Origin of the sequence: Eikenella sp. NML120348 (assembly GCF_001648435.1) — a bacterium.
Classification (GTDB): domain Bacteria; phylum Pseudomonadota; class Gammaproteobacteria; order Burkholderiales; family Neisseriaceae; genus Eikenella; species Eikenella exigua.
Window position 1 is genome coordinate 164067 of the sequence record NZ_LXSP01000003.1, and the last position, 56174, is coordinate 220240.

General features: G+C 56.6%; 57 protein-coding genes and 1 pseudogene (2 of these 58 cut by a window edge). 19 read left to right on the plus strand and 39 right to left on the minus strand.

The window, feature by feature from the left end; all coding sequences use genetic code 11:
* From rarD to A7P99_RS06010, 4 genes are all read left to right on the plus strand, one after another.
* On the plus strand, positions 1–483 hold the 3' portion of the coding sequence (gene rarD / locus A7P99_RS05995; protein WP_067447730.1) for an EamA family transporter RarD. It extends 420 nt beyond the left edge of the window; 483 of the gene's 903 nt are visible here — the last part of the coding sequence; its start codon lies beyond the left edge, outside the window; the stop codon is at positions 481–483.
* A gap of 144 nt (positions 484–627) precedes the next feature.
* Entirely contained in the window at positions 628–1152 is a 525-nt protein-coding gene (locus tag A7P99_RS06000) for a hypothetical protein (RefSeq protein ID WP_067447728.1), read from the plus strand.
* On the plus strand, positions 1149–3548 hold the full coding sequence (gene gyrB / locus A7P99_RS06005) for a DNA topoisomerase (ATP-hydrolyzing) subunit B (RefSeq protein WP_067447726.1): 2400 nt from the start codon (positions 1149–1151) through the stop codon (positions 3546–3548). The genes A7P99_RS06000 and gyrB overlap by 4 nt, the downstream gene beginning before the upstream one ends.
* Positions 3549–3642: 94 nt before the next feature.
* Entirely contained in the window at positions 3643–4158 is a 516-nt protein-coding gene (locus A7P99_RS06010) for a hypothetical protein (protein WP_067447724.1), read from the plus strand.
* 53 nt (positions 4159–4211) lie between these two features.
* On the opposite strand, the gene A7P99_RS06015 is transcribed toward A7P99_RS06010, so the two are convergent.
* The 4 genes from A7P99_RS06015 to eno form a co-directional block, all read right to left on the minus strand.
* A complete protein-coding gene (locus tag A7P99_RS06015; RefSeq protein ID WP_067528399.1) occupies positions 4212–5090 on the minus strand; it encodes a YicC/YloC family endoribonuclease in 879 nt (292 codons plus the stop codon).
* 66 nt (positions 5091–5156) lie between these two features.
* A complete protein-coding gene (locus A7P99_RS06020; protein ID WP_067447720.1) occupies positions 5157–6029 on the minus strand; it encodes a DMT family transporter in 873 nt (290 codons plus the stop codon).
* A gap of 562 nt (positions 6030–6591) precedes the next feature.
* Positions 6592–6900, minus strand: a complete 309-nt coding sequence (gene ftsB, locus A7P99_RS06025; RefSeq protein ID WP_067528397.1) for a cell division protein FtsB — start codon at positions 6898–6900, stop codon at positions 6592–6594.
* A gap of 14 nt (positions 6901–6914) precedes the next feature.
* The gene (gene eno / locus A7P99_RS06030; protein WP_067686932.1) at positions 6915–8201 is read right to left on the minus strand and encodes a phosphopyruvate hydratase; all 1287 of its coding nucleotides are present in this window, start codon (positions 8199–8201) and stop codon (positions 6915–6917) included.
* A gap of 299 nt (positions 8202–8500) precedes the next feature.
* Here eno and A7P99_RS06035 point away from each other — a divergent pair, with 299 nt between their 5' ends.
* The 4 genes from A7P99_RS06035 (at position 8501) to A7P99_RS06050 (ending at position 11659) form a co-directional block, all read left to right on the plus strand.
* Positions 8501–9238 (plus strand): methionine ABC transporter ATP-binding protein, encoded by a 738-nt coding sequence (locus A7P99_RS06035; protein ID WP_067686935.1) that lies wholly within the window; start codon positions 8501–8503, stop codon positions 9236–9238.
* Between the two features lies 1 nt (position 9239).
* Entirely contained in the window at positions 9240–9920 is a 681-nt protein-coding gene (locus A7P99_RS06040; RefSeq protein ID WP_067686938.1) for a methionine ABC transporter permease, read from the plus strand.
* A gap of 46 nt (positions 9921–9966) precedes the next feature.
* Complete coding sequence (locus A7P99_RS06045) at positions 9967–10878, plus strand: MetQ/NlpA family ABC transporter substrate-binding protein (RefSeq protein ID WP_067686941.1); 912 nt, start codon at positions 9967–9969, stop codon at positions 10876–10878.
* A 364-nt stretch (positions 10879–11242) separates the two neighbouring features.
* Positions 11243–11659 carry a YidB family protein gene (locus A7P99_RS06050; RefSeq protein WP_067447709.1) on the plus strand — a complete coding sequence of 139 codons (417 nt, stop codon included), beginning with the start codon at positions 11243–11245 and terminating at the stop codon, positions 11657–11659.
* 252 nt (positions 11660–11911) lie between these two features.
* Here A7P99_RS06050 and folB read toward each other — a convergent pair whose 3' ends face one another.
* Positions 11912–12277, minus strand: coding sequence for a dihydroneopterin aldolase (folB, locus tag A7P99_RS06055; RefSeq protein ID WP_067447707.1), 366 nt, complete (start codon positions 12275–12277; stop codon positions 11912–11914).
* Between the two features lie 57 nt (positions 12278–12334).
* Between folB and plsY the strand changes: the two genes are divergently transcribed.
* On the plus strand, positions 12335–12955 hold the full coding sequence (gene plsY / locus A7P99_RS06060) for a glycerol-3-phosphate 1-O-acyltransferase PlsY (protein WP_369799382.1): 621 nt from the start codon (positions 12335–12337) through the stop codon (positions 12953–12955).
* A 69-nt stretch (positions 12956–13024) separates the two neighbouring features.
* Here plsY and hpnE read toward each other — a convergent pair whose 3' ends face one another.
* The 17 genes and pseudogenes from hpnE to A7P99_RS06140 all read right to left on the minus strand — a co-directional run bounded on the left by hpnE (position 13025) and on the right by A7P99_RS06140 (position 29330).
* Positions 13025–14329, minus strand: a complete 1305-nt coding sequence (gene hpnE / locus A7P99_RS06065) for a hydroxysqualene dehydroxylase HpnE (RefSeq protein WP_067686944.1) — start codon at positions 14327–14329, stop codon at positions 13025–13027.
* Positions 14326–15177, minus strand: a complete 852-nt coding sequence (gene hpnD, locus A7P99_RS06070; RefSeq protein WP_067686947.1) for a presqualene diphosphate synthase HpnD — start codon at positions 15175–15177, stop codon at positions 14326–14328. Before hpnD ends, hpnE begins: the two co-directional genes overlap by 4 nt.
* A 104-nt stretch (positions 15178–15281) precedes the next feature.
* Complete coding sequence (locus A7P99_RS06075) at positions 15282–16130, minus strand: DUF2262 domain-containing protein (RefSeq protein WP_067686950.1); 849 nt, start codon at positions 16128–16130, stop codon at positions 15282–15284.
* Positions 16131–16421: 291 nt separating this feature from the next.
* Positions 16422–17942, minus strand: coding sequence for an amidophosphoribosyltransferase (purF, locus tag A7P99_RS06080; protein WP_067447699.1), 1521 nt, complete (start codon positions 17940–17942; stop codon positions 16422–16424).
* Positions 17943–17946: 4 nt separating this feature from the next.
* Complete coding sequence (locus tag A7P99_RS06085; RefSeq protein ID WP_067447697.1) at positions 17947–18453, minus strand: CvpA family protein; 507 nt, start codon at positions 18451–18453, stop codon at positions 17947–17949.
* Positions 18453–19478: an SPOR domain-containing protein gene (locus tag A7P99_RS06090; RefSeq protein ID WP_067447695.1), complete on the minus strand. Its 1026-nt coding sequence runs from the start codon at positions 19476–19478 to the stop codon at positions 18453–18455. Before A7P99_RS06090 ends, A7P99_RS06085 begins: the two co-directional genes overlap by 1 nt.
* A gap of 6 nt (positions 19479–19484) precedes the next feature.
* On the minus strand, positions 19485–20792 hold the full coding sequence (gene folC / locus A7P99_RS06095) for a bifunctional tetrahydrofolate synthase/dihydrofolate synthase (RefSeq protein ID WP_067686951.1): 1308 nt from the start codon (positions 20790–20792) through the stop codon (positions 19485–19487).
* Positions 20793–21039: 247 nt separating this feature from the next.
* A complete protein-coding gene (locus tag A7P99_RS10240; RefSeq protein WP_067447692.1) occupies positions 21040–21444 on the minus strand; it encodes a DUF302 domain-containing protein in 405 nt (134 codons plus the stop codon).
* A gap of 510 nt (positions 21445–21954) precedes the next feature.
* Positions 21955–22311: a hypothetical protein gene (locus A7P99_RS06105; protein WP_067440574.1), complete on the minus strand. Its 357-nt coding sequence runs from the start codon at positions 22309–22311 to the stop codon at positions 21955–21957.
* A gap of 203 nt (positions 22312–22514) precedes the next feature.
* Positions 22515–23288, minus strand: a complete 774-nt coding sequence (locus A7P99_RS06110) for an exodeoxyribonuclease III (protein ID WP_067447688.1) — start codon at positions 23286–23288, stop codon at positions 22515–22517.
* 60 nt (positions 23289–23348) lie between these two features.
* A pseudogene (locus A7P99_RS09705) lies at positions 23349–23610 on the minus strand (hypothetical protein).
* An 82-nt stretch (positions 23611–23692) separates the two neighbouring features.
* Positions 23693–24163, minus strand: coding sequence for a type IV pilin protein (locus A7P99_RS06115; RefSeq protein WP_067447686.1), 471 nt, complete (start codon positions 24161–24163; stop codon positions 23693–23695).
* 75 nt (positions 24164–24238) lie between these two features.
* Positions 24239–24637, minus strand: coding sequence for a type IV pilin protein (locus A7P99_RS06120; protein WP_067440569.1), 399 nt, complete (start codon positions 24635–24637; stop codon positions 24239–24241).
* A 77-nt stretch (positions 24638–24714) separates the two neighbouring features.
* Positions 24715–25446 (minus strand): pyridoxine 5'-phosphate synthase, encoded by a 732-nt coding sequence (pdxJ, locus tag A7P99_RS06125; protein ID WP_067440566.1) that lies wholly within the window; start codon positions 25444–25446, stop codon positions 24715–24717.
* A gap of 215 nt (positions 25447–25661) precedes the next feature.
* Positions 25662–26402: a DNA repair protein RecO gene (recO, locus tag A7P99_RS06130; RefSeq protein ID WP_067686954.1), complete on the minus strand. Its 741-nt coding sequence runs from the start codon at positions 26400–26402 to the stop codon at positions 25662–25664.
* Positions 26403–26470: 68 nt separating this feature from the next.
* Positions 26471–27448, minus strand: a complete 978-nt coding sequence (locus tag A7P99_RS06135; RefSeq protein ID WP_067686956.1) for a pseudouridine synthase — start codon at positions 27446–27448, stop codon at positions 26471–26473.
* Between the two features lie 589 nt (positions 27449–28037).
* Positions 28038–29330, minus strand: coding sequence for a DEAD/DEAH box helicase (locus tag A7P99_RS06140; protein ID WP_067528393.1), 1293 nt, complete (start codon positions 29328–29330; stop codon positions 28038–28040).
* Positions 29331–29825: 495 nt separating this feature from the next.
* Between A7P99_RS06140 and A7P99_RS06145 the strand changes: the two genes are divergently transcribed.
* On the plus strand, positions 29826–30770 hold the full coding sequence (locus A7P99_RS06145) for a class I SAM-dependent methyltransferase (RefSeq protein ID WP_067447676.1): 945 nt from the start codon (positions 29826–29828) through the stop codon (positions 30768–30770).
* A gap of 246 nt (positions 30771–31016) precedes the next feature.
* Here A7P99_RS06145 and cyaY read toward each other — a convergent pair whose 3' ends face one another.
* Complete coding sequence (gene cyaY / locus A7P99_RS06150; RefSeq protein WP_067447855.1) at positions 31017–31340, minus strand: iron donor protein CyaY; 324 nt, start codon at positions 31338–31340, stop codon at positions 31017–31019.
* A gap of 76 nt (positions 31341–31416) precedes the next feature.
* Between cyaY and A7P99_RS06155 the strand changes: the two genes are divergently transcribed.
* Entirely contained in the window at positions 31417–31608 is a 192-nt protein-coding gene (locus A7P99_RS06155; protein WP_082880678.1) for a lipoprotein, read from the plus strand.
* Between the two features lie 276 nt (positions 31609–31884).
* On the opposite strand, the gene A7P99_RS06160 is transcribed toward A7P99_RS06155, so the two are convergent.
* Positions 31885–33126, minus strand: a complete 1242-nt coding sequence (locus A7P99_RS06160) for a multifunctional CCA addition/repair protein (protein WP_067447674.1) — start codon at positions 33124–33126, stop codon at positions 31885–31887.
* Positions 33127–33164: 38 nt separating this feature from the next.
* On the opposite strand from A7P99_RS06160, the gene A7P99_RS06165 reads away from it, so the two are divergent.
* On the plus strand, positions 33165–33926 hold the full coding sequence (locus A7P99_RS06165; RefSeq protein WP_067447671.1) for a VCBS repeat-containing protein: 762 nt from the start codon (positions 33165–33167) through the stop codon (positions 33924–33926).
* A 302-nt stretch (positions 33927–34228) separates the two neighbouring features.
* Here the strand turns inward: A7P99_RS06165 and A7P99_RS06170 are convergent, their stop codons facing one another.
* Positions 34229–34825, minus strand: coding sequence for a phosphatase PAP2 family protein (locus A7P99_RS06170; RefSeq protein WP_067440539.1), 597 nt, complete (start codon positions 34823–34825; stop codon positions 34229–34231).
* Positions 34826–34904: 79 nt separating this feature from the next.
* Between A7P99_RS06170 and gloB the strand changes: the two genes are divergently transcribed.
* Entirely contained in the window at positions 34905–35657 is a 753-nt protein-coding gene (gene gloB, locus A7P99_RS06175; protein WP_067686959.1) for a hydroxyacylglutathione hydrolase, read from the plus strand.
* 119 nt (positions 35658–35776) lie between these two features.
* On the opposite strand, the gene A7P99_RS06180 is transcribed toward gloB, so the two are convergent.
* The 5 genes from A7P99_RS06180 to rpe all read right to left on the minus strand — a co-directional run bounded on the left by A7P99_RS06180 (position 35777) and on the right by rpe (position 41314).
* Positions 35777–36430: a DUF6796 family protein gene (locus tag A7P99_RS06180; RefSeq protein WP_067686962.1), complete on the minus strand. Its 654-nt coding sequence runs from the start codon at positions 36428–36430 to the stop codon at positions 35777–35779.
* A gap of 211 nt (positions 36431–36641) precedes the next feature.
* The gene (locus A7P99_RS06185) at positions 36642–37577 is read right to left on the minus strand and encodes a dihydroorotate oxidase (RefSeq protein WP_067528387.1); all 936 of its coding nucleotides are present in this window, start codon (positions 37575–37577) and stop codon (positions 36642–36644) included.
* Between the two features lie 353 nt (positions 37578–37930).
* Positions 37931–38479 carry a carboxymuconolactone decarboxylase family protein gene (locus A7P99_RS06190; protein WP_067447664.1) on the minus strand — a complete coding sequence of 183 codons (549 nt, stop codon included), beginning with the start codon at positions 38477–38479 and terminating at the stop codon, positions 37931–37933.
* 177 nt (positions 38480–38656) lie between these two features.
* Positions 38657–40369 carry a proline--tRNA ligase gene (locus A7P99_RS06195; protein WP_067447662.1) on the minus strand — a complete coding sequence of 571 codons (1713 nt, stop codon included), beginning with the start codon at positions 40367–40369 and terminating at the stop codon, positions 38657–38659.
* A gap of 261 nt (positions 40370–40630) precedes the next feature.
* Positions 40631–41314, minus strand: a complete 684-nt coding sequence (gene rpe, locus A7P99_RS06200; protein WP_067686965.1) for a ribulose-phosphate 3-epimerase — start codon at positions 41312–41314, stop codon at positions 40631–40633.
* Between the two features lie 183 nt (positions 41315–41497).
* Here rpe and A7P99_RS06205 point away from each other — a divergent pair, with 183 nt between their 5' ends.
* Both A7P99_RS06205 and A7P99_RS06210 read left to right on the plus strand, forming a co-directional pair.
* Positions 41498–41905, plus strand: a complete 408-nt coding sequence (locus A7P99_RS06205) for a Spy/CpxP family protein refolding chaperone (protein WP_067447659.1) — start codon at positions 41498–41500, stop codon at positions 41903–41905.
* Between the two features lie 256 nt (positions 41906–42161).
* Positions 42162–42518, plus strand: coding sequence for a hypothetical protein (locus A7P99_RS06210; RefSeq protein ID WP_067447657.1), 357 nt, complete (start codon positions 42162–42164; stop codon positions 42516–42518).
* A 147-nt stretch (positions 42519–42665) separates the two neighbouring features.
* Here A7P99_RS06210 and A7P99_RS06215 read toward each other — a convergent pair whose 3' ends face one another.
* Together A7P99_RS06215 and ettA are read right to left on the minus strand one after the other, a co-directional pair.
* Positions 42666–44006 carry a deoxyguanosinetriphosphate triphosphohydrolase gene (locus A7P99_RS06215; protein ID WP_067528383.1) on the minus strand — a complete coding sequence of 447 codons (1341 nt, stop codon included), beginning with the start codon at positions 44004–44006 and terminating at the stop codon, positions 42666–42668.
* A 79-nt stretch (positions 44007–44085) separates the two neighbouring features.
* Positions 44086–45759, minus strand: coding sequence for an energy-dependent translational throttle protein EttA (ettA, locus tag A7P99_RS06220; protein WP_067528381.1), 1674 nt, complete (start codon positions 45757–45759; stop codon positions 44086–44088).
* Positions 45760–46047: 288 nt separating this feature from the next.
* On the opposite strand from ettA, the gene A7P99_RS06225 reads away from it, so the two are divergent.
* The 4 genes from A7P99_RS06225 (at position 46048) to A7P99_RS06240 (ending at position 49042) form a co-directional block, all read left to right on the plus strand.
* A complete protein-coding gene (locus A7P99_RS06225) occupies positions 46048–46686 on the plus strand; it encodes a DedA family protein (RefSeq protein WP_067686968.1) in 639 nt (212 codons plus the stop codon).
* A gap of 140 nt (positions 46687–46826) precedes the next feature.
* On the plus strand, positions 46827–47810 hold the full coding sequence (gene holB / locus A7P99_RS06230) for a DNA polymerase III subunit delta' (RefSeq protein WP_067686971.1): 984 nt from the start codon (positions 46827–46829) through the stop codon (positions 47808–47810).
* 99 nt (positions 47811–47909) lie between these two features.
* Positions 47910–48269: a PilZ domain-containing protein gene (locus A7P99_RS06235; RefSeq protein WP_067447644.1), complete on the plus strand. Its 360-nt coding sequence runs from the start codon at positions 47910–47912 to the stop codon at positions 48267–48269.
* A 2-nt stretch (positions 48270–48271) separates the two neighbouring features.
* Positions 48272–49042, plus strand: a complete 771-nt coding sequence (locus tag A7P99_RS06240; protein WP_067447642.1) for a TatD family hydrolase — start codon at positions 48272–48274, stop codon at positions 49040–49042.
* Between the two features lie 375 nt (positions 49043–49417).
* On the opposite strand, the gene ftsZ is transcribed toward A7P99_RS06240, so the two are convergent.
* The 7 genes from ftsZ to murC form a co-directional block, all read right to left on the minus strand.
* Entirely contained in the window at positions 49418–50590 is a 1173-nt protein-coding gene (gene ftsZ / locus A7P99_RS06245; protein WP_067447640.1) for a cell division protein FtsZ, read from the minus strand.
* Between the two features lie 99 nt (positions 50591–50689).
* Positions 50690–51928: a cell division protein FtsA gene (gene ftsA, locus A7P99_RS06250; RefSeq protein ID WP_067447637.1), complete on the minus strand. Its 1239-nt coding sequence runs from the start codon at positions 51926–51928 to the stop codon at positions 50690–50692.
* A 134-nt stretch (positions 51929–52062) separates the two neighbouring features.
* Positions 52063–52821, minus strand: coding sequence for a cell division protein FtsQ/DivIB (locus tag A7P99_RS06255; protein WP_067447635.1), 759 nt, complete (start codon positions 52819–52821; stop codon positions 52063–52065).
* The gene (locus A7P99_RS06260; protein WP_067447633.1) at positions 52805–53725 is read right to left on the minus strand and encodes a D-alanine--D-alanine ligase; all 921 of its coding nucleotides are present in this window, start codon (positions 53723–53725) and stop codon (positions 52805–52807) included. Before A7P99_RS06260 ends, A7P99_RS06255 begins: the two co-directional genes overlap by 17 nt.
* A 73-nt stretch (positions 53726–53798) precedes the next feature.
* A complete protein-coding gene (locus A7P99_RS06265) occupies positions 53799–54845 on the minus strand; it encodes a hypothetical protein (RefSeq protein WP_067447631.1) in 1047 nt (348 codons plus the stop codon).
* Between the two features lie 3 nt (positions 54846–54848).
* A complete protein-coding gene (locus A7P99_RS06270; RefSeq protein WP_067528379.1) occupies positions 54849–55895 on the minus strand; it encodes a hypothetical protein in 1047 nt (348 codons plus the stop codon).
* Positions 55888–56174 carry the end of a UDP-N-acetylmuramate--L-alanine ligase gene (gene murC, locus A7P99_RS06275; RefSeq protein WP_067686973.1) on the minus strand. Its footprint extends 1111 nt past the window's final position, so the window shows 287 of its 1398 coding nt (coding positions 1112–1398); its start codon lies beyond the right edge, outside the window; the stop codon is at positions 55888–55890. Before murC ends, A7P99_RS06270 begins: the two co-directional genes overlap by 8 nt.

Below are 56174 nucleotides of genomic sequence, written 5' to 3' on the forward strand. Positions count from 1 at the left end.
GCAGTGGCACTGGAAATCTGGAACAGCGGCACGTTTTCTTGGGTAACCATTGCCGTGTTCGCCACCTTCCCGATTTATTACATCATGCGCCGCTGGCAAGGCGTTCCGCCACTACTCGGGCTCTTACTGGATTTGATTTTGGCGCTGCCTTTTGTGATTTGGTATCTGGTGATGTATTCACCCAGTCCGGCCATGATCGAGGCTAAGCCGATTTTGCTTTTATTTGCTGTGCTCTTGGGACTCAACGGCGCAGTATCGATGCAGGTCAACCTCACAGCCAACGAGCTTTTACCGGTGGTGCTGTTCGGTATGCTGAGCTATCTGGAGCCGGCGCTGCTGTTTCTGCTTTCGGTGTTTGTGTTGGGAGAGCACTTGGACTGGGTGGCCATGGTGAGCCACAGCCTGATTTGGGCGAGCATCATCGTGATGCTGTATCACGGCATCCAAACCATGCACCGCGAAAAGGCAGAACAGGCTACCTGAAACTATCTGCTTCAATGAAATGAAAACCAGGCTTCCTAAGCGGAAGCCTGTTCTTTTTCAGGCAAAAACGGTCAGGGCGGATGTGTTATAATTGCACGTTAGGTTTCAGGTAGCCTGAGACCCTTTCTTTTAGCACACTCCCTAATGATTACCATAGAAATCCGTTTCAACCGCATCACCATCCGGCACAACGACATCGTAGCGGAGCATTGCGGCACATTCAGCAACAGCCGAATGATTATTGCCGATAGTTTTCAATGGAGATCCGAGCTGATAGCGGCAATAAACAAAGCCGCAGATGAAGGCATTTTCAAACGCAAAAGCTGGGTGATGCCCAAACTGGCAAGGTTTGCCACCGACAACCGGCAAAATAGCCCCATCTGTGTTTTGACGTGTGCGAAACATTGGAAGACGGCTTATCTCACATTAGAATGGAACATTCTTCTGAACACTTTAGCTTGGATTAACCCCAAAAACATAATGAAGCAACTGGAAACGCTGATTCTTTATCAAGGCAAACAGCCCGCTTGCATGCTAACCTTCAAACAAGCCAAGCAACAATCGAAAACCATCGAACAACTGGAAAAAGCCTGCCTTGGTAGCCAAGCCAGCCTCCGCAATTTTTCAAGTAGCCTCAAACTCATTCTCATCACAGCAAAGCAACCATGACAGAACAAACCCAGCAAGAATACGGCGCAGACAGCATCCAAGTCCTCGAAGGTTTGGAGGCCGTGCGCAAACGCCCCGGCATGTATATCGGCGACACCCAAGACGGCTCCGGCCTGCACCACATGGTGTTTGAAGTGCTCGACAACGCAATCGACGAAGCGCTGGCCGGCCATTGCGACAGCATCACCGTGTCTATCAACGCCGACGAATCCATCACCATCGAAGACAACGGGCGCGGCATTCCCACCGGTATCCACCCCAAAGAAGGCCGCTCCGCCGCCGAAGTGATCATGACCATCCTGCACGCAGGCGGCAAGTTCGACAACAACAGCTACAAAGTCTCCGGCGGTCTGCACGGCGTGGGCGTATCCGTAGTAAACGCCCTGTCCGACTGGCTGAAACTCACCATTTGGCGCGAAGGCAAAGAGCACTTCGTAGAATTTCGCCGCGGCGAAACCGTTGCCCCGCTCAAAGCCGTGGCCGATTGCCCGGCCGACAAACACGGTACGCGCGTGCAATTCATGGCCAGCGAAGAAACCTTCGGCGAGGTGCAATACAAATTTGAAACCCTGGCCAAGCGCATCCGTGAATTGTCCTTTCTGAACAACGGCGTGAAAATCGAACTGTTCGACAAACGCGACGGCAAACACGAAAACTTCGCCGAATCCGGCGGCGTGGCCGGCTTCGTCCGCTACACCACTGGTGGCAAAAAACCCTTGCACGACAAAATCTTCTACACCCTCGGCGAAAGAGACGGCATGACGGTGGAATGCGCCATGCAGTGGAACGACAGCTACCAAGAATCCGTGCAATGCTTCACCAACAACATCCCGCAGCGCGACGGCGGCACCCACCTCACCGCCCTGCGCGCCGCCATGACGCGCACCATCAACCAATATATCGAAGCCAACGAAATCGCTAAGAAAGCCAAGGTGGATACCAGCGGCGACGATATGCGTGAAGGATTGGTGTGCGTGCTTTCCGTGAAACTGCCCGACCCGAAATTCTCCTCCCAAACTAAAGACAAACTGGTTTCCAGCGAAATCGCCCCCGTGGTGAATGAAGTGCTCAGCCAGGCGCTGCACGAATTCTTGGAAGAAAATCCGCAAGATGCCAAAATCATTTGCAGCAAAATCGTGGATGCCGCCCGCGCCCGCGAAGCTGCCCGCAAAGCGCGCGAAATCACCCGCCGCAAAGGCGTGATGGACGGCCTCGGCCTGCCCGGTAAATTGGCCGACTGCCAAGAAAAAGACCCTGCCTTATCCGAGCTTTATCTGGTGGAGGGTGACTCTGCCGGCGGTTCTGCCAAACAAGGCCGCGACCGCAAATTCCAAGCCATCCTGCCGCTGAAGGGCAAAATCCTCAACGTGGAAAAAGCCCGCTTCGAAAAAATGCTCGCCAGCCAAGAAGTGGCCACGCTGATTACCGCGCTGGGCACCTCCATCGGCAAGGAGGAATTCAATTTGGAAAAACTGCGCTACCACCGCATCATCATCATGACCGATGCCGACGTGGACGGCGCACACATCCGCACCCTGCTCCTAACCTTCTTCTACCGTCAAATGCCCGAGCTGGTGGAGCGCGGCTACATCTATATCGCCCAACCCCCGCTTTATAAAGCCAAATACGGCAAGCAGGAACGCTACCTGAAAGACGACACGGAAAAAGACGAATTCCTGCTCGGCCTGGCGGTGGACAAAGCCAAAATCGTTTCCGGCGGCCGCACGCTGGAAGGCGCCGAGCTGGAACGCGCCGCCAAGCAGTTCCTCCGCGCCCGCAGCACCATCGAACAGGAAAGCCGCATCATCGACGGCCTCGTGCTGCGCGCCCTGCTCGACACCGCCCCCATTTCGCTCGAAAGCGCCGAAAGCACCGATGCCGCCATTGCCGCCCTCTCCTCCCTGCTGGCCAAAGAAGAAGTGGCGCTGGAACGCCTCGACGGCCACGAAGGCGGCCATTTCATCAAAATCACCCGCCAGCTGCACGGCAACGTGATGGTTTCCTATCTCGACCAAAAATTCATCGACAGCAAAGCCTACCAAACCATCAGCCGCACCGCCGAACAGCTCCAAGGCCTGGTTGAGCCCGGTGCCCTGCTCCAAAAAGGCGAAGCCGAGCCGCAAACCGTAAACAGCTTCGAACAGGCCATCAACATCCTGCTTGCCGGTGCGCAAAAAGGCATGGCCATCCAGCGCTACAAAGGGCTGGGCGAGATGAACGCCGAACAGCTGTGGGAAACCACCATGGATCCGGAAGTGCGCCGCCTCTTAAAAGTGCGCATCGAAGACGCCATCGCCGCCGACAAAGTATTCGTTACCCTCATGGGCGACGAAGTCGAACCCCGCCGCGAGTTCATCGAAACCAACGCCCTGATTGCGCAAAATATTGATGCGTAAAGCAGCGCAGATTTCTCAGGTAGCCTTTCCTACAAAGGCTACCTGAAAATTTAAAACTCCTTACCCCACCGTTCAACTACCACAAGGACACCCCATGCTCCGCCGCCTCACCGCCATCGCCGCCCTCCTCATCGCCGGCCAAACCTACGCCCAAAGCTTTATCGCCGACACCATCCCCTACTCCCCCGAAGCCAAAGTGGCCGACCGCATCCGCCAAGAATGCACCGATTTAGGCGCAAACTTCAGCCGCAAAATCATCGAGCAAGCCAAAGCCGGCGGCATCGAACTGCAGGCCACCGGTGCCGACAGCCTCGCCGGACAGCCCAACCGTCTCGAAGTGCAGATTACCGACGCCCGCAGCTACGGCAGCGCCTTCACCGGCCACTACAAATCCATGCACATCCGCCTCACCCACTACGAAAACGGCCAACAAACCGCCACCACCGAGCTTTCCCGCCGCTCCCTCGGCGGCATGGGCGGCATGTTTAAAAGCTCCTGCTCCGTGCTCGAACGCGTAACCGACACCCTCGCCAAAGACACCGCCGCCTGGCTGAAAAACCACGCTGCCTCCGCAACCCCCACCGCCAGCGAAGCCTCCGGCGCAGTATAAACCTAAAAGGCTACCTGAAAATTTCAGGTAGCCTTTCTTCGTCTGCACAAACATCACTCAATATTCTGCACCTGCTCACGCATCTGCTCGATGAGCACTTTCAGCTCCACCGAAGCCTGGGTGCATTCGGCGGCAATGGATTTGCTGCCCAGCGTGTTGGCTTCGCGGTTGAGTTCCTGCATCAGGAAATCCAGGCGCTTGCCGATACTGCCTTTGGGCTGGCTGCTCACGATGCGGCGCACTTCGGCAATGTGGGTGCGCAGGCGGCTGAATTCTTCGTCCACGTCTGCCTTCTGCATAAACAAGGCAAACTCTTGCTGCAGGCGGTCGTTTTCCACATCGCCCACGGCTTCGCGCAGCCGTTGGCGCACTTTGTCCATATGCTGTTGCAGCAACTGCGGGAAAGCTGCAGCCAAAGCGTCCAGAATCTGCTCCATCTGTTGCAAACGCTGCAGCAGGTGCTGTTGCAGCTGCTCACCCTCGCGGCTACGCGCTTGGTTGAAGGCAGCCAACACTTCGTTTAAGAGCTGCAGCACGGTTTCGTCTAAATCGTCTGCTTCTTCCGCCGGAGCGGCCAGCACGCCGGGAAAGGCAAGGATGTCGCCTACGCCCAAACAGTGGATGCCAGGATGTTTCTTACAGATTTTATTGTTGATTTTAGCCAGCCAGCCAACCAATTTTTTGTTCAGCCGCAATTCTTGCTCGCCGCCGGCCTGCTCGCCGTGGCGCAGTTGGATGCGGCATTCGATTTTGCCGCGTGCAGCGTGGGCCGACACGGCTTCGCGCAATGCCCCTTCGAGGTGGCGCAGGTCTTCTGGCATTTTGAATTGGATGTCGAGATAGCGATGATTGACCGCGCGCAGTTCGATATACAGGCGTTTGCTGCCATGTTCGGCGCTGCCGTTGGCAAAACCGGTCATGCTATTAATCATAATTTTCTCCTTTAAATACAGTGGATAAATTGTTCGCCTTGCTTTCAGGTAGCCTTTAAGCCCCCTTTATTTGCCCTTGGCAAAACTGCCCAATACGCCGGCGCACACGATAACCAGCATACCAATGATTTCATGCCAGCTGGTGCTGTCACCCAACCAGAAAATGCCCAGCAGAGTGGAAAACACCACCGTAAGGTAGGACAGCGAAGCCACCGTGAGCTTGCGCCCCACTTGATAGGCGCGGGTCATCGCCAGCTGGCCGAGCGTACCGGCGGCGCCTAGGCCGAGCAGATAGGGCAGCGATTGGGCGGTGGGCAGCTGCCAGCCGTTGATGCAGGCCAATATGCCCGACATGGCAGTGGCCACACAACAGAAATAAAACACCACTCGCCAGCTGGGCTCGCCCAGCTGCGAGAGTTCGCGCACCTGCAAATACGCCCAGCCGGAACACACGCCGGAAATCAGGCCGATGAGGCCGGCAATCTGCTGCTCGGCGGCAATAGTGGGCTGGAGTAGGATGATGATGCCGCCGAAGCCCATCAAGAGCGCGGCCAGCATTCGCGGGGCAATTCTTTCCTTAAGGAAGATGAAGGAAAGCAAGGCCAAAAACAGCGAAGAAGTGTAATTGAGCGTGATAGCGGTGGCCAGCGGCAGGCGGGTGAGCGCGAAAAACGAAAGCAGGAGCGCCACTGAACCGGTAATGCTGCGGTTGAGGTGCGATTTCAAATAGGGCGTGCGGAAGGGCTTGTTGCGCCACCATTCAGGCAACCCAATAGCCACGAGGCCAAACAGCATGCGCCAAAACACCAGCTCGTTGAAACTGAAGCCGAAACGGCTGCCGGCGGCTTTAGCAAACGCACCCATCAAGGCAAATAGGGCGGCAGAAACCACCATCCAACCAGAGCCCAGGTGGTCACCGCGCAGAGAGAGATTGCTCATAACATTCCAAAAAACAAAATTAATATGCTCAGAAGTGTGATGATGCCACATCCATTATAATGATGGATTAACAAAAATCAGAACAAGGAGACGAAGCAGCAGACAGTACAGATAGTACGGCGAGGCAACGCAGTACTGGTTTAAAGTGAACCCACTATACTTCATACTGCTGCAGCATGCGGGGCACACTAGACGGATTCTCACACATCATGCTTGCGGCAGCCACGTTGTTGATGCATATCTTGCTGCTGAAAATGCCGTCCCAACTGTTGGGCGAAATCTAACAGTTGAAACACTCCCTCCAGCCAGTTGGGCGTGTTCAGCTTAACCACAAATCTTCCTTCTTCCGCTGCTGCCTCAAAATGATACGGCTGCAAACTTTATTTGATTTTATTGATAGTTTGCCACTTGGCAACGGAGGATTGGGCGTCAAGGGAGAAGTCTAGGTAAACAGTTAGGAGCTCCATGATTGCCAGTGGCTGATATTCTGTTTGCTATGGCAGAAATATTTTCAGGTAGCCTCTTGCAGACAGCAGGCTACCTGAAAAACTATTAAAACATATTATTCGGCAACCGTTTCACTCTCTGCCGCTGCCTCGGAAGCGGGCAAAATGCGGTAATACACTTCGCCCGGCCCCACATAGCCCAAATCGGTGCGTGCAATTTCGGCAATGGCATCTTTCCCGGTGCGCAGGTTGTCCACTTCGGCGGCCAAAGCCTGATTGCGCAACACCAGGCTTTGGTTGGCCTGCCGCTGGTTTTCAGCTTCAGCCTCCAGCCGCCACATATCGCGCCAGCCGCCTTTGGCCAGCCACAGATCATGTTGCAGCCACACCAGCGCCACGGCCAGCACCACGGTTACCCATTTCATGTTTCAGGTAGCCTTTAGCGAGCCAAATGGTAAAACGCAGCTTGGCCGGGATAATAAGCAGCTTCGCCCAGCTCTTCTTCAATACGCAGCAGCTGGTTGTATTTGGCCATGCGGTCGGAGCGGGAAAGCGAACCGGTTTTAATCTGCATGCAGTTGGTGGCCACAGCCAAATCGGCGATGGTGCTGTCTTCGGTTTCGCCGGAGCGGTGACTCATCACGCTGGCGTAGCGATTGCGTTTGGCCAGCTCCACGGCTTTCAGGGTTTCGCTCAGGGTGCCGATTTGGTTCACTTTCACCAGCAGGGCGTTGGCAATGCCTTCTTTGATGCCTTCGGCCAGGATTTTCGGGTTGGTAACAAACAAGTCGTCGCCCACCAGCTGCACTTTACCGCCAAGCTTGTTGGTGAGCAGCTTCCAGCCTTCGCGGTCGTTTTCGTCCATGCCGTCTTCAATCGAAACAATCGGATAGCGGGCGGCCAAGTCGACCAGATAATCGGCAAATTCGGCGCTGGAAAGCGCTTTGCCTTCGGCGGAGAGGTGATATTTGCCTTCTTTATAAAACTCGCTGGAAGCGCAATCGAGCGCGAGCAGCACGTCTTTGCCCGCTTCGTAGCCGGCAGATTTCACGGCTTCCAAAATCAAATCCAAAGCTTCGGCGTGGCTGCCCAAATTGGGGGCAAAACCGCCTTCATCGCCCACAGTGGTAGGGAAGCCTTTATCGTGGCAGATTTTTTTCAGGTGATGGAACACTTCTGCACCGCAGCGCAAGGCCTCGCGGAAGCTGGCTGCGCCTACCGGCATAATCATGAATTCCTGAATATCCAGGCTGTTGTTGGCGTGTTCGCCACCGTTGATCACGTTCATCATCGGCACCGGCATCGCCATCGGCCCCGCGCCACCCAAATAGCGGTAAAGCGGCAGACCGGCATCTTCGGCGGCTGCACGCGCCACAGCCATGGATACGGCCAAGGTAGCATTGGCGCCGAAGCGGCCTTTGTTTTCCGTGCCGTCTAATTCCACCAGCACTTTATCGATATAGCTCTGTTCGGAAGCGTCAATGCCGATAATGGCTTGGGCGATTTCGTTGTTCACATGCTCCACGGCTTTCAGCACGCCTTTGCCCAAATAGCGTGCGGCATCGCCGTCGCGCAGTTCCAGCGCTTCTTTCTGGCCGGTGGAAGCGCCGCTGGGCACGGCCGCGCGCCCCATCACGCCGCTTTCCAGCAACACATCGCATTCTACGGTGGGATTGCCGCGTGAATCGAGAATCTCGCGGGCAAAAATATCAATAATGGCGCTCATGCACTCTGCTCCAAAAAGTTAGTTGGCTGAAGAAACGGCGGCTCACCCGCCAAAATGGCAAGATTATACCCGAAACCGGCGAGCTTGAAACACAGCCCGGCAAACAGCCGCTCTTGACAAAACCCATATTTGGGCATTAAATACGCCATCATTATTTACGCCGATTTGATACAGCTTGCGGGCGTTAAAACAGCTAAAGCGTACTATTTATAACACGCACCTCTGTTTTAAGCCCATTGTTGATTCAGTGGGCTTTAAATCTTTGCAGCCGCAGAGTGAGGCGGCCATACAACAACATCATGATTATTCTGGATTCCGTTTGTAAAAGCTATCATCACGGCAAAAGCAACCAATTCATGGCCGTGCATCCCTTAAGCCTGAGCATCGACCAAGGCGAGGTGTTCGGGCTGATGGGCTATTCTGGCGCGGGCAAATCCACCCTGCTGCGCCTGATCAACCTACTGGAACGCCCCGACAGCGGCAAAGTGCTGATTGACGGCCAAGACCTCACCGCCATGAGCCCCGCCCAACTGCGCACCGCCCGCCAAAACATCGGCATGGTATTTCAGCAGTTCAACCTGCTCGCCAACCGCACTGTGGCCGGCAACGTAGCCTTCCCGCTGGAGATTGCCGGGTGGAGTAAAAACAAAATCAACGAACGCGTGCGCGAATGTTTGCAAATTGTCGGCCTGTCCGACCGCGCACAGCACTATCCCGCCCAACTTTCCGGCGGACAGAAACAGCGCGTGGGCATTGCCCGTGCGCTCGCACCCAACCCGAGCGTGATTCTGGCCGACGAACCCACCTCCGCGCTCGACCCGGCCACCACCCGCAGCGTGCTCGACTGTTTGCAAGACATCAACCGCCGTTTCAACGTAACCATCGTGATCGTTACCCACGAAATGAGCGTCATCCGCCGCCTGTGCCGCCGCACCGCCCTGCTGCATCAAGGGCATTTGCTGGAAGTGGCCGACGTGCGCGACAAGCAGATTCTGGCGCATACTGATATCGGGCGCGAATTGGTACAGGAGGATTGAAATGGGGCAGCAATACGATATTTGGGAAAATCTGATGCGCCTGCGGCCGGAGTTTTACAAGGCCTTCGGCGAAACCGCCATCATGCTCGGCATTTCCGGCATTGTCAGCATCATCATCGGTGGCCTGCTCGGAGTATGGCTCTACACCACCGGCAAAAATCAGATTTTTGCCAACCGCCGCGTGAACCATATTTTAGGCTTCACCATCGACTTTATCCGTGCCTTCCCCTTCGTCATCCTCATGATTGTGATGATGAAACCCACCCGCATGATCATGGGTACCACATTCGGCCCGGTGGCCGCCTCTATTTCGCTCAGCGTGGCCGCCATGTTTTATTTTGCGCGGCTGGTGGAGCAAAATTTGGCCGAAGTGCCTAAAGGTGTGGTGGAAGCCGCGCTGGCCATGGGTGCCAAACCCATAACTATCATCACCAAAGTTTTGCTCAACGAAGCCCGTGCCGGCCTCGTACGCAGCATTGCCATCCTGATTATTGCTACGCTGGGCACCAGTGCTGCTGCCGGCTTAATCGGCGGCGGCGGCGTGGGCGACCTTGGCATCCGTTACGGCCATCAGCGCTATATGGCTGATGTGTTATGGGCAGTAGTAGCCCTACTCTCGGCCTTAGTGGTCTGCATCCAAACGCTCGGCAACCATTTAGCCGCCCGTTTAGACAAACGCTAATCCGTTTTTTCTCAACCTGTTTATCCATTGTATAAGGAGACACTCAATGAAAGCATTATGGAAACTCACCTGCGCCGCCGTGCTGGGCATGACCCTGGCCGCCTGCGGCGGACAAGACAGCGGCAGCGGTGCACAAGCATCCGCCGCCTCAGCCGGCAGCCAGCCAGCCGCCGAAGCCAAGCGGGAAATCCGCTTCGGCACCACCCCGGGCGACTTTGCCGACATGATTAAAGACCAAATCCAGCCCATGCTGGAAAAACAGGGCTACACTGTTACCCTTACCGAGTTCCCCGACTACGTTACCCCCAACCAGGCACTGGCCGAGGGTGCGATCGATATCAACATTTTCCAGCACAAACCTTATCTGGACTCCTTCAAGGCCGAACACAACCTCGACCTGACCGAAGTATTCCAAGTGCCGACTGCTCCTTTGGGCATCTACCCCGGCAAGCTCACCGCACTGGATCAGGTGAAAAACGGCAGCTCCGTTTCCATCCCCAACGATCCGTCTAACCTTGCCCGCGCTTTGGTAATGCTCGACAACCTGGGCTGGATTAAACTGAAAGAGGGTATCGACCCGCTGCGCGCCGCCCGCACCGATATTGCTGAAAATACCAAAAATATCGAATTCGTGGAAATGGAAGCCGCCAACCTGCCGCGTAGCCGCCAAGACGTAGACTTCGCCATCGTAAACGGCAACTACGCTATGTCTTCCGGTATGAAACTGGCCGAAGCCCTGTTCCAAGAGCCCAGCTTCGCCTACATCAACTGGTCTGCCGTGCGCACTGCCGATAAAGACGCACAATGGGTACAAGACGTAACTGCCGCCTACAATTCCCAAGAATTCAAAGACTACGCGCACAAACGCTTCGTCGGCTACAAATATCCTGCCGTATGGGGTGAAGGCGCAGCCGCCGCTTCTGCAGCAGCCGCCTCTGGCGCATCTACTGCTAAATAAGCAACGCGGATAAAACCACAGCCGTTTCAGGTAGCCTGAAGCGGCTGTTTTTAATTGAGAAAAAGGCTACCTGAAAGCCTCCGCTTCCGCGAGGCTGAAATGCGGAATGGCATCAGTTTTCAGGTAGCCTACGCCATATCGCGGCCGGTCATGAAACCGGCTTCTCCAGATATCGGTTACCGCCCCGCTATGAAAGGCTACCTGAAAACCGTAGGGCCACGTTTTCTGTCTGCAAACCGTCTTGCCAAACACCCTCTATGAAGCGGTTTTACCATACCGTTCGCTAAATCTAGTTAAGCCCGCCCCCGAGTAGCCTAAACTTTGCTACACTGCGCCCATTTTCACTCTAACACAAGGAAAAATCATGACTTTAATGGACAACCTGATGAACGCGGCCAGCCAGATGCTGGGCGGCAAAGACGGCGGCCAAGGCTCGCTCACCGATATGGCGATGGATTTGGTGAAACAGCACGGCGGCGTGAGCAACCTGATTAGCCAGCTGCAACAAGGCGGCTTGGGTGATGCCATCAGCAGCTGGGTTTCCAACCAGTCCGACAATATGCCCGTGTCCGGCAGCCAACTGCAACAAGCGCTGGGCAGCGACACCGTAAACCAGCTGGCGCAGAAATTCGGCGTGGATGCCAACCAGGCAAGCGAGATGCTGGCTAAAATCCTGCCCAACCTGGTAGACCACGCCACCCCCAACGGCAGCGCGCAAGACGCAGACGGCTTCGGCCTGGATGATGTGGCTTCCATGCTGCTGAAAAACTTTATGAAATAAACCAAAAGCCGTCTGAATGTTCAGACGGCTTTTTTAGTTGTGAGGCTACCTGAAAGCACAGCTTAGGCGAAATTTAAACGGCGAGATGGTAGAAGCCGGCGCTCCATACTGCGTTAGCCCGCTTAGCAGAGGGGGAAATACTTTGGCTATAGCGGATTAAAATCAGAAGGGGACAAGGCGGCGAGCCGCAGACAGTACAACCAGTACGGCAGGCAACGCCGTAGCATTCTGATCTTAATCCACTATATCTTTTCAGGTAGCCTCTGCCCTGCCCCGCTCCATCACCACGCCCACCGATGCCACGCCGGGCAGGATGCCGGGTTTCACCGCCTTAATCCGCACGCTCTCGCAGGAAGGGAAATGCTTGAGCAGCAGCTGCGCCACATAGCCTGCCAGCGCTTCCAGCAGGAAAAACTGCTGGCCGGCCAAAGCTGCCGTTACCAGCTCCGCTGCCTCGGCGTAGCTGATCGTATCGGCCACGTTGTCGCTCTTTTCCGCCGCGCCCAAATCGGCGCAGATGTCGATATCCAGCAACACGGTTTGCGGCTGGCGGCGTTCCCAGTCGAAAACGCCGATTAGGGCTTGGGCTTTTAGGCCGTGCAGAAAAACGGTATCCATGCTGTGCTTGTCCTCGTGATAGAATCCGGCTCGTTTGTTTGAATGTGAAAAAATCTTATGGCTGACATCTTGTCTGTGTGGGGCTTGGCCGCCGTGGTCGCCGCCTACTTAATCGGCTCGCTCTCGTTTGCCGTTATCGTATCCAAATTCTACGGGCTGGACGACCCGCGCAGCTACGGCTCGGGCAATCCGGGCGCCACCAATGTTTTGCGCAGCGGCCGCAAAAAAGCCGCCGCGCTCACGCTCTTGGGCGACGCGCTCAAAGGCCTGGTGGCCGTGCTGCTTGCCCGATGGCTGCAATCACATTTCGGCCTGGCCGACGAAGTGGTGGCCGCCGTGGCGGTGGCAGTGTTGGTAGGGCATATGTGGCCGCTGTTTTTCGGCTTCAAGGGCGGCAAAGGCGTGGCCACCGCGCTGGGCGTGCTGCTGGCTTTGTCGTGGCCGGTAGCACTGATTTGCGCGGCGGTGTGGCTGATCATGGCCTTCGGACTGAAAATTTCCTCACTGGCCGCACTCACCGCCACCGTAATCAGCCCGCTAGCCGCCATGTTCTTGGTGCAACAGCCTTCCTGGCAGGCGGCCATTGCCGTGATTGCCGCGCTGGTGCTGCTGCGCCACCGCAGCAATATCCAAAACCTGCTCAGCGGCAAGGAAAGCAAAATCGGCTCGGGCAAATAGCAGCGCTACCTACCCGATAGAGGCTACCTGAAAAGTTTCAGGTAGCCTTTTGTTTAAATAGCATGGTTTTTAGTCAGCTTGCTCCCACCCCGCATCTTTCAACAGCAAAGCCGCGGCCTGCCGGCCGCTTTGCACGGCAGCTTCCAGCGTGGCGGGGTAGCGCGGGTGGAGGTAATCGCCGGCGAGATAGATATGCTGATGGCGCAGCCAGGCGGTGGGTATGGCAGGGTTATCGGTGCGGCTGGCGGCGGTGGCGCGTTTTTCGGTGATGATCTGAGCAGTAGCTGGGCGCGGCAGGTGCGGGCAAACGCGCCGCAAATCGTGCTGTACGCGCCTGATCCACTCTTCGCGGCTGAGTTTGCCGTATTGATCAGACAGGGAAATCACAGCGGATACTTCGCCACGCCCGAAGCCGAGCGCATAACGATCGATAAACCATTGTGCCGTGCCTTCGGCCAGGCCGGTAATCGGCGCGGGCAGCTCTGGCGCAACGGGATAACGCAGATACACGGTGGTAATGGCGTGGTAGGCCAAGGCATTCAGCGCAGCGGCAATCTCGGGCGGGGCGGCCTCGGGCAACAGGGGCGGCACATGATAGGGCGCAACGGCCAACACGGCGGCATCGAAGGTTTCGCCGTTCACCAATAGGCTACCTGAAAGCGTTTGCTCAATCTGCGGCACGCGCGTTTCCAGCCGGATTTGTCCGCCATATTTTTGCAGGCGGCGGCACACCGGCTCGGCAAACAGCTGCCCCAAATCCTGCTTGGGCAGCAAGAAATCGCTGGCTGCACGCTCCGCCCACACGCCATCGCGCAACACATTTTGCAGGCGTTGCAGCGAAGCCTGTCCCAAAGCGGTGTTCATCGCACCCCACACCAAGGGCTGCCAAAACTGCTGCTGCAAACGGTACGACACCTGCTGCTGCCGCAACCAGGCAGCCACGGGAACATCTTCCGTCAAACGCAGGCTTTGCAAGGCACGCATTTGGCGCAGCAGCGCCGTTTTCTCACCCCAGCCGATACCGCGTGCACCCAGCACACCGGCCAACAAATGCAGCGGCGCGCTCAGGCGGCGGGCGGTAAATTGCAGGCCGTCGGCCAAATGCCAACGCAGCGGCAGGCGCAAAAACGCCTCTTCTTCGCGCACACCGCAGCGTGCCAGCACATCCAGCACCTGCCGATACGCGCCTACCAAAATATGCTGGCCGTTGTCAGCATGGGCAAAACCGCTGCCGCCGCCCAACGCGCGGGCGCGGCCGCCGCACTGCCGCCCGGCCTCAAACAGGGTGATTTGCGCCCGGCCACACAGCGCTTCCGCCGCCGAAAGCCCCGCCCAGCCGCCGCCGATAACCGCCACACGCGGCTCGGCGCTCATGGCTTAAACCCCAAAAGCCAGGTTTTCAGGGCAATCCGTGCCTTACGCGGCTTCGGAATCGCCAGCTTGTAACGCAGCACATTGGCTGCGCCGTCGCGCTCGATTTCGTTTAAGAGCACGTAGTAGATGGCGGCCATTACCAGCCCGGCCTTCTGGCCGCGCCGCTCAGCAGCAGGCAGCAAGGCCACGGCTTCACGGTAGGTTTGGCGGGCACGGGCTACCTGAAAAGCCATCAGCTCGGCAAACTCTTGGCTGTTTCGGCGTTGCAGCAAATCGGCGGCGGGCACGTTGAAGCGCTGCAAATCTTCCACCGGCAGGTAAATCCGCCCGGCCACCGCATCTTCGCCCACGTCGCGGATGATGTTGGTGAGCTGCAGGGCCAAGCCCATTTTGTCGGCATAATCCAGCACGGCGGCATCTTGAAAACCGAGGATGCGGGCAATCAGCCGCCCAACCACCCCGGCCACGCGCTGGCAGTATTGCTGCAAGGCGGCAAAATCGGCATAACGCGTCGGGGTTAAGTCCATTTCCACGCCGTCAATCACGGCAGTCAATTCGTTTTCAGGTAGCCCGTAGGCCGGCGCCACTTCGCGCATGGCCTGATTGACCGGATGCTCCGGCAAGGCCGCACCGTGAAACACCTTGGCCGCATCCTGCCGCCACCAAGCCAGCGTTTGCGCCACCACGGCCGGGTCGGCACAATCGTCCGCCACGTCGTCGAGCTCGCGGCAATAGGCATACAGCACAGTCATGGCGCGGCATTTTTCCGGCGGCAGAAAGCGGAAGCCGGCCAGAAAACTGGAGCCGCTCTCTTCGGCTTTTTGGTGGCAGTAGTCGTAAGGGGTCATAAAATTGTAATAACCTAATGTGTAGTCAAACTTTAAGGCTACCTGAAAGCGCGAGCTTCAACGAATTTGAAACGAGCACCGCGAGTTTCTGCGAAGCGAAAACCTCAGCCCGCAATATACGCATCATCCGGCTCGCCGTCTTTCCCGCCTTCCACCAGAATCACGTGTCCGAAAAACAAATCGCCATCGTCGTAGTAGGCAGTGAACCCGTCCTCCTGCAATGCGAGCTCGGACAATTCCATACAACGCGCAAACGCTTCAGCATCCAGTCTTTCCGGCGGCACGACTGGCTCGTCGGTTTCCTCCTGCCAGTTTACCGCGTCTTCCAGCAGCTGTTCGGCGGCAAACCGGCGCCAGCGATGGTCGAATTCAGCGGCTTGGCTGTGCAGGCGGCGCAATAGGGCGAGGGCTTGATTGGCACTTTCTTCATGGCCGGCATCGACATCAAGCAAAATATGCACTTCCTGCCCCAGCCAATCAGCATGGCCTTCAAAGCTGGCAAAATCGCGGTTGAGGGTAAATTGGCCGATGCCCGGCTCGTTCAGCACCACCGGCGTCAGATAATGTTCCAGCTCGGCCTGCAAGGCGGGCGAATCCGGGTTTTCTTCCAAGATTTCCAACAGCATAAAGCAAGGCATGGGAAAGTCTCTGTCTTCACGCTGCGGCCGCACGCGCAGGCGGTAGATGCAGTTGGGGTGCAGGGAAAAGCGGTAGTGTTCGGGGGCGGTACTTTCCACCAGCCATTCGAGCCGCACGGTTTGGCGGTAGCATTGGCCGTCGGCATCGATATAGGCGGCACAATGGCGGCTGGCCGTCCACAACACATCGCGCCCACCCTTGCCCGCACCGCCGCCGCTACTGCTGTCGGTAAGCACCAGGATTTCCTGCTCCTGCGGCTGGTAGAGATTATCGAAGGTTTGCTGCTCTTGGCAGATACGTTTTTTGTTACTCATCACTTGGTCTCCTGAGGGAAAGGCTACCTGAAAACGGAGCTTCAACGAAGTGGATCAGTGTTTTCGTAACTAAGGCTGAATTGCTGCGTGGTGGTATAGTGAATTAAAATAAAATGGGACAAGGCGGCGAGCCGCAGACAGTATGCGTAATACAGCTAGGCAAGCCAACGCAGTGGCATTCTTATTTTAATTCACTATAAAAGGCACATTATCCGGTTTTCAGGGCTACCTGAAACCACCCTCCTCCACCAAACCAAAGAAGCCGGCCTCAAAGCCGGCTTCCGCCATTTGCTATTCCCGTAGCGAATCCACACGGATGCCGTGTTCCATCTGGCCAGCAGGGGCCGTGTTGCTGTCTTTTTTACGTTCAAGGTGTTTCAGGTAGCCTTCGTCGATGTCACCGGTCACGTAGCAGCCGTTGAAGCAGGAGCTGTCGAAACCTTCGATGGCAGGATTGAGTGCTCGTACCACGTTCTCCAAGTCGCCCAAATCTTGGAACACTACGCCGTCGGCGGAGATTTCGATGGCGATTTGTTCGATGTTGCGGCCACTGGCAATCAGCTCGTTGCGAGTGTGCATATCGATACCATATACATTGGGGTAGCGCACTTCGGGGGCGGCGGAGGCAAAATACACTTTCCGTGCTCCGGCGGCGCGCACCATTTCCACAATCTCGCGGCTGGTAGTGCCGCGCACGATGGAGTCGTCTACCAGCAGCACAGATTTGCCAGCAACTTCGCTGTCGATGGGATTGAGTTTCTGGCGCACGGATTTTTTGCGCGTGGCTTGGCCGGGCATAATGAAGGTGCGGCCGATGTAGCGGTTTTTAATAAGGCCTTCGCGGTAGGGCTTGCCCAGGTGCATGGCCAGCTGCAAGGCGCTGGGGCGACTGGTATCGGGAATGGGCATCACCACGTCGATTTCGTCTGCCGGCAGGCTGCGTTTCACTTTTTCAGCCAGGGTTACGCCCATATCGAGCCGCGCTTGGTACACCGATACGCCGTTCATCACGGAATCGGGGCGGGCGAAATACACGTATTCAAACAGGCAGGGCAAAAGGCGCGGCGCTTCGGCGCATTGGCGGCTGTGAAACTCACCATTAAAACCGATAAACACAGCTTCGCCTGGCGCAATATCGCGCACCAATTCGTAGCCCAGGTTGGGGAAAACGATAGATTCGGAAGACACTATATAGGCAGTGCGCCCCGCTTCGTCGGTGTGCTTGCCCAACACCAGCGGGCGGATGCCGTTCGGGTCGCGGAAGGCGAGCATGCCGTAGCCGGCAATCAGCGACACCACGCCGTATGCGCCGCGCACTTGGCGGTTGAGCGCAGCCACAGCATCAAACACATTGGCCACTTCCAGCTTGCTGCGGCTGCCGATCACGTGCTGCAGTTCGCTGGCCAATACGTTGAGCAACACTTCGGAATCTGAGCCGGTGTTGATGTGGCGCAGGTAGCGGCGGCACAGATTGGCATTGAGTTCTTCGGTATTGGTGAGATTGCCGTTGTGTGCCAGCACGATGCCGAAGGGCGAATTCACATAAAAGGGCTGCGCTTCAGCGCTACTGGCAGCATTGCCGGCGGTGGGATAACGCACATGGGCGATGCCGGCGTTGCCCACTAGGTTGCGCATATCGCGTGTGCGGAACACGTCGCGCACCATGCCGGTGTCTTTGTGCATATGGAGCATCTCGCCCTCGGCGGTTACGATACCGGCAGCATCCTGCCCACGGTGCTGCAACACCTGTAAGCCGTCATACAGCAACTGATTTACCGGCTCAAAGGCCACCATGCCCAACACGCCACACATAAACTCACTCCCCCGGCTCTTGCCGGTAGTCGACACGATCCGCCATAAACGGCGGCAGATACGGCACGGCCAATTGGGCCAAGCCCTCGAAAACAAATGCGGTTTGCGAATGCCGCCATTCCTCGCTCTTTGGCAAATCTGTAAACGCGCAAACCAACACCGCCAGCGTTACTGCCAACACTCCTTTCACCGCGCCGAACACGCCGCCGAGCAGGCGGTTTGCCCCGCCCAGCCCGGCCGCTCCGGCAGACGAAGTGAGCACGGTTTGCAGCAGACGGAACAGTAGCCGCGCCAGCAGAAACACGCCGATAAACGCCACCACCACCGCCAGTGCATGCGGCTTGAGGCTACCTGAAAGCCAGTCGCCCACCAGTGGAGCAAGCAGCTTGGCCGCCAGCAGCGAGCCCAGCCAAGAAACCAAGCCCACCAATTCGGCCACCACTCCGCGAAACAGCGAAATCAAGGTAAACGCCGCAATCACCAGCAGCGCGAGATAGTCAAACAGAGTCATCAGCGCTCCAGCAGGATGCCATCCAGCCCCTGCGATTTAATTTTGCCCATTGCTTGGCCGGCGGCCTGGCGGTTGGGATATGAGCCGGTGCGCACGCGGTAGAGTGCGTTGCCGCCTTTGTTGGCCGGCGGTGCCACATAGGCGCTCACGCCCGCATCGGCCAGCCGTTTTTGCACGGCGCGTGCCTGCTCTTCGGTGGTGTAAGCACCCACCTGAATCACCATGCGCCGCTCCGTCTGCGCCGCTTGATTATCGGCAGCTTTGCCATTTCCAGCCACATGGTTGGCAGCGCGGTTATTCAAAATATCTTCCGGCGAGAGGTGGTTGCCGTTTGGCTTACGCTCCTGCCGGCGTTCGACGGGGCGGCGGCGCTCGGCTGGTTTCTGTTCAGTCGGCTTCGGTTCGGCCGGTTTGCTTTCGGCACGGCGCTCATTCGACTGCACAGCCGGCGTTTGCGGTTTCACGCCCTCGGCGCGGCGTGGAGTTTCCGGCACAGCAGGTTTGGCCTGCGGCTGGGCCGCCGGTTTATTGTTTTCTGCCTGTTGCGCGCGCGGCTCGGCAGGCACCGGCTTGGCTTCTACACGCGGCTGCGGATTGGCTGCGTTGCCGGAGTTGGCCAGCGGGTTGGGCAGCACCGTGGTGCGTGCCTCCACCGGCTTGGCCGGCTGCACGGGCTGCGGCGCAGGCGGAGCAGGCTCCACAACCACTGCTTCCGGCTCAACAACCGGTGCCGACACAGGCTGCGGCTGCATTTCCACCGAAGTATCAGCACCGGTCGGCACTTCGGCCACCGGCTCGGGCAACGGCTGGGTTTTCACCACCATGGAAGCCGCAGTTTCGCTGCCGCCGCTCACGGTGATTTCGCCCGGTGCGGCAGTATTTTGGCTGCTGCCCATCACTTTGGCCAGCAGCAGCGCCACCACCGTGGTGAGCAGCAGCGCGCCCACCAAGCGGCGGCGGTTTTTGCGCTTAATCTGCTCGTATTCTTCCAGATGGCGCCAATTCGGGTTGGATTGGGGTGGCATAATTCCTTATTCCTGTTGCGGTGCGCCCATCACTTCGGCCACCGTGTGAAACGAACCAAATACGACAATTCTATCATTTTCCCCCGCCTCCGATAAGACAGCGCGATAGGCCTCGCCCACGCTGGCAAACAGGCGAACATTGGCCGCACCAGCCGCTTCCAGATGCTGCCGCAATGCTTCCGCCGAAAGGCCGCGCGGCAGCGGCAGCGGGGCGACCAGCCATTCGTCGAACTGGTCTTGCAGCAGGGAAACTACGGTATTGATATCTTTATCGGCCAACATGCTGAACACCGCCAGCCGCTTTTCGGCAAACGGCAGCGCCATCAGGCTGCGGCGCAAGGCGCGGGCGGCGTGCGGATTGTGGCCGACATCCAAAATAGTGAGCGGGCGGCCGGGCAACACCTGGAAACGACCGGGGTGGCTCACCAGCAACAGCCCGCGTTTGATGGCGCCGATATCCACCGGCAGCCGTGCATTCAGGCATTCGAGCACGGCCAGCGCACAGGCGGCATTGCCCAGCTGATAGCCGCCGCGCAGGGCGGGGAAAGGCAGCGCGTTGCGGTTGCGGCTACCTGAAAACAGGCGGCTGTGCTCAGGATGGAAGTGAAACGACCATTGCTGCTGCTCCAGCTTGCTGAAGCCGAAATTGCGCCCGGCCAACAAGAGGTCGGCACCGACAGCTTCGGCGTGGCGACGCAGCGATTCGGGCGGCGGGTTTTGGGCGCATACGGCGGGTTTGCCCGCGCGGAATACGCCCGCTTTTTCAAAGGCCACCTGCTCAACCGTGTCGCCCAAAAAGGCTTGGTGATCCAAATCCACCGACGTTACCACCGCTACGTCGCCGTCAAAAATATTCACCGCGTCCAACCGGCCGCCGAGCCCGACTTCCAAAATCATCACATCGGCTTCGGCGCGCCGGAAAATATCCACGGCGGCCAAGGTATTGAACTCGAAATAGGTGAGTGTAGTATCGCCGCGTGCGGCCTCGATGCGCTCGAAAGAGGCGGCAATGGTTTCATCGGCAGCAGGTTGGCCGTTCACGCAGATACGCTCGTTGTAGCGCAGAATGTGCGGGCTGGTAAGCATGCCGGTTTTGAACCCGGCGGCGCGGTAGATGCTTTCCAAAAAGGCGCACACCGAGCCTTTGCCGTTGGTGCCGGCCACCACGATCACGGGGCATTGCGGCTGCAAACCCATCCGCTCTTTCACCGCGCGCGCACGCTCTAAGCCCAAATCAATGCTGCCATGGCTGTGGGCGGTGCCGCCGGTATAGGCGGTTTCGAGGTGGGCAAGCCATTGGGAAAGTGTTTTCATTTGTTCAACCTTGTTTGAGGGCTACCTGAAAATGCCAAACGGGTTTTCAGGTAGCCTGTATGCCGGTAAGGGCGGCTTGGCAAAGGCTAGCTGAAAATAACGGTGTCGGTCGGCATTATTGTGCCAAGCGCTTACTGGCCGGGTTTTGAGCGGCGTTTTCAGGTAGCCTGATTTAAACGAAGGCTACCTGAAAACGGTTAAACCTTTTCAGGTAGCCTTTTGCCGCCGCATTATACCGCAGCAAAATTCAGCCCGGCACACTCTCCAGCGCGGCGGCAATCAGTGTGCCCGTGGCGGCATCGATTTGCGCGGCAGCAGTTTCGGCCGCATCCAAACCGCGCCCCGCCACCAGCGGCAACACGCGGCGGTACAGCACCTGCACGCGGCCGTTTTGCTCGTACACCAACACTTTCAGCGGCAGCTCGGCGGCCAGCAGCAAATCGGCCTGCATCAGCGGCGTGCCTTTGGCCGGGTGGCCGACAATCAGCAGGCTGGCGGGCGCCAGCGGCAGGCCGTGTTCGGCGGCCAGCGCAGAATGCGGGATTTCGGCAAACAGGGTAATCTGCTTGGCGGCAAAAGCCTGTTTCAACACGGCCAGCGTTTCGGCAAAACCGAAACGGCTGGGCAGGATAAGGTGGTTGGGATTGGTCATAGGGTTGAGTCCTGTATGCAATGGAAAAGCCAATAAAGTATGCCGCATTGACATGGCTGTTGTTAGCGAAAATCCTGTATATCCACCGGCTTGCTCCGTTTCTTCCGCACCTGCCCCAACGCGCCCACACACGCAGGCGGCGCAGGCCTTCGGCATCGGCGGAATCCGGCCACACGGCTTGGTAAATCTGCCGGCCGCCGTCGGTTTGCCAGCGCAAGAGTTGCAGCCACGGCAGCACCACGCCGCCGCGCAGAGTGGCCGCCACGGCAATTTGCTGCGACTGCAAAAACAACACGGCCTCGCCGCCACTGCCCACTGTGAGGCTGCCGATTGGCAACAGCCGGCGCAGGGCATACCAAGCGGCGGAAGCAGTGAGTGCGAGGCCGATCAGGCGCAGCCAACCAGCGAAATACAGCAGCCAGATAACGGCCAGCCACACCCATGCAGCCAACTGCAGCACGCGTTGCAGCCGCGAAGGCCGAAAGGCTACCTGAAAAGGCTGCATGGCGGCTACATCATGTTGTCCACCACGGGGCTGACGCGGATGTCATCGTCATCCGTATCCAGCACCATGTCGTGGAATTCGAGATCGAAAAAGCGGGTAAACAGCTCGGGCGTGAGCTCCGGCCATTGCTCCTGCGGCACCTCCCACGAAGCAATCTCGCCGCTGAACACCTCGCGCCAGCGTTCGCCGAACAAGCCGGCGCTCTCTTCGGGTGTATCAGCCTGCGCCAACAAATATACGCTGCAATTGCTGCGGATTTGGGCAAGGGTGAGGTCGGGCAGGTCGTCGCCGGTGCTTTTGAGCCAGGCGAGGAAGGCTTCGGTGGGCTTCACCACCACGGCGCTGCGGTCTACAAAATACATGGTGTTTCCTTGGGTTGGTTTTCGTGGTTTCAGGTAGCCCTTAAACAGATACTACAGGCTACCTAAAAACGTACAGTTCAAAACTATCAAACATTTAATATAAACAATCGGCTTTTCAGGCAACCTGCCGGGCAAAATGCGGGCTACCTGAAACAGGTTTTCCGAAATGCCGGATTTCTGAAAAACCGGAACGCCGGCATCCGCTACAGCGGATAATCGTAATCCACCACCAGCGGGGCGTGATCGGAGAATTTCTCCTGCTTATAAACATGGGCGGAGCGGGCGCGCTCGGCCAGGGCGGGCGTGGCCATTTGGTAGTCGATACGCCAGCCCACGTCTTTGGCATAGGCCTGGCCGCGCTGGCTCCACCAGGTGTAGCCGGGCGTTTCGGGATAGAGCGTGCGCCAAATATCCACCCAGCCCAGTTCGGCAATCACTTTGCCGATCCACTCGCGCTCTTCGGGCAGGAAGCCGGAGTTTTTCAGGTTGCCTTTCCAGTTTTTCAAGTCGATGTTTTGGTGCGCGATATTCCAATCGCCGCAGATCACGATGTCGCGGCCTTGGGTTTGCAGCTCGCGCAACATCGGGTAGAAGGCTTCTAGGAAACGAAACTTCACCTGCTGGCGCTCTTCCGAACTGCTGCCGGACGGCAAGTAGAGCGAAATCACAGATAAATTGCCGAAATCGGCCTGCACGAAGCGGCCTTCGGCATCGAATTCGACAATACCCATGCCGGTTTGCACGCGGTCTGGCTCGCGTTTGCTATACAGCGCCACGCCGGAATAGCCGCGCTTTTCGGCGCAATGCCAAACGCCGTACATACCATGCGGAGCTCTCATGCTGCCGTCCAAATCGGCTTCTTGAGCCTTGAGCTCCTGCACGCAAACAATATCGGCGCCGCTCGCGGCAAGGTATTCATAGAAGCCTTTTTTATAGGCAGAACGGATGCCGTTTACGTTGGCAGAGATGATACGCATGAGTGTTTCCAAATAAGGTTTATTGCTTGATTATACAGGGAAGAAGGCTACCTGAAATGTTCAGGTAGCCTGTTTAGCCAGCGTTTGACGCCACACCAGATAATCACGCAACGGCGGCATGGGCGGGTTGATGCAATGCGGGCAAATGCCGGTTACGTCTTTATCGTCAAATCTTGGTGGAAGGCATCCGGATCGAAACGGGACTGCTGCATCACCGCCTGCTGCTGCACCATATACACCATATCAAATTCGTACCACTCAAGATTTCAGCCAGCAGTTCGGTTTCTCCTAGGCTAAATGGGGCGGTATTGTTTTGAATCATGCGAGCATAATCGGCATTTTGGATTTTTTGTTGCAAGTAAGATTACAATACTCATCAAAATTTGAATTTAAATAAAAGGAAACTAATGCAGTAATTCGCATTCTTGGTCGATATTATTACCTCCAGAAAATACCTCTTTATTATCGCAACGGCTACGACTTCTTTGGCAAATCCGCACGGTTTGATCTTGGTTTATCAACAAAACCCGTGGCTCTTTATTTACATCAAAGGCCACGGCTTTAATTGTATATTTGTCTCCCAGCACCCCACGTGCATTACCTTGGAATTTAATACAGAAATGCTGCGTTTGACTAACCGCCAACACCGGCCAAGTAGTGGAAGTGGCTTTAAAAGTGCGGTTTCTCGTATAGAAACGCTCCATCGCCCGACTATTTTCCAACAAAGCAGCATTCGCCTCTTCCAAACGGGATTTTCGCACAAACGATTGGTATGAAGGATACGCAATGGCTGCCAAAATCGCCACTATGGCAATAATGATCATCATCTCCATCAGTGTGAAACCGCGTTTGGTGAAAACAGATAAACCGTTCATATTGCTACTCCTTTAGATAATTATTAGGACACGCAGTATAAACGGCTTTAGAAAAAATGAAATATCCTGTTACTATTAGTATTGCTCGCAGTCCTGCATTGTAGAGGCATTGCAACGACTGAGAATACCTATGCTATTGTAGTAAAGAGCTTGCGTTTCACGAGGATTTTTCGGTTTTGCAATAATTTCGTAGCTATCTGCCTTGGGACTACCTGGTGCGAAATCAATAGTAAAGTACTCCGTATCAACCGGATCTGTCGCTGGGCTACTTGAATCGGTAAAGGTCCTTTTACTGGCATATAAGCGCTCCATATCCCTAGCCTTTACCATGATACTTGCCTTAGCCTCCTCCATATGAACCCTTCGCATGAAAGCCTCATAACTTGGATATGATAGAGTAACCAAAATAGCAATCAATGCAATAATGATCATCAGCTCAACTAAAGTAAACCCACTTACGTTTGATTTATTCATCGCAATAAAACTCCATTTTTCTTATTATTCTTCATTCTGAATCGTATCCCAACTCATAATTATAATTTCTCTTACCTCTAATCCGGCTGACTCCGCGCCCGATAAATTTCATCCTTCATTTGGCGTATCGCCTCCGGTAAGCCCAAAAACACAGCTTGCGCAATGAGCGCATGGCCAATATTCAGCTCACGAATCGGCAAAATCCGTGCTACCGGCGCTACGTTGTGAATCGTCAAACCATGCCCGGCATTGACCACCAAACCCAGTTCAGAAGCAAAATAGGCTGCCTCTTCCAAGCGCAACAACTCGCTTTGTCGAGCGGTATGCGAAGTTGCATCGGCATATGCGCCGGTATGCAGTTCAATGGCTTGCGCGCCAACATCACGAGCAGCCTTGATTTGCTGCTCATCTGCATCGATAAACAACGAAACGCGGATGCCGGCAGCATTTAATTGCTGCGTAAACTCCGCTACTGTCTGCTGTTGCGCCAACACATCCAAGCCGCCTTCAGTGGTTACTTCCTGCCGTTTCTCTGGCACGATGCACACATCTTCCGGCTGCACCTGCAAAGCGTTATCCAGCATTTCTGCCGTCAGCGCCATTTCCAAATTCATACGGGTGCGGATTGCCTGTTTGATGGCAAATACGTCTGCATCTTTGATATGGCGGCGATCTTCACGCAAATGCAGGGTAATCAAATCCGCACCATGGGTTTCGGCAACCAAAGCTGCCTCCGACGGGCTGGGATAGCGCGTACCGCGTGCATTACGCAAAGTGGCAACGTGGTCGATATTAACGCCCAACAGCATATTCTTTCCTTTCGGGTATCGAATTTGGCAATTTAGCTTTATGACTCACGCTGTAGCTATATCTAGCAACCAGCATGCCATTACCACAAAGCTTTTCCAAGGTACGGTCAACACCGCAACCATACAAATCATCACTTAAGCGCCATAATTTCCTACACTTGCAAGCAGGGAACGAAAAATTGGCGCTCGATTAACCGCTTATTCAGATACAAAGGCTACCTGAAAGCCTGTATCTGCTGCAACACCTGCCGCGATTTAATCCCTTCCGACAGGCGAAAATCCAGCAGCAGGCGCGTAATCCGGCGGGCCTGCTGCAAAGCGGCGGCATCAGTAAATTCGCCGTTTTGCAGCTGAATCAACACATCGCCATCCACCACCACCCCCGGCTGCACTTCTACCGGCGTCAGACTATGCCGCTGCTCCAACGGCAGCACCGCATGTTCCGGCTGCAGCCAGTATTGCCGGTCTGCTTCCACTGGACAACCCGCGCTGTCTTTCTGCAAGTCCGGTGCGTAGCCCGCCAACGTGAGCAAGGTCCACTCAAAACGGCGCAGCACGGCAGCGTGGTTCGGCTCGGTGCACAAGGTGCGCATCACCTGCTGCAAAGCCGCATACAACGCGGGCTGCGGGTCTTCTCGGGCAGTGAGTTTCTGCACCAACTCATTCACATACAGCCCGCTCAACAGCGCCCTACCCTGCGGCTGCGGCCAGCCGCCCAGCCATTCGGCGCGATGCAGCGTTTTCAGTTCTTCCTTGCCATACCAGGCCACCTGAACCGGCACAAACGGCACCAACACGCCACGTAATTCACTCTGCCGTTTGCGCGCGCTGCGCGCCACCACCGCCACCCGCCCGTAATCACGGCTAAACAGCTCCGCCAGCAGGCTGGTTTCGCGCCACGGCGTGGCCGACAACAAAAACGCCGGCTGGGAATCAATACGGTTGGGCTGCTTCATAACTCGTTAAAGAACAATGGGAAAGCGGCTATTTATTTTTCAGGTAGCCTTTAGTTGGCAGCATGCCATCAGCCATGCCGGCGGCGGCTATCCGGCAGCGGCAAATCCGCCCACTTCATCACCGAGGCTACTTCCGCTGCGTTCAGCTCATAAAACTGCCCGCGCTTCAATCGGTTGGGCAAACCAATCGGCCCGAAGCCAGTGCGCACCAGGCGGCTCACGGTAAGGCCGAAATGCTCGAAAATGCGGCGCACTTCGCGGTTGCGCCCCTCTTTCAGCACCACATTATACCATTTGTTCACGCCTTCCCCGCCCTGGCTGTGGATGCGTTCCACCCGCGCCAGGCCGTCTTCCAGCATCACACCCTTGCTGGTGAGCAGGCGCATCTCATCCATGCCCAGCTCGCCCAACACGCGCACCGCATACTCGCGCTCCACTTCGAAGCTCGGGTGGGCAAAACGGTTGGCCAGCTCGCCGGAAGTGGTGAGGATCAGCAGGCCGCTGGTATTGATGTCTAAGCGGCCGATGGCCACCCAACGGCTGCTCGCCGCCTGCGGCAAGCGGTCGAAAATGCTCACGCGCCCCTGCGGGTCGTCGCGCGACACAATCTCGCCTTCCTGCTTGTAATACAATATGATACGCGGCAATCGATCCGGCCATTTCAGCTTGATCACGCTGCCTTTCACCAACACCTGGTCTTCCGGCTGCACCTTGTCGCCCAGCTGCGCAACCTTGCCGTTCACCGTTACCCAACCGTTTTGAATCCACTCCTCCATCTCGCGGCGTGAACCCACGCCCGAAGCGGCCAGTGCCTTTTGCAGGCGCACCGGCTCGATGCCGCTCAAATCGGAACGCTGTTCCTGCAAACGGCGCACTTGGCTCTGCACTTTTTGGTTGGCCGGGCGCACCGCCAGCTTTTTTGCCCGTGCCACGCGGGTTTTCGGCGCTTTCTCAGCTTCGGACCGCTGCTGGCGCTTAGGGCTACCTGAAGCTTTTTCATCGGCGCGGCGCGGATTACGTTTATTAGATTCGCGTTGGTTTTTCATATAGTTACACTCCTAACTCGTGATATTCATCAACGGTTCTTCTGCGGCCATAAGCGGCAGGGTTGGGAAAAAATGATGGAACAGGCTACCTGAAAACGAAGCCTCAATGAAGTTAAAACAATAGGGCTGCGGCAAAGCGAACATCAGCAACACCATCTGTTTTCAGGCAGCCCAAACGGTATCGCCGTTCAAAATAGAAACCAGGCCATCCCGTGAAAATGAGGTGTTTTAGCCGCGGTTTACGTTTACGGCACAATGTGCCGTAGATTGGCTGTTTTACAAGCTGCTCGAAAAGCGGCGTTTTGAGGTTTGGCTTTAGGCGTCTCCCCCGACACAGTGTTCATGCACAGGGAAGCGTTCTCGCTACACTCCAACAGCCAATCATCTTACTTTAAGCCGGGCAAACAAGCCAATCATCCGAGCAAACTAAGGGCTACCTGAAAACAATCCGGCAATTTCGTGCCGCTTCCCAATTTTCAGGTAGCCTTTATTCTTTACAGCCAGCTGCTACTGAGCCGGCCATAGCTCAAACACTTATTTCCCCCTGCTGCGTCGCTTCGCCTAACAGGGGAAAAATGGTTCAACCATATCAGGCGCGGCGGCCTTGGGCGGCTGGTTTGCGGGCTTTACCGCGCGGGTTGCCGGCAGGACGACCGAAGGGTTTGCCGCTGCCGTTGGGCTTGCGGCCGCCTTTTTGTTTCCAGCCGCCTTTGGCTTTGCGCGGGGCTTTGCTGCGCTTGCGAGTGGGCTCCATGCCTTCGATGGTGAACTCGGGCAGCTTGCGGCCGAGGTATTTTTCGATTTTGTGCACCGCCACATATTCGTTCACTTCGGCAAAAGTAAGGGCGAGGCCGTGGCGGCCGGCGCGGCCGGTGCGGCCGATGCGGTGCACGTAGTCTTCGGCCTGTTTGGGCAGGTCGTAGTTGATTACGTGGGTAATGCTGGGCACGTCGATGCCGCGCGCGGCCACATCGGTGGCCACCAGCACTTTGATGCGCCCTTTGCGCAAATCCATCAGCGTGCGGTTGCGCCAGTTTTGCGGCATGTCGCCGTGCAGGCAGTTGGCGGCGAAGCCTTTTTCGTAGAGCTCGTCGGCCAGCTGTTCGCTCATGGCTTTGGTGCTGGTGAAGATGATGCACTGGTCGATATTGGCATCGCGCAAAATATGGTCGAGCAGGCGGTTTTTATGGTTTTTGTCGTCGCAGTAAAAGAGCTGCTCGTCGATTTTGCCCTGGTTGTCTTCGCGCTCGATTTCAATCACTTCGGGATTTTTGGTGAGCCGGCGGGCGAGTTTGCCCACGGCGCCGTCCCAAGTGGCGGAAAAGAGCAGGGTTTGACGGCTTTCGGGCGTGGCGGCCACGATGGTTTCGATGTCATCGATAAAGCCCATATCCAGCATGCGGTCGGCTTCGTCGAGCACCAGCACTTCGAGGCGGTCGAAATCGATGCGGCCGCTGCGCATGTGGTCCATCAGGCGGCCGGGCGTGGCCACCACCAAATCAATCGGCTTGGCCAGCGCCTTGATTTGGAAGCCGAAAGATGAGCCGCCCACCAAGGTAACGGTGCGCAGCCATTTCATGTTTTGGGCGTAGATTTTGGCGTTTTTTTCCACCTGCGCCGCCAGCTCGCGCGTGGGCGTAAGCACGAGAATGCGCGGGCCTTTGCCGGGCTTGTCGCTGCGGCGGGTGATGCGCTGCAGGCTGGGCAGCAGGAAAGCGGCAGTTTTGCCGGAGCCGGTTTGCGCCGAAGCCATGATGTCGCGGCCGTCGATGGCGGCGGGCAGGGCTTGGGTTTGGATGGGGGTGGGCTCGATGTAGCCGGCAGAACGCAGGGCGGCGAGCAGGTTTTTATCGTGCATCAGGTCGCTGAATTGGATGGTCATGTGTTTCCAAAAGGACAACAATACTTTCCGCCCGCACAAAACGGGCAGCCGCGAAGCAAAAGGATGCGCTAACAGAAAGAGGCGGGATTCATTCACTTTCAATACTAGGGCGAGCCGCAAACGGTACAGGCAGTACGGCAAAACGGGCTAACACAGCAAGGAAAGTGAGGGCAACCCGCTGGAGGTTACGCAAAAGATTGTCGCAAGCAAAACGCTTGGAGTGGCATCGGCGACAACCTGCGAAGCAGAGAAGGATTGCACGCAAAATGCGGCAAACAGACGCAGCTATAAAACTGCGGGGGCTGAAGACGATGGCTTCGAACAAAAAAGAGGTGGCATCTTAGGCGTTTATCCGAGTTCGGTCAAGCAAAATCTTTGGATTTACACCTATCTACCGAAAAGGCTACCTGAAAGCCACAGAGGCCCGTTTGGAGCGATGGGCAATTAACCGTAAAATAGCCGCATTCCTTTTTCCACTTTTCAGGTAGCCCTCATATGAGCGAAATCACTGCCTTTGCCAACCGGCTGGGCAAAAACGCCAAACACCTCATCAAATGGGCACGCCGGCAAAACATCGAAGCCTGGCGGCTCTACGACCGCGACATCCCGCAATACCCCTTCGCCATCGACATCTACGGCAACCACGCCCACCTGCAGGAATACGACACCGGCTGGATCATGCAGCACGCCGAATACGAAGCCTGGCTGGCCGAAGTGGTGGAAGCCGTGCAATTCATCACCGGCTTTCCCGCCGAACACATCCACCTCAAACAGCGCAGCCGCCAGCGCGGCAGCAGCCAATACGAAAAAACCGGCCGCAGCGGCGAAGATTTTATCGTGCACGAAAACGGCCGCGCCTTCTGGGTAAACCTCGACAAATACCTCGACACCGGCCTCTTCCTCGACCACCGAAACACCCGCGCCCTCGTGGGCAGCGAAGCCCAAGGCAAACGCTTCCTCAACCTCTTTTCCTACACCGGCAGCTTCAGCGTATACGCCGCCACCGGCGGTGCCACCAGCAGCGAAACCGTAGATTTGTCCAACACCTATCTCGATTGGGCACGGCGCAACTTCGAGCTCAACCACATCAACCCCGATCAGCACCGCATCATCCGCGCCGACGTATTCCAATACCTGCAAAACGCCGCCGCCGAAGGCAAGTGCTTCGACCTCATCGTGATGGACCCGCCCAGCTTTTCCAACAGCAAAAAAATGCTCGACATCCTCGACATCCAGCGCGACCACCCCCGCCTCATCCGCGAAGCCATGCAGTTGCTCGAGCCCAGCGGCACGCTTTATTTCTCCAACAACCTGCGCAGCTTCGAGCTTGAACCCGCCGTGGCCGAACGCTATGCCGTGGCCGAAATCAGCCGCCAATCCGTGCCCGAAGATTTCCGCAACCGCAAAATTCACCGCTGCTGGCGTATCCGGCATCAATAATGCGCCGACTTCCTGAAAGCGTCTGCCGCAACACCAGCCCGAACCCAAGGCTACCTGAAACCGTATACGCCGTGTTTCAGGTAGCCTCTTTTCACGCATTCAAGGCCAGCTAAAAAATGACAAACAGAATGCAATAGCAAGCCCCTTGGCAACGAACCAAACAAACTAAAGGCTATCTGAAACGTGGCACAGCCATGGTTTCAGGTAGCCTTATATATTCGCAACAGCTGCGGCAGCCGGCTCAAACTACAGCGGCTCAATCTCCACCGCTTCGCCCGCCGCCGCGCCCAACACTTCATTCAGCATGGCGAAAAAGCTGCTGCCGTCGCGGGTGGAGCGCCATTCGCCGTCGCGCAGGGCGAAGTGGTAGCCGCCGCTTTTGGCGGCAATCCACAGCTCCTGGTTCGGCGTGTGACGGTTTACGATAATCTGCGTACCGTTATCGGCCTCGATGGTGAGCACATTGCCGTTGTGTTCGCAGTCGAAATCGGCGCCGCACTGGTCGAGCTGGTTTTCGATGTAGGCAAACAATTGGTCGGAATAGCGCAAAAATTCGGTCTCGGTCATGATGGTTTGTGTATGGTGGCATTTTTGTTTAAGATGCCCCATCTTGCCACAGCCGCCTGTTTCAGGCAATTTCGAGTTGATGATGATGCGAACCTTATTCCCCGCCCTCGCCGCTGCGCTGCTCCTGAGCTCCTGCGGCTACAAAGGCGACCTCTACCTGCCCAAAGAAAGCGACCGTGCCCGATTCGCCCCCGTGCAAACCGGCCTGCAATTCAGCCCTATCGCGCCGATGCCCGATGTACAGCCGCAACCGCTGCCTTTTAGCAAATAAGCACGGCTTAATAGCCGGTTCAAAATTCGGCGCATGAGCACTCTGCCTGCAAAGGGTGGGCAATATAGCCAAAGCACATTCCTTCCTACTGGGCAACGAACTAACATGATGGAAAGGAAATATTTCGGCCATACTTTTTCAGGTAGCCTCATCCCTGCTGGAGGCTACCTGAAAATATAAACTTCAGCGATATTGAGTATCCCGCCGTTCCTGCCTGGTTTTCACTTCTTTGACGGCAGGATGCTGCCGGCATCGGCGACGCGGCGGTGTCATTTTTCAGGTAGCCCTCTCCTGCTCCCGCCGATACGCTTCCTGCAAGGGTTTAATCCGCGCCAGCCTGTCGGCGGCGATGGCTTCGGCGATGCGTTGCGGTTGCTCGGCGTGGGCGGCGGCGATGGCGGCGGTGTCGGTTTGCTGCGCGGCGGCGAGCAGGGCAAGCCAGTGGTCGCGCTGCGGGTAGGCGGCGTGTTCGAAGCCGAGGCGGCCTTGCGCGTCGGCGCGGCACACATTGAGCATGGCGGCGAAGCGTTCGGGGCGGCGGTAGGCATCGGTTTGCTGCAAAATTTTGGCGGCGGTTTGCGGGCGCAATTCGGCCGCTTTATGCAGCCGTCCGTGCCAGCGGCACACCTGCACGGCCAAGTCGGCGCAGGCTTTGGGCACTTTCCAGCGCTGATTAACCGCCTGCACCAGCGGTACGCCAGCTTCTTCGTGGCCGTGGTGTGCGGGCAGGATTTCGGGCGCGGTGGCGGCTTTGCCCAAATCGTGCAGCAGCGCGGCGTAGCGTTCGGGCAGGCTCAATCCGGCATCGGCGGCGCTTTGCAGGGTGAGCAGGGTGTGGATGCCGCAGTCGATTTCGGGGTGGTAGTCTGCGCGCTGCGGCACGCCGAACAGGGCTTCCACTTCGGGCAGCAGCACGGCGAGCGCGCCGCATTGGCGCAGCACTTCAATCATGCGCACCGGCCGCGCCTCCATCAGCCCGCGCGCAAATTCCTGCCATACGCGCTCGGCCACCAGCGCATCGGCTTCGCCGTTTTGCACCATATCCGCCATCAGGCGCAGGGTTTCGGGGGCTACCTGAAAACCGTAGCGGGCGGCAAACCGCGCGGTGCGCAAAATCCGCACCGGGTCTTCGGCGAAGGCGGGAGAAACGTGGCGCAATACGCCCGCGTCCAAATCGGCCTGCCCGCCGAAGGGGTCGATAATCTGCCCGGCCTCATCCTGCGCCATGGCGTTGATGGTGAGGTCGCGCCGTTGCAGGTCTTGCTCCAGGGTAACGTCCGGCTCGGCATGGAAAGTGAAGCCGGCATAGCCGCGCCCGGTTTTGCGCTCGGTGCGCGCCAGGGCGTATTCTTCATGTGTTTCGGGGTGCAGGAACACCGGAAAATCCTTGCCCACCGGCTGATAGCCCGCCGCGAGCATGGCCAGCGCATCGGCGCCCACCACCACCCAATCGCGGTCTTTCACTTCCCGCCCAAACAAGGCATCGCGCACCGCACCGCCCACCAGATAAATCTCCATTTGCCCTTTTCCTGTTTGCAGTTCGTCCAAACCGAATCATGCCCGATTTGCCCCGTTTTGCCAAAACCGCCGATTCAGGCTACCTGAAAAATATCCACCTATATCAAGCCAGCCGCCTGATTTTGCTGCTACAATACACCCCAACCCTTTCCTCACCCTTGGAGATCGCCATGAAACCCTCCCTACTGCTCCTGCTCGCCATTCTGCCCCTCACCGCCCACGCCCGCAGTCTAACGGTAGATGCGAATAAACTGCCTCCCGGCTGGCAGGCCGAAGTGCAAAGCGACAGCTGCGACAGAGATGGCATGATTTGCATGGGCCCAGCCCAAGTTACCCTGCGCCACGGCAGCTTCTCGCAAAGCTTCCGCAGCGAACAACTCGCTTTCCACAACAATGGATTGTGGCCAAGTGATGTGCAAATGGGTGACTACAACTTCGACGGCAAACTCGACCTGGCCATCCGCAACGGCAATGGTGGCTACTACAGCAGCCCCAGCTACGATATCTACGTGCAGACCCAATCCGGTCGCTTCGTTAAAAGCCGCGAGCTCACCGAGCTCGCCTCCGACTACATGGGTATGTTCCGCGTGGATGCCGCCCGCCACACCCTGACCACCGCTGCCCGCGACGGCTGCTGCTTCCACGCCGAAGAAACCTGGCAGATTATCCCTGGTCGCGCTCCGCGTAAAATCGCCGTCACCACATGGGATAGCCGACAAGCCAACGGCGCTTACATCGAAATCACCACCAAACGGCTCGTGAACGGCCGCTGGCGACAAAGCGTACGCCGCGAGCGCTGATATCCGCGCCAATTTTTCAGGTAGCCTCTATCCAGCCTAACAGGCTGAAAACCATGCCCTGTTGTTTAATGGCAGATTGCCTGCCCGCCTTTGCTTAAGATTGAGACTTAGCCCGTACAATCCATTGAAAACAGAGTGAGTATAAACCCACCCTGTACCAAATGCATACTGTTTGGCAAAGACTTCAGGCTACCTGAAAACTTGAACAGCCCGACACTTCAAACAGCGGCATAACAATGCCGCCTCCTAGCTGACCCTCGCAGTAAAAAAGGCTACCTGGGACTTTCAGGTAGCCTTCTCATTTATCCCAACATCAGCCAGCCATACAGCTTAAACACCAGCCAGCCTAAAAACGCACCGGCGGGCAAATCCATCAGATAGTGCTGCTTGGTAAACATACAAGAAAGCGCGATCAACACCGGAAAGGCAAACGCCACCGCGCCCATGCTCGGGTAGGCATACATGGCCGTAAGCATCGCCACCGAAACGTGCATGCTCGGGAAGCAGTTGGTGGATTGGTCGAACTTCTGCACAAACAGCAAAAACTTCTCCGAAGCCGTTTTGCCCGTGTTCACACTGCGCCAGTGCGGCGGCGTGGACACCGGCCACAGCCAGAAAAACACCATTTGTACAAACAGCAAAATCAAAAAGCTAAACGCCGTCATCACAAACTGGCGCGAATCCGCCATCAGCCAGTTTAAATACAAAATTGCCGGATAATACAAAAAGCTATACACCCACGACCACCAAGCCACAAACGGAATCTTCTCATCCAGTGGCGAATTCAGCACCTGTGCCGGTCGCAGCGGGTGGCGCTGGGTGAAAAAATAAAACTGATACGCCCCCACAATCAAAATCCCACTCAACACCAAATTCACTACATAATCCACAGCGGTCATCTGCCGCTCCCTTATCGTGTAAAATGCTGTGAAGGCTAGCAATCGGCCACCCTTTTGTCAATTTATTAACATCGCCATCATGTTCAAAATCACTCCTATCCAAGCCCTTGCCGACAACTACATCTGGCTGCTCCAACAAGGCAACGAAGCCGTCTGCATCGACCCCGGCGGCGACGCCCCCGTAGCAGGCTACCTGAAAGCCCACGGCCTGGCGCTGCGCCAAATCTGGATTACCCACCACCACGCCGACCACACCGCCGGCCTGCCCGAGCTCATCCGCCAGTTCCCCGACTGCCGCATTTACGCCAACCACGACATCCCACACGCCACCCACACCGTAGGCGAAGGCAGCCGCTGGCCGCTCTGGCAAAGCCAAGTGGAAGTTTGGCACACCCCCGGCCACACCCAAACCCACCTCAGCTACTTGCTGCAAGCAGGCGGGCAAGCCCATCTCTTCTGCGGCGACACCCTCTTTTCCGCCGGCTGCGGCCGCGTTTTCGACGGCACCCCCGCCCAACTCTTCGCCTCCCTGCAATGCATCAACAGGCTACCTGAAAACACCCTGCTCTACCCCGCCCACGAATACACCGCCGCCAACCTGCGTTTCGCCGCACACATCGAGCCGCACAACCCCGAGATCGCCTGCAGCCTGGCCTCCGCCGTGCACACCCCCACCTTACCCGTATCCCTTGCCCATGAGCGGCAAATCAACCCCTTCCTGCGCACCGCCGATTTTCAGGTAGCCTCCCGCACTACCGAACTCGCCGGCCAAAGCCTGCACAGCGAAGAACAAGTCTTCACCGCCCTGCGCGAATTGAAAAACCATTTTTAAACCCACATGGCAGCTTAGCTGCGGATATAAAAAGGCTACCTGAAAGTACCGCGCAGCGTAGTTTCTGCGCAACTAGAAATTTCAGGTAGCCTTTTGGTACCAATCTTTTACGTAGCCACTTATTCGTTCATTTGCCCGTATCGCAGCAAATACAGTAGATAAACGGTAAACAGCAAAGCCATCCAGAAAGACGGGATGAGTACGGGATACAGCGTTCCAGCGGCAGACGAATAAACAACTCTGAGCATTCTGCCCAACAGCACGCCCGTCAGCGGGCTGAGCAGAGCGAAGGCGCGCGGAAACACTGTTTTCCCAGCCGCCACCACGGCAAACAGCCACACGCTGACCACCAGCACGCCAATCAGAAATACCGCGCCGAAAATATTTTTAAACGACTGGTATTCCGCCAGCAAAGCACCCACCGCCTCACGTTCCACGCCCGACAGCGTGGCATGGTACGCAGCAGCGCGGGCGAAATAAAAATAGCTGCTGTGCATATAAATGCACACCGTACTCAACAGAAACACCAGCATTAGGCATAACCAGGGCTGCCGCAAACCCCTATTGAGCACATACACGCCACCCGATACAAACGGAAAAAGGAACAGGGCAAATGTAGCCACTTCCACACGCCACGGTGCAAGATTTGCCAGCGCCTGCCAAAAACCGTCGTCGAACATGGTGCGGATGTCTATCGCCAGATCCGCCAGCCACACCAACCAAAGCGCGATAATGGAGGCATAAGCGATGAGTTTTATCTGTTTCTCGTGCATGATTACTCTCCTTAAAGCAGTGTTGGTAGTGCCCATTTTACGCCTGATAACAAGAACATGGATGATTTTCTTTCTTAATTGATAACAAACTGGATTGCCATATAAACAGGATAATCCCATAACGCAGGCAAACAGCACCAATCCTGCCCGATTTAAAAAGGCTACCTGAAATTTTTCAGGTAGCCTTTATTGTTTGATACGCCGTTTTCGGCTAGTCCAAATATTTCAATTTACCGCGGAAATCGTCCAGCGTTTCATAGCCTTTTTCAACCATGATGGCTTTCAGCTCTTCGGTAATGCGGGTGAAGGCAGGAACGCCTTCTTTATGCAGGGTGGTACCCACTTGCACCATACTGGCGCCGCACAGGATGTGTTCGAAAGCATCGCGGCCGGTGAGCACGCCGCCGGTGCCGATGATTTGAATGGAGGGGTTGAGCCGCTGGTAGAAAGCGTGCACATTGGCCAGTGCCGTGGGTTTGATGTATTCGCCGCCGATGCCGCCGAAGCCGTTTTTGGGGCGGATGATCACGGTTTCGTCTTCCACATACAGGCCGTTACCAATGGAATTGACGCAGTTCACAAATTTAAGCGGGAATTTGTTGAAAATGGCGGCAGCTTGGTCGAAGTGGACGATATCGAAATAGGGCGGCAGCTTGATGCCCAGCGGTTTGCTGAAATAAGCAAAGGCATCGCCGAGGATTTTTTCCGTGGTTTCAAAATCGTAGGCAATCTGCGGCTTGCCCGGCACATTAGGGCAGGAAAGGTTGAGCTCGGTGAGGCCGCTAAAGCCGCTCTCTTCCACTTTGTGCAGGAGGGTGTGGGTTTCGCTGGGCGACATGCCCACCAGGGAGAGGAAGAAGGTACGGTTCGGCTCGCGGTTTTGCAGGTCGAGCAGGTAGTCGAGGTAATAATCGATGCCGTGGTTGGGCAGGCCCATGGAGTTGATGCTGCCCAGCGGCACGTTGCGATAGCGCGGCTCTGGGTTGCCGGCACGCGGCTCGAGGGTGGCGGTTTTGGTAACAAAGCTGCCGGCGGCGGAGTTTTTCACTTCTTCCAATTCGGCAATGCTCATGCAGGCCACGCCGGCGGCGTTCATGAGGCAGTTGTCAAACGAGAAACCGGCAATCTGGGTTTGGGTGCTGGGCATGGGTGGCTCCTGGGTTGATGGTTGAACGGCAGCATTGTACACCGAACGGGAACAGGCCGCTTGCGGCAAAGCAAATGAATGCAGCGGGCCGCCCCACAGATTTTCAGGTAGCCTGCAACGGCACAGGCTACCTGAAAATCTCAAAGGCTTGAACCTATAGTGGATTAACAAAAATCAGGACAAGGCGACGAAGCCGCAGACAGTACAGATAGTACGGCAAGGCGAGGCAACGCCGTACTGGTTTTTGTTAATCCACTATACCCTGTCGGCAAAGCTCTGCCGCCCCATAACCAAAGGCTACCTGAAATTTCAGGTAGCCTTTGGTTTCGCTCACCGCAGCAAGCTGCGTGTGTTTAAGCGTAATCGCGCAATTCGGGGTTGATGTCGGTTTGCGCCAAGTTGTTGGTGTAGTTGCACAGGGTGGCCAGCGCCACGCCCATCACCGCTTCCACCGATTGCTGTTTGTTGTAGCCCGCGTCTAGAAAGGCTTGCAGCTCGGCATCGGACACCGCGCCTTTTTTCGCCATCACGGCTCGGGTGAAGGCGGCCAGTGCGGCCAGTTTGGCGTCGTCGAATTCGGCGGGGTTCAGATGGCGCGAGGCTTGGATGGCTTTTTCGGAGAGCAGTTTTTTCAGCGTGGCGATTTTGGTGTGCCCGGCCACGCAGAAGCCGCATTCGTTGGTTTTGGCAGCAATAATCTGCACCACTTCCACCTCGCCGGGGGTGAGGCTGTTGGCGGCATTGAGCTTGCCCACTTCCTGATAAAACGCCAGGGCTTCGGGTGCATTGGCCAGCACGCCGATGAGGTTGGGGATAAAGCCGTTGGCCTTGAGCGCGGCTTCCACGCGCGGTTTGGCGGCTTCGGGGGCGGTTTCTACGGTATGGACGGGAAGACGTGCCATGATTGGGTTCCTTTATGTTGTATTGTGGGGAAAGCGGCATTGTAGCGGAAAGCGGGCCGAGGGCTAAATAACGGTTTGTGCGGATCGATAGAACTCAGAGGCATAAAGGCTACCTGAAAATAAACGCAGCTTCTATCCAGCCAAGTTTTTCAGGTAGCCCCTAATCCGGCGCAATGCTTAAGCCAGCAAACCTTTCGGCTTGGCGGCAATTTCGCCTGCCGCCACCAGTTCGGTTTCGCCGCTGCGCCGTTCGGTGTATTCCACTTTGCCTTCTTTCAGGCCGCGGTCGCCGATGGCGATGCGGTGCGGGATGCCCAACAGTTCGCTGTCGGCCAGCAGCACGCCGGCGCGTTCGTCGCGGTCGTCGAGCAGCACGTCCACTCCGGCGGCGGTGAGTTCGGCATAGATTTTATCGGCGGCCTCGCGCACGGCTTCGGATTTTTTGTAGTTCATCGGCACGATCACGACTTGGAACGGCGCCATGGCGTTAGTCCAGATGATGCCGCGCTCGTCGTTGTTCTGCTCGATAGCGGCGGCCACGATGCGGGTGATGCCGATGCCGTAGCAGCCCATTTCCATGATTTGTGATTTGCCATTGTTGTCCAAGAACGAGGCGTTCAGCGCGGCGGAATATTTGTCGCGCAGCTGGAACACGTGGCCCACTTCAATGCCGCGTGCGAGTTTCAGGTAGCCTTTGCCATCGGGGCTGGGGTCGCCAGCGATCACGTTGCGGATGTCGGCAAATTCGGGCTCGGGGCAGTCGCGGCCGAAGTTGAAGCCGGTGTAGTGGTGGTCGTCTTCATTGGCGCCGATCACGGTGTCGGCCAGTTTTTCCACGGCGAAGTCGGCATACACTTTGCCTTTGAAGCCCACCGGGCCGAGCGAGCCGCCGTTTGCGCCGAATTTTTCTTTAATGGCTTCGGGCGCAGCCATGGCCAGCGGGCTTTTCACGCCGGGCAGTTTTTCGGCTTTGATGTCGTTGAATTCGTGGTCGCCGCGCAGCAGCAGCAATACGAGTTCGCCCTCTTCTTCGCCTTCCACCACGATGGATTTGAGCGTGCGTTCAATCGGAATCTGCAAAAATTCCACCAGCGCGGGAATGGTTTTCACACCGGGGGTGTGCACTTTGGCGAGTTTTTCCTGCGCAGGGGCGCGTTCGCCGCTTTGGCGCAAGGTGGGGGCGAGCTCGATATTGGCGGCGAAATCGGATTCGCTGCTGTAGGCGATGACGTCTTCGCCGCTTTCGGCCAGCACTTGGAATTCGTGCGAGCCGGTGCCGCCGATGCTGCCGGTGTCGGCGGCCACCGGGCGGTAGTCGAGGCCCAGGCGGTCGAACACGCGGCAGTAGGCGTTATACATGGGCTGGTAGCCGTCGCGCACCAGCGATTCGTAGTCGGCGTGGAAGGAATAGGCGTCTTTCATCACAAATTCGCGCGCGCGCATCACGCCGAAGCGGGGACGACGCTCGTCGCGGAATTTGGTTTGAATGTGGTAGAAATTTTTGGGCAGCTGTTTGTAGCTGGTGATTTCTTTGCGCACGATGTCGGTAATCAGCTCTTCGCAGGTGGGGCTGAAGCAGAAGGTGTTGTCGTGGCGGTCGGTGATGCGCAGCAGCTCGTCGCCGTAGAAATCCCAGCGGCCGGATTCTTTCCACAAGTCGGCCGGCTGGATAACGGGCATCAAAAGCTCGATGGCGCCGGCGCGGTTCATCTCTTCGCGCACCACGGCCTCCACTTTGCGCAGCACGCGCAAGCCCATAGGCATCCAAGTGTAGAGGCCGGAGGCGTTGGCTTTAATCAGCCCGGCGCGCAGCATGAGCTTATGGCTGGCCAGCGCGGCTTCGGCGGGGGCTTCTTTGAGGGTGGAAATAAAGAACTGGGAGGCTTTCATGACGGGCTTTCTGCGGGATTAAGAATAAACGGGGAATTGTATCAATGTTTCAGGCGGGCTGCAGCATGAGGCTACCTGAAAGCTGCAGTTTGGTTTTTCAGGTAGCCTGCAACATTGGCTACCTGAAAAAGCTTGAGCGGAAGCACTCAATTCCCCTACCCTGCTGCAAGCCATACCAAGTATGCCAAGGCGGCTCACGCGGCAGGAAGAAATGAAGTGCTTCCGCTGTATCTGTAAAGTTTCAGGTAGCCTTTTACCGTATCAACCGCCGGCCCTTTCCAACTGCCGACGCATTTCGGCAATCACTGAGGCGTAGTCGGGCTGATTGAAAATGGCGGAACCGGCCACGAAGGTGTCGGCACCGGCCGCAGCGATTTCGGCGATGTTGTCGGCCTTGATGCCGCCATCCACCTCAATCAGGATGCGGCGGCCGCTTTCGGTGGCGTAGAGGTCGGTGAGTGAGCGCACCTGTTCGATTTTCTCCAGCGTGTGCGGAATAAATTTCTGCCCACCAAAGCCGGGGTTAACCGACATCAGCAGCACCACATCGAGTTTGTCTAACACATGTTCCAACACATACACCGGCGTGGCGGGGTTGAGCACCAGCCCGGCGCGGCAGCCGCTGTCGCGGATCAGACTCAGGCTGCGGTCGATATGGCGGCTGGCTTCGGGGTGGAAAGTGATGATGTCGGCACCGGCCTTGGCAAAAGCCTGAATCATTTCGTCCACCGGCTCCACCATCAAATGCACATCCAGCGGCACGGTGGCATAAGGCTTGAGCGCGGCGCACACCATCGGCCCGAAAGTGAGGTTGGGCACGTAGTGGTTGTCCATCACATCAAAATGGATCCAGTCGGCCCCGGCAGCAATCACGCGCTGCACTTCTTCGCCCAAACGGGCGAAATCAGCAGATAAAATGCTCGGAGCGATACGGTAGTGGGTCATGTTGGTGCTTTCTTCTATAAATGGGACTATAATTCATCGCACATCGTGCCAAAAACGTAGTGATTTCTACTACATTGTTGTTTACACAGGTTTACCAAGATTATACCGTGTTTCACGCCGTCATTCGTATACTGGTAGCAATAAATTTACTTGGTTCGACACTGAATCTAAAGAGTTAATCCCATGACTCCCCTCCCCCGCCGCCAAACCCTTTGCCGGATTGTGTTTTCCACCATCCTGCTCACTGCTGGCAGCCTTGCCTTGGCCGACAGCCCCAACTGCGATATGCGCCAGCTTGCGCTCAGCAGCAGCCAACAGGAGCAGCTGCGCCAAGTGCGTGCCGAATACCGCCAACGGATGGACAACCTCGTGGCACAATCGCGCAACCTGCGCCAATACACCACACAGGCTTCCAACTTGGTGCTCTCCGGCCCGGTGTTCGATGAAAACATGGCACGGCATTATGTGAACGAAAAATACACCCCGCAAATGCAGCGCGAAGTGGAAAGCCTGCGCGCCCAACACGCCCTGCTTCAAATCCTCACGCCGCAGCAGCGGCAGGAATGGCGTCGGCATTGCCTGTATCAATAAAGCGCCCTGCCCTATTGGAAAGGCTACCTGAAGTTTCAGGTAGCCTTTTGCATTTGCCCGCCCAGCCGTTTTCAACCCCGGCATGGCTGAAATAGTTACTGCTTCATACATTGGCGCAGGCCCGGTATGGCGAGGCGACCTATAGCAGCAGGAAAATAAGTATTTTGGCGATAAAATCCCGCCGCCCTATTGCGGCAAGATTATGCCACCATTAATATGCACACCGTTTCCCCCACCCTTCCAAAAGGACATTCCCATGAAGAAAACTTTGCTGTTGGCCGCCATGCTGGCCGGTTTCTCCTCTTTTGCCGCAGCCGATACTCTGCCGCGCGAAATCTACCGCCCGCGCGGTGCGCAGGTGGTGAAGGCAGAAGCGCAAGACGATGGCGAATTTGAAGCCAAATTCCACCTGCGCGGCAACGACGTGCGGCAGCTGGCACAACGCGTTATCAGCCATGCCCGCAGCCAAGGCTTCCGCCTGGTGGAATCCGAAATCAAACCCCACGATGCGGATCTTAAATTCCAGCGCGGCGATCAGGAATTGGATGTGGAAATCGAACGCAAAGGCCATGGCCATATCGAATACAAAGCCGATTTGGATCGCGACAATTAAGCTGGCCGACCGCTCTTACAATAAAGGCTACCTGTGGTTTCAGGTAGCCTTTGTTTTGCCCGGCGACAAGATTGGCTGTTTCCCCAATATGTTGCAGCGCATATTTCCAAACTGCTTAAAACATTGGCCGCCCCTGCCCGGCAACGGCTACAGCATCCCAATGCCGGACACTTCCCGCGCCAGCCGGGCGGCGGCGTTGTCGGTCATGCCGCCGACGAAATCGAGGATTTTCATGTAGGCGGTGTAGAGCGTGTCTTGCTCGTTCAACGGGTCGTCGCGCAGCAGCTCCAAGGCCAGCGATTGGCGTGTGCCGATGTGTGCTTTGGTGATGTAAGCGAAGGCGGCGGGCACGAGCAGGTTGAGAATCGAGCCGATGCAGGGGAAGGCGGCGATTTCGGTAATCAGCTTACTCTGGTGGCGGAACACACGGGTGCGTGCCAGCTCTTTTGCTCCTTCCAACGTATCGCGCACTTCAGGCGTGCACACGCTGAGCAGGTCTTTGCCCTGGAAGTTGCCGGAGAGCAAGTCGGCATGGTGCAGCATAAAGGTTTGCGCCATGTCGTCGATGGTGCGGCCGATGGCCATGCCGCGCAGCATGGCGCAGCGCTGGCGGGCGGATTGCTCCGGCCAGAGCTTGTCGATGTGCACCATGCCCTGCAATACGTTTTCCACTTCGCGGTCGTCCAACAAGCCGAGCTCCACCGCGTCTTCCAAATCCAGGAGCGCGTAGCAGATGTCGTCTGCCGCCTCCATCAGGTAGGACAGGGGGTGGCGGCTCCAATGGTGCGCGGCGATTTCAGGTAGCCCCAATTCGGCGGCCACACATTCGATAAACGGCAACTCGGTTTGATAAATATTGAATTTTTTCAAACCCTGCGGTGCGGAAGTGGTCCACGGATACTTGAGCAGCGCGCCGATAGAGGCGGCGGTAAGCCGCATGCCGCCACGATGCTGATACATTTCAAGATTGGCCAAAATGCGCAGGCTGTGGGCATTGCCTTCGTAGGTTTGCACGTCGCGCCGTTCGGCTTCGGCCAGGTGTTTCAGGTAGCCTGCGTGCTCGGGATTGCGGAACCAATCGCGCAATGCCTCTTCGCCGGTGTGGCCGAAAGGCGGGTTGCCCATATCGTGCGCCAGGCAGGCCACCTGCACCACAGCGCCGATATCGGATGGCGTATTCTCCGGCGGCAAGAACCCACCCTTGGCCAGCATCACACCCACGCGGTTGCCCAGGCTGCGCCCCACGCTGGCCACTTCCACGCTGTGGGTAAGGCGGTTGTGGGTGTGGTCGTGTTCGGCGAAGGGGTGTACCTGCGTTTTGCGCCCCAGCCGCCGGAACGAGCCGGAAAACACCACTCGGTCGTAATCGATGTGGAAATCGGTGCGCAACGCATCTGCGCCTTCTTGGCTGGAGGGGGTAACGGTGGCCACCAGCCGGCCGTTCTCGGGCTTGAAGCGCTTGGTGCTGAGCAGTTGCTGCCAGTTCATGTTTGTCCTTTGGTTTGGCTGGATAAATTGAGGCTACCTGAAAACCAAGCCTGCGGTTTTCAGGTAGCCTCTTTGTGCTTTAGCGGGTTACCGGTTTGTAGCGGATACGTTTCGGTTTCGCGCCCTCTTCGCCAAGTCGGCGTTTCTTGTCGGCTTCGTATTCCTGATAGTTGCCGTCGAAGAACACCCATTTGGAATCGCCTTCGCACGCCAAAATATGCGTGGCGATGCGGTCGAGGAACCAGCGGTCGTGCGAAATCACCATCACGCTGCCGGCAAATTCCAGCAATGCTTCCTCCAGCGCGCGCAGGGTTTCCACGTCGAGGTCGTTGGACGGTTCGTCCAGCAGCAACACATTGCCGCCGCTCAACAAGGTTTTCGCCAAGTGCAAACGCCCGCGTTCGCCGCCGGAGAGCTGCCCCGCGATTTTGCTTTGGTCGCTGCCTTTGAAGTTGAAGCGTCCCAAATATTGGCGGGCGGGGATTTCAAATTGCCCAACCTGCAAAATATCGCGGCCTTCGGCGATGTTGTCGAACACGGTTTTGTCGTTTTGCAAACCTTCGCGGCTTTGATCGATCAGGCTCATTTTCACGGTTTGCCCGATTTTCACTTCGCCGGAATCAGGCTGCTCTTTGCCCGCAATCATTTTGAACAGCGTCGATTTACCCGCGCCGTTCGGGCCGATGATACCGACAATCGCGCCCGCAGGCACTTTGAAGCTCAAATCGTCAATCAGCACTTTATCGCCGAACGATTTGGAAACGTTCACAAATTCAATCACTTCATTACCCAAACGCTCGGCGACGGGAATAAAGATTTCCTGCGTTTCATTGCGTTTTTGGTATTCGTAGTTGCTCATTTCCTCAAAACGCGCCAGACGCGCTTTGGACTTGGCTTGGCGGCCTTTGGCATTTTGGCGCACCCATTCCAATTCCTGCTTCATCGCTTTCACGCGCGCGGCTTCGGATTTCGCCTCGTTTTCCAAACGCTTTTCTTTCTGCTCCAGCCAAGACGAGTAATTGCCTTTCCACGGAATACCGTAGCCGCGGTCGAGTTCCAAAATCCATTCGGCGGCGTTGTCCAAGAAGTAGCGGTCGTGTGTTACCGCGACGACTGTACCGGGGAAGCGCACCAAGAATTGCTCCAGCCATTCCACCGATTCCGCATCCAAGTGGTTGGTCGGCTCGTCCAGCAGCAGCATGTCGGGCTTGCTCAATAAGAGTTTGCACAAAGCGACGCGGCGTTTTTCACCGCCGGACAGATTGCCGATTTTGGCATCCCATTCAGGTAGCCTCAACGCATCGGCAGCGATTTCCAATTCGTGTTCCGCACCGCCGCCGGTGGACGAACCCGCTGCGATAATCGCTTCCAAGCGGCCCTGCTCTTCCGCCAACGCGTCAAAATCCGCATCGGGATTGGCGTACTCGGCATACACTTCTTCCAAACGTTTCTGCGCGGCTGCCACTTCGCCCAAACCGCTTTCCACTTCCTCACGTACGGTTTTCTCAGGATCAAGCTCCGGCTCTTGCGGCAAATAGCCGATTTTGATACCGCTCATCGGTACGGCTTCGCCCTCAAATTCCTTATCCACGCCCGCCATAATCCGCAGCACGGTGGATTTGCCTGCGCCGTTCAAACCGAGCAGGCCGATTTTCGCGCCGGGGAAGAAAGAAAGGGAAATATCTTTAATGATAGTTTTCTGCGGCGGCACAACCTTGCTCACGCGCAACATGGAATAGACGTATTGCGACATAACAACTCCTCGAAAATAGGGGAAACAGGCAAATAGGTAAATGCCGCCGATTCTAACCGAAAAAAGCATTTCAAGCAGCCGAAAGGCTACCTGAAAATACGGAGTAACAGCGTTTCTAAGAAAAAGAAACTTTCAGGTAGCCTCTAGCCCCTCTGAGGCTACCTGAAAAATTGCATCATCTAACCGGCGGCAAAAAACGGCGTTTGCAGCGCGGTTTGCACGCAGCCCTTTCAGCCCGCCCCCTCTTGCCTTACAATGCCGCCCGTTCTTTTTATTTGCGGTTTCCCCATGCTTGCCAGCCTGATTGATTTTGTTCTGCATATCGACCAACACCTCATCGAGCTCACTCAAACCTACGGCTTGTGGATTTATGCCATCCTGTTTCTCATCGTGTTTTGCGAAACCGGGCTGGTGGTTACGCCCTTTCTGCCGGGCGATTCGCTCTTGTTTGCCGCCGGCGCGGTGGCGGCACTGGGCGGGATGAATGTGCATATAGCGGCCACGCTGCTCTTGGTGGCGGCAGTGATTGGCGATGCGGTAAACTTCGCCATCGGCAAGTATTTCGGCGAAAAGCTGTTTGCCAAACCGGATTCGCGCGTGTTCAAAAGCGAGTATCTGGATAAAACCCATGCTTTCTACGAAAAATACGGCGGCAAAACGATTATCCTGGCGCGATTCGTGCCGATTGTGCGCACCTTTGCGCCTTTTGTGGCGGGCATGGGCAATATGCATTACGGCCGCTTTATCCGCTACAATATCATCGGTGCGCTGATGTGGGTGGGGCTGCTCACTTATGCGGGCTACTTCTTCGGCGAACTGCCGGTGGTGAAAAACAATTTCGGGCTGGTGGTGATCGGCATCATCGCGGTGTCCGTGCTGCCGATGGCGGTGGAAATCGCCAAAGCCAAATGGGGGAAGAAGGCGTAGTGCCGTCCCTGCTTCGTTTTCAGGTAGCCTCTTGCCATAGCGGATTAACATGGCGGCGAACCCACGCCGTAGCAGTCTTATTTTCATTCACTCCATTTTTAAACGGCCAATCTCTTTTCAGGTAGCCTTCACGTTTTCCTATGATTTATCCTTGGCATGAATCCGCTTGGCGGCAGTTGGCTGCCCAATGGAGCAACCGCCCCAACGCTTGGTTGCTTACCGGCCGGCGCGATACCGGCAAAACCGCGTTTGCCCACCATCTGGCGCAGGCGCTGTTGTGCGAACAGCCGCAGGCCGAACACCAGCCCTGCGGTAGCTGCCCTTCCTGCCATCTGTTCGCCCAAGGCAGCCATCCGGACTACTACGAACTCGCGCCCGAGTTGCCTGCCGAAGGCGAAAGCGCGCGCAAGCTGCTGCAAATCAAAATCGATGCCGTGCGTGCCGTGCTATCGCCACTGCTGCAAAGCTCCGTGCGCGGCGGGCTACGCGTGGTGCTGGTGCAGCCGGCAGAAACCATGAATACCCAAGCCGCCAACGCGCTGTTGAAAATGCTGGAAGAGCCGCCTGCATCGGTGGTATTCCTTTTGGTGACCCACAACAAAGACCGCCTGCTGCCCACCATTAAAAGCCGCTGCCGCCCCTTCCTGCTGCCCGCCCCAAGCACCGAAGAAGCCTTAGGCTACCTGAAAATGCAAAACACCCCTCAAGCCGAAGCCCTACTTGCCTTCCACAGCGGCGCCCCACTGTTTGCAGCCGAACCGGAACAAGACACCATGCGCGAAGAGCTGTGCCAACTGCTGGCCAAACCGCGCCTGTTGGCCATGCTGGATTACGCCGCCGCCTTCGACAAACAAAAATGGCCGCTGGCCGTGTTTCTCGACTGGCTGCACAAATGGCTGGCCGATATCGCGCTCGCCCAACAAAACCTGCCCCCGCTCTACTACCCGCAACACCAAGCCGCCATTTTTCAGGTAGCCTCCCGCACCCAGGGGACAACCTTATTCCAACTGGTACACACCCTAAACCGCCTCAGCCCTTACGGCCGGCACACCTTAAGTGTTAGAATGCAGATTGAAAATTTGTTAACCAGTTATCTTGCCTTTTGGCAAAACAAACCACTTTAAGAAAATAACCGCCAAACCACCATTTGGCATTGGCTGAGGCAATAAGCAATTTAGCTATATTTGGCCTTCACTCTACTTACTCACAACAAGGACATACCAATGAGCACCCCCTCCGACAGCGCCCCCGGCCGCATGATGAGCGTTAGCCTCAAAGACAAACCCATCGCCTACTACAGCTACATGCCGTTTCTGGAACATGGCGGCATTTTTGTGCCCACCAACGACGAATTCAAAATGGGCGAAGAAGTGCTGTTGGTATTGGAACTGTTTGACAATCCAGAAAAATTCTTCCTGCGCACCCGCGTAGTGTGGATCAACCTCAGCCGTACCACCAACGGCCAGCCGCAAGGCGTAGGCCTCGCTTTCGGCGACGACGAAACCGGCATCAAATGTAAAAACTACATCGAAGACCAACTGCCCGGCCTGCTGCATACCGACCGCGCCACCTACACCATGTAGCCATGCTGATCGATTCGCACTGCCACCTCAACTTCCCCGACCTCGCCCAAAGGCTACCTGAAGTCCTCGCCAACATGGCCGAGGCCGGTGTGGATAAAGCCATTGCCATCAGCGTGAGCCGGCAGAGTTTCGAAGAAGTGTACGCCATCGCCCAAAATCACCCCAACATCTACGCCACTGTCGGCATCCACCCCGACGATCCAGAAGCCGAAGAATTCAGCCTGGAAGAACTGCTGGAACGCGCCGCCCTGCCCAAAGTGGTGGGCATCGGCGAAACCGGCTTGGATTATCATTGGTGCAAAGGCAATTTGGCCTGGCAGCACCAACGCTTCGCCCTGCATATCGAAGCTGCCAACCGCAGCGGCTTGCCACTTGTTGTCCACACCCGCGATGCTGCTGCCGATACCATGCGCCTGCTGCGCGAACATCAAGCCCACGCCGGCGTTATCCACTGCTTTACCGAAGACGTACACGCCGCCAAACTAGCCTTGGATTTAGGCTTCTACATCTCCTTCTCCGGCATCGTCACCTTCAAAAACGCCACCGCCATCCAAGAAGCCGCCCGCTACGTGCCGCTCGACAGGCTGCTGGTGGAAACCGACGCTCCCTACCTCGCACCCGTGCCAAAACGCGGCAAACCCAATGAGCCCGCCTACGTACGCCATACCGCCGCCTTCGTTGCCCAATTGCGTGATGACAGCTTGGAAAACATTATCCAAGCCACCACCACCAACTGCCTGCGGCTGTTCCACAAAATTAGCATAGCGGCTTGAAACCTGTTTGGTACACGCTGCTTCTACTAAAAATCCGCTGCACCCGTATGGTTTAGTCGTTCTAAATCGGCAAATCTAAGCAGCACCGTATCATTCCTAATTGAAAATGGAATAAAAAGCTACCTGAAATCTTTCAGGTAGCCTTTGCTGATTTTGCATTGGAGATATATAACTGTAAAACTTCACTTCATATAAGGCGGTGAACCGAAGATAGTACAGGCATACGGCAAGGCGAACCAATGCCGTATGAATCAAAGAGTTTTAGCTATTTTCATCGAAACCAAAGCACCCCTCTCCTTTCAGGTAGCCTTAAAATATCAAATGAGCAAAAACCTGCCTCTTTCGAGGCAGGTTTTATTAAGAACCAAACTGGGCTTAATCAGCCTGGCGGCGGATCACCGCCGGAATTTCGAAATCGTCCAACACAGACTGGTTGGCAAAATCAGAAGCAGCCAAATTCATGGTACGGGCAGTGCGGCCGGAGCGGATAACGCTGTCGATTTCCGGGAATGCGCCGTCTGTGCCGGTGGCTTGAGCAGATTTCACCATACGCAGGTTGCTGCTCTGGCTGTTATCGCCCTGCTCTTTCAGGCCGGTGGCAATGATAGTAACGCGGATTTCGCCTTCCTGCATGGCAGCATCTTCGGCTGTACCGTATTTCAATTCGGCATCAGGATGAGCATATTCGCTCACTACCGACATGATTTCTTTGTACTCTTTCATGGTCAGACCATCGGGGGCGGTAGTGATGTTCACCAACACGCCACGCGCGCCTTCCAGCGTTACATTGTCCAGCAGCGGGCTGGCAATTGCCTGCTCGGTAGCCAAACGGGCACGGTCGATGCCTTGTGCGAAACCAGAACCCATCATGGCCATGCCCATGATACCCATTACATTACGTACGTCAGCGAAGTCCAAGTTGATCATACCGGGGCAGGTAATCACTTCGGCAATACCGGCCACCGCGTTGCGCAACACGTTATCGGCGGCACGAAATGCCTGGCGCACAGTTACATCTTCGCCTAGGGCGGTCATCAGCTTGTCGTTCGGGATAACAATGAGCGAGTCTACTTGGTTTTTCAGGGTTTCCAAGCCGTCTTTGGCGATCTGGATACGTTTGCCTTCGTGTTCGAACGGGCGGGTAACCACAGCCACGGTCAGGATACCCAGCTCGCGAGCGATTTCGGCCACCACCGGAGCAGCACCAGTGCCGGTACCACCACCCATACCAGTGGTGATGAACAGCATATTGGCGCCTTGGATGGCATCCGCAATAGTTTCACGATCTTCCAACGCAGCATTGCGGCCGGTTTCCGGATTGGCGCCGGCACCCAAACCTTTGGTCAAGTTAGTACCCAACTGGATACGTTTAGGCGCTTTGCTGCCCTGTAAAGATTGGGCATCGGTGTTGGCACTAATAAACTCAACGCCTTGTACCGTGTTGTCTATCATATTGTTAATAGCATTACAGCCACCGCCACCAATACCGATAACTTTAATGACCGCCGGACTGGCTGCGGATTCGACAACATCATAAACCAACTGCATTTAACACTCCTTTTGCGCCCCGGAAGGCTACCTGAAAACTGAAATCGCCCGTATTATAAAGGTTTGAACGGATTTTGTGTGCAAGAATAAGCAAAAAGCTTAGAAATTGTTTTTCAGCCACTCTTTGAGACGGTAGAAAATAGAATCGCCGTCTGCGGCCTGCCTTACGATGTTGTGCGCGCCATGTTGATTACTGTACTCGGCAGCGGTTTGCAGAAGGCCGATGGCGGTAGCATAGCGCGGATTGCGGATACGCTCTGACAAGCCGCCCATTTCCTGTGGCACTCCAATGCGGGCGGGCAGGTTGAACACGTCTTCGGCTAGTTCCACCACGCCGGAGAGCAAAGATGCACCGCCGGTGAGTACCACGCCCGAGGTGAGCACTTCTTCGGGGAAGCCGGAACGGTGCAGCTCATTGCGGGTTAGCTCCAAAATTTCTTCCACACGCGGGCCGATAACGCTGGCCAACACACGGCGTGAAATCTGGCGCGGGCTGCGATCGCCCACGCTGGGCACTTCAATCATTTCATCCAAACCATCACCAGTAGCCAAGGCCACGCCATGGTTGATTTTGATGTATTCGGCAGCGTTATAAGGGGTGCGCAGGGCTTGCGCCAAATCACGGGTAATCAAGTCTCCGGCCACCGGAATCACAGCAGTATGGCGAATAGCACCGTTGGTGTACACGGCGATATCGGTCGTACCACCGCCGATATCGATGACGCACACGCCCAGTTCTTTCTCGTCTTCAGTCAGCACAGCACGGCCGCTGGCCAAGGGCTGCAGAATCATATTGTCGATGTGCAGGCCGCAGCGTTCGATACATTTTTGAATGTTCTGCATGGCAGTAACCGCGCCGGTTACGATATGGATGCGTGTATCCAGCCGCACACCGCTCATACCGATGGGCTCGCGCACACCGGGCTGGTTATCAATGATGTACTCCTGTACCACAGTGTGCAAAATCTGGTGATCTGGCGGGATATTTACAGCCTTGGCGGTTTCGATGGCACGATCGATATCGGCCTGCATCACCTCGCCTTCCTTAATTTTCACTACGCCCTGCGAATTCATGCTACGGATATGGTTGCCGGCAATACCGGTTACCACACTGCCGATTTGGCAGTCGGCCATCAGCTGGGCTTCTTCCATGGCCTGGGTGATGGCTTGGGCGGTGGCATCGATATTGGTCACCATGCCGGCCTTCAGGCCGTGCGACGGCGTCTGGCCGAAGCCGATAATATGGATTTCGTCGTCGTTTTGCACTTCACCGATTAAAACGATGGTTTTCGAGGTGCCGATGTCCAGCGCGCCCACCAGTTGTTTGTTGTTTGACATAACTCTGTCTCGCTTATTGTTGAAATGGTTGTTTATAGCTAAAGCACTTATTTCTTCCTACTACATTGGCCCGACTTGCCATATTACTCAATACTGTTTGCAGCTCGCCGCCTGGTAGGAAAAAAATAATTGTTTCAGCCATGCCCGCCCGATTGCGGTTGTTGGTTGCTGTTGTTGTCTTCATCTGCTGTGTCCTGTTTGTAGCGCACAGCGAAACCGTCTTTATAGCGTAAATCCACGTATTGCACGTCTGCTGCGCGTTCTTTCAAAATCTCATGCCACGCCTGCACAAAGCGGCGCAAACGGTTTGGCGCGTCGACGCGGCCAAGATGCAGCCGGATGCCGTTTTCCAAAGTCAGCTCCCGTGAGGAGCGCGAGCTGTAGTCCATGCGGCTGATTTTCAAATTAGTCGGCGCCAAGATGGCTTGGAACTCAAGAAATTCCTCCACCATAATTTTACGCATTCCCGGCGTGCCTGCAAATACGGGAAAGTTTTCATCGGTGGGGGCATCAAAGCCTTTGCCTTCGCTATCTACCAACCCGCCGCCTTCCCAGCGCGCCACAGGCTGCCGCTCTTCCACCCGGATTTGCACCGTATCCGGCCAGATTCGGCGCACCTCCGCCTTGGCCACCCAAGGCAGCGTTTCAAACGCCTGCCGTGCTTCGTTCAAATCGGCTTTGAATATATTGCCGCGGATGTGGAGATGGGCGGTTTGTTGCAGCTGGGCGGCACTTAAGCGGTGCAGGTCGCCGTCGATTTTCACCAGTTTCACCGGGAAATATGGCGAATTCATCATCCACATCACCACCACCGCAATCAGGCCGACGCCAGCCAGAAGATAGAGGCTGCTGTAGATGCGTTTGAGCGCGCCGGCATTATCCCAAAATCGCATGGCTCAATACTTCAACGCATAAGTCGGCAAAATTCAAGCCGGTTTGCGATGCAGCTTTCGGCACTAAGCTGTGGCTAGTCATGCCCGGCACTGTATTGATTTCCAACAAATAAAGCTTTCCGCTTCGGCTGCGCAGGAAATCCACCCTACCCCAGCCGCGCCCACCGATGGCTTCAAAGCCCGCTTTGGCCAAGCGGCGGATTTCCTCCTCACCAGCTTCGTCCAGATCGCTGGGACATTGGTACACCGTGTCGTCGCGGAAATACTTGGCATCGTAATCGTAAAACTCAGTGGCCGGGATGATGCGGATGCTGGGTAGCGCCTGTTGGCCGAGCACGGCACAGGTGTATTCGCCGCCGTCGATAAAGCGTTCGGCGATGATTTCGCCGTGCAGGCGGCGTTCGTGCAGCTCACTGTATGCTTTAGGTAACTCACCAGGCTGTTTCACTTTCACCACACCCACGCTGCTGCCCTCAGCGGCGGGCTTCACAAACATCGGCAGGCCGAGTTCGGCTTCCACGGCGGCAAAATCGGTATCATCGTGCAACACGGCGAAATCGGGTACAGGCAGGCCGAGCGCCTGCCAAATCAGTTTGCAGCGGTATTTGTCCATGCCCAGTGCGGAGGCAGCCATGCCGCAGCCGGTGTAGGGGATGCCGATGGAATCGAGTAGCGCCTGCACGGTGCCGTCTTCGCCATAAGTGCCGTGCAGCACATTGAAGGCTACCTGAAAACCCTGCGCTTTCAGTTGCAGGATATCTTGCTCTTTCGGGTCGAACCGGTGGGCATCGATGCCCCGGCTCTGCAAGGCGGCCAATACGGCCGCGCCGCTATCGAGCGACACTTCGCGCTCGCTGGAGAATCCGCCGTTCAATACGGCCACCTTGCCAAACTGCTTGTTCATTTGCTTTGCTTCTTTCTTGCTTCTACTTTCAGGTAGCCTCATCAAACGCCCGTCTGAAAGGCTACCTGAAAACTTAAAACCGGTAATGCCGCCAGCTCGGGTCGTATTCGCACGCAGCCTGCGGCTTGAGTTCGGCAAACTGCTCGCACAGTGCCTGCGCTTTTTCCATGAGGCGCTCCGGCTCGCCGGTAGCGGCAAATATGGTGCGCTCACCCCGCGTGAGGTTGGTTACGGCAATCGTACCGATGCCTTGCTGCTGGTGGCAGGCTTCGGCGTCGAATTCGTCTTGCAGCCGGTAGGCTGCCATCAACGCGTCTTCGCCGTTGATTTCGCAGCGCACGGAAACGCACCAGCCCATATCCGCCCGGCCCAGCAGGCCATTGGCCGATTCATTACGCAGCAGCACCAGGGCATCTTGTTCATGTTCTTCGTCTTCATCGCGCTGATAGGCAGTATACTGCCATTCCGGCTCGGGATAGAGCGCATCACGCCCCAAGGCTTTCCATACTTCGTCTAATTTTTCAGGTAGCCTGTGCAGCGGCACGGCTTCCGGCAGCGCGGTATCCACAAAATCCAGTGCGCCCACTTTCACCACCGCATCCCACTCGCCCAATACATGGTCGAGCATAATCAGCGCCAGACGCTGCGCGACTTCCAAATCTTCTGCCTTGGGCGGCTTGGCAAAAGCCACGTCCAGCGCGGGCAGGCCGCGCCATTCTTCGCAGCGTACCAAAATATCCGCCGCCTGCATTTCCACGCCGCCCATGCGGATGGCGAACTGCTCCGACGAGCCCAGCCGCTGGCGGAAACACAGTACCGAACGCTCGGTGGATTCCGCTGCCGTGGCAATCAGCGTCAGCACTTGCGGAAAGTGTTCCAAATCGCCGTTGGCGCTGAACACCAGCGCGCCGTCGGCCGGCTGTCCTTCCAACTCCACCACCACTCCGGGGCAGTATTCGTGCAGCAGGCTGTTGGCCTCGGTAACGAAAGCTACCGGGGCTTCCAACGCTGCAAGCCGCGCCTCTTCGCACCGCCACACCGTCCAGAAACAATGGGCATTATCTTGCCATTCGCTCAGGCTGCGCTGGCCTGCGGCTTCGTTGGTATCTGATTTTGTCATCTTTTATCCTTGCAGGCGGTAATGCCGCCATGACGGGTCAAACACACAGTTGGCCCGTGCGTCCAGCCGCTCATAACGTGCGGTGATTTCCCGCACCTTTTCCCACAATCCTTCCGGCTCGGTCACCATGGCAAAGGCGATGTATTCGCCTTTTTCCGCATCAGCCAGCATGGCGGTGAGGATACCCTGCTCGTGCTGCCCGACGCAGCCGGAAAACTCGTGTGCCAATTCCTGCGCCAGAGCCTGGCTCATGTCGTCGTACACTTCACAGCGCACGCTCAAACACCAGGCCAAATCGGCACGCCCCAACAGCGAAGCAGCCGATTCGTTGCGCACCAAAATCTTGGCCGGCTCGCCATCATCGTTTTCCGCGCCATACACGCGGAACTCAGCCTCGCCGCTCGGATACACGCCGTTGTGCCCCAGCTGGGCACGCCACAACTTATCAAAAGCAGCGGGCAGCCTGGCCAGCGGCAGCGCACCCCGAGGCGGTTGCTCCACCAGCTCCACATAGCCGGTTTTCACGTTTAAATCCCACTGCCCCAAGGCCTGCGCCAAAAGCAGCCACACCGCCAGCCGGCGGTCGTCGGCATCCGTGCCAACAGGATTATCGTTCACAAAAACCTGCAAATGCACCAGGCCATCGCTGCCTGGTGCGCAGGCTACCTGAAACTGGCTGCCGGAAAGCTGCGTTTTGCCGAAACCGGCCTTGCGCTGCGGCAGTTCGTCAGCCCGGCAGCGCCGCAGCAGCGCCTGCACGCCGAAAGGCAAACCCGGTGGCGCAGCCTCGGCCAGCAATACCGCGTCGGTCATCGGCTCCAACCGCCCGCCGCTGCTGAAGGCTACCTGAAACTTCGAACCAGCATCAACAGCATAATCCGAAACGGCCTGCAAAAATACGCCGGGGAAATAGTGGTGCAGCAGGTAGTTGCCGCTGTTCACCAACGCCACGCCACCGCCAGACTGCCAGAACTGTTCCCACTGCCAGCTCTGCCAAAAAGCAGCGGCACGCTGCCGCGCCTCTTGGCGGCGTTTCAGGAAATTATCCATACGCCGCCAAATCCTGCAAGGCCTGCGGTACTTTGTTGATGCTGCCTGCGCCCATATTCAGCAGCAGGTCGCCATCTTGCAGCATATTGAGCAGGGTGGCGGGCATATCAGCCACGTCGGCGCAGTAAATCGGCTCCAGTTTGCCAGCCACACGCAGGGCACGAGTGAGTGCACGGCTGTCGGCGGCCACGATCGGCTCTTCGCCGGCGGCGTATACATCGGTGAGCACCACTGCATCTGCGGTGTTCAGCACGCGTACGAAGTCTTCAAACAAATCGC

Excerpts from the sequence above, each read along its gene's own strand:
- A7P99_RS06000 (WP_067447728.1), top strand. The coding sequence starts at position 628 with ATGATTACCATAGAAATCCGTTTCAACCGCATCACCATCCGGCACAAC.
- gyrB (WP_067447726.1), top strand. The coding sequence starts at position 1,149 with ATGACAGAACAAACCCAGCAAGAATACGGCGCAGACAGCATCCAAGTC.
- A7P99_RS06010 (WP_067447724.1), top strand. The coding sequence starts at position 3,643 with ATGCTCCGCCGCCTCACCGCCATCGCCGCCCTCCTCATCGCCGGCCAA.
- A7P99_RS06015 (WP_067528399.1), bottom strand. The coding sequence starts at position 5,090 with ATGATTAATAGCATGACCGGTTTTGCCAACGGCAGCGCCGAACATGGC.
- A7P99_RS06020 (WP_067447720.1), bottom strand. The coding sequence starts at position 6,029 with ATGAGCAATCTCTCTCTGCGCGGTGACCACCTGGGCTCTGGTTGGATG.
- ftsB (WP_067528397.1), bottom strand. The coding sequence starts at position 6,900 with ATGAAATGGGTAACCGTGGTGCTGGCCGTGGCGCTGGTGTGGCTGCAA.
- eno (WP_067686932.1), bottom strand. The coding sequence starts at position 8,201 with ATGAGCGCCATTATTGATATTTTTGCCCGCGAGATTCTCGATTCACGC.
- A7P99_RS06035 (WP_067686935.1), top strand. The coding sequence starts at position 8,501 with ATGATTATTCTGGATTCCGTTTGTAAAAGCTATCATCACGGCAAAAGC.
- A7P99_RS06040 (WP_067686938.1), top strand. The coding sequence starts at position 9,240 with ATGGGGCAGCAATACGATATTTGGGAAAATCTGATGCGCCTGCGGCCG.
- A7P99_RS06045 (WP_067686941.1), top strand. The coding sequence starts at position 9,967 with ATGAAAGCATTATGGAAACTCACCTGCGCCGCCGTGCTGGGCATGACC.
- A7P99_RS06050 (WP_067447709.1), top strand. The coding sequence starts at position 11,243 with ATGACTTTAATGGACAACCTGATGAACGCGGCCAGCCAGATGCTGGGC.
- folB (WP_067447707.1), bottom strand. The coding sequence starts at position 12,277 with ATGGATACCGTTTTTCTGCACGGCCTAAAAGCCCAAGCCCTAATCGGC.
- plsY (WP_369799382.1), top strand. The coding sequence starts at position 12,335 with ATGGCTGACATCTTGTCTGTGTGGGGCTTGGCCGCCGTGGTCGCCGCC.
- hpnE (WP_067686944.1), bottom strand. The coding sequence starts at position 14,329 with ATGAGCGCCGAGCCGCGTGTGGCGGTTATCGGCGGCGGCTGGGCGGGG.
- hpnD (WP_067686947.1), bottom strand. The coding sequence starts at position 15,177 with ATGACCCCTTACGACTACTGCCACCAAAAAGCCGAAGAGAGCGGCTCC.
- A7P99_RS06075 (WP_067686950.1), bottom strand. The coding sequence starts at position 16,130 with ATGAGTAACAAAAAACGTATCTGCCAAGAGCAGCAAACCTTCGATAAT.
- purF (WP_067447699.1), bottom strand. The coding sequence starts at position 17,942 with ATGTGTGGCGTGTTGGGCATGGTGGCCTTTGAGCCGGTAAATCAGTTG.
- A7P99_RS06085 (WP_067447697.1), bottom strand. The coding sequence starts at position 18,453 with ATGACTCTGTTTGACTATCTCGCGCTGCTGGTGATTGCGGCGTTTACC.
- A7P99_RS06090 (WP_067447695.1), bottom strand. The coding sequence starts at position 19,478 with ATGCCACCCCAATCCAACCCGAATTGGCGCCATCTGGAAGAATACGAG.
- folC (WP_067686951.1), bottom strand. The coding sequence starts at position 20,792 with ATGAAAACACTTTCCCAATGGCTTGCCCACCTCGAAACCGCCTATACC.
- A7P99_RS10240 (WP_067447692.1), bottom strand. The coding sequence starts at position 21,444 with ATGACCAATCCCAACCACCTTATCCTGCCCAGCCGTTTCGGTTTTGCC.
- A7P99_RS06105 (WP_067440574.1), bottom strand. The coding sequence starts at position 22,311 with ATGTATTTTGTAGACCGCAGCGCCGTGGTGGTGAAGCCCACCGAAGCC.
- A7P99_RS06110 (WP_067447688.1), bottom strand. The coding sequence starts at position 23,288 with ATGCGTATCATCTCTGCCAACGTAAACGGCATCCGTTCTGCCTATAAA.
- A7P99_RS06115 (WP_067447686.1), bottom strand. The coding sequence starts at position 24,163 with ATGAACGGTTTATCTGTTTTCACCAAACGCGGTTTCACACTGATGGAG.
- A7P99_RS06120 (WP_067440569.1), bottom strand. The coding sequence starts at position 24,637 with ATGAATAAATCAAACGTAAGTGGGTTTACTTTAGTTGAGCTGATGATC.
- pdxJ (WP_067440566.1), bottom strand. The coding sequence starts at position 25,446 with ATGCTGTTGGGCGTTAATATCGACCACGTTGCCACTTTGCGTAATGCA.
- recO (WP_067686954.1), bottom strand. The coding sequence starts at position 26,402 with ATGAAGCAGCCCAACCGTATTGATTCCCAGCCGGCGTTTTTGTTGTCG.
- A7P99_RS06135 (WP_067686956.1), bottom strand. The coding sequence starts at position 27,448 with ATGAAAAACCAACGCGAATCTAATAAACGTAATCCGCGCCGCGCCGAT.
- A7P99_RS06140 (WP_067528393.1), bottom strand. The coding sequence starts at position 29,330 with ATGACCATCCAATTCAGCGACCTGATGCACGATAAAAACCTGCTCGCC.
- A7P99_RS06145 (WP_067447676.1), top strand. The coding sequence starts at position 29,826 with ATGAGCGAAATCACTGCCTTTGCCAACCGGCTGGGCAAAAACGCCAAA.
- A7P99_RS06155 (WP_082880678.1), top strand. The coding sequence starts at position 31,417 with ATGATGATGCGAACCTTATTCCCCGCCCTCGCCGCTGCGCTGCTCCTG.
- A7P99_RS06160 (WP_067447674.1), bottom strand. The coding sequence starts at position 33,126 with ATGGAGATTTATCTGGTGGGCGGTGCGGTGCGCGATGCCTTGTTTGGG.
- A7P99_RS06165 (WP_067447671.1), top strand. The coding sequence starts at position 33,165 with ATGCCCGATTTGCCCCGTTTTGCCAAAACCGCCGATTCAGGCTACCTG.
- A7P99_RS06170 (WP_067440539.1), bottom strand. The coding sequence starts at position 34,825 with ATGACCGCTGTGGATTATGTAGTGAATTTGGTGTTGAGTGGGATTTTG.
- gloB (WP_067686959.1), top strand. The coding sequence starts at position 34,905 with ATGTTCAAAATCACTCCTATCCAAGCCCTTGCCGACAACTACATCTGG.
- A7P99_RS06180 (WP_067686962.1), bottom strand. The coding sequence starts at position 36,430 with ATGCACGAGAAACAGATAAAACTCATCGCTTATGCCTCCATTATCGCG.
- A7P99_RS06185 (WP_067528387.1), bottom strand. The coding sequence starts at position 37,577 with ATGCCCAGCACCCAAACCCAGATTGCCGGTTTCTCGTTTGACAACTGC.
- A7P99_RS06190 (WP_067447664.1), bottom strand. The coding sequence starts at position 38,479 with ATGGCACGTCTTCCCGTCCATACCGTAGAAACCGCCCCCGAAGCCGCC.
- A7P99_RS06195 (WP_067447662.1), bottom strand. The coding sequence starts at position 40,369 with ATGAAAGCCTCCCAGTTCTTTATTTCCACCCTCAAAGAAGCCCCCGCC.
- rpe (WP_067686965.1), bottom strand. The coding sequence starts at position 41,314 with ATGACCCACTACCGTATCGCTCCGAGCATTTTATCTGCTGATTTCGCC.
- A7P99_RS06205 (WP_067447659.1), top strand. The coding sequence starts at position 41,498 with ATGACTCCCCTCCCCCGCCGCCAAACCCTTTGCCGGATTGTGTTTTCC.
- A7P99_RS06210 (WP_067447657.1), top strand. The coding sequence starts at position 42,162 with ATGAAGAAAACTTTGCTGTTGGCCGCCATGCTGGCCGGTTTCTCCTCT.
- A7P99_RS06215 (WP_067528383.1), bottom strand. The coding sequence starts at position 44,006 with ATGAACTGGCAGCAACTGCTCAGCACCAAGCGCTTCAAGCCCGAGAAC.
- ettA (WP_067528381.1), bottom strand. The coding sequence starts at position 45,759 with ATGTCGCAATACGTCTATTCCATGTTGCGCGTGAGCAAGGTTGTGCCG.
- A7P99_RS06225 (WP_067686968.1), top strand. The coding sequence starts at position 46,048 with ATGCTTGCCAGCCTGATTGATTTTGTTCTGCATATCGACCAACACCTC.
- holB (WP_067686971.1), top strand. The coding sequence starts at position 46,827 with ATGATTTATCCTTGGCATGAATCCGCTTGGCGGCAGTTGGCTGCCCAA.
- A7P99_RS06235 (WP_067447644.1), top strand. The coding sequence starts at position 47,910 with ATGAGCACCCCCTCCGACAGCGCCCCCGGCCGCATGATGAGCGTTAGC.
- A7P99_RS06240 (WP_067447642.1), top strand. The coding sequence starts at position 48,272 with ATGCTGATCGATTCGCACTGCCACCTCAACTTCCCCGACCTCGCCCAA.
- ftsZ (WP_067447640.1), bottom strand. The coding sequence starts at position 50,590 with ATGCAGTTGGTTTATGATGTTGTCGAATCCGCAGCCAGTCCGGCGGTC.
- ftsA (WP_067447637.1), bottom strand. The coding sequence starts at position 51,928 with ATGTCAAACAACAAACAACTGGTGGGCGCGCTGGACATCGGCACCTCG.
- A7P99_RS06255 (WP_067447635.1), bottom strand. The coding sequence starts at position 52,821 with ATGCGATTTTGGGATAATGCCGGCGCGCTCAAACGCATCTACAGCAGC.
- A7P99_RS06260 (WP_067447633.1), bottom strand. The coding sequence starts at position 53,725 with ATGAACAAGCAGTTTGGCAAGGTGGCCGTATTGAACGGCGGATTCTCC.
- A7P99_RS06265 (WP_067447631.1), bottom strand. The coding sequence starts at position 54,845 with ATGACAAAATCAGATACCAACGAAGCCGCAGGCCAGCGCAGCCTGAGC.
- A7P99_RS06270 (WP_067528379.1), bottom strand. The coding sequence starts at position 55,895 with ATGGATAATTTCCTGAAACGCCGCCAAGAGGCGCGGCAGCGTGCCGCT.